The organism is Myceligenerans indicum (assembly GCF_016742955.1).
Classification (GTDB): Bacteria; Actinomycetota; Actinomycetes; order Actinomycetales; family Cellulomonadaceae; genus Myceligenerans; species Myceligenerans indicum.
In genome coordinates this window covers 1-47,820 of the sequence record NZ_JABBYC010000038.1, presented here as the reverse complement: position 1 = coordinate 47,820, position 47,820 = coordinate 1, and the positions used below count along the sequence as shown (strand labels likewise).

The 47,820-nt window shown below is 72.4% G+C and carries 40 protein-coding genes; 16 read left to right on the top strand and 24 right to left on the bottom strand.

Features of this window, described 5'->3' with window-relative positions:
• The 10 genes from HGK34_RS16730 to HGK34_RS16685 all read right to left on the bottom strand — a co-directional run.
• Positions 1-150 (bottom strand): XdhC family protein (locus HGK34_RS16730; RefSeq protein ID WP_372433146.1); only part of this gene is annotated, 150 nt, incomplete at its 3' end.
• A 142-nt stretch (positions 151-292) separates the two neighbouring features.
• Positions 293-2,134 carry a 2-isopropylmalate synthase gene (leuA, locus tag HGK34_RS16725; protein WP_201849457.1) on the bottom strand — a complete coding sequence of 614 codons (1,842 nt, stop codon included), beginning with the start codon at positions 2,132-2,134 and terminating at the stop codon, positions 293-295.
• Positions 2,135-2,410: 276 nt separating this feature from the next.
• On the bottom strand, positions 2,411-3,628 hold the full coding sequence (locus HGK34_RS16720; protein ID WP_201849455.1) for a pyridoxal phosphate-dependent aminotransferase: 1,218 nt from the start codon (positions 3,626-3,628) through the stop codon (positions 2,411-2,413).
• 11 nt (positions 3,629-3,639) lie between these two features.
• A complete protein-coding gene (locus tag HGK34_RS16715) occupies positions 3,640-5,793 on the bottom strand; it encodes a DUF7937 domain-containing protein (RefSeq protein WP_201849452.1) in 2,154 nt (717 codons plus the stop codon).
• Between the two features lie 195 nt (positions 5,794-5,988).
• A complete protein-coding gene (locus tag HGK34_RS16710; protein ID WP_201849451.1) occupies positions 5,989-7,692 on the bottom strand; it encodes an alpha/beta hydrolase family protein in 1,704 nt (567 codons plus the stop codon).
• Between the two features lie 105 nt (positions 7,693-7,797).
• Complete coding sequence (gene era, locus HGK34_RS16705; RefSeq protein WP_201849449.1) at positions 7,798-8,766, bottom strand: GTPase Era; 969 nt, start codon at positions 8,764-8,766, stop codon at positions 7,798-7,800.
• Positions 8,763-10,133: a hemolysin family protein gene (locus HGK34_RS16700; RefSeq protein WP_201849447.1), complete on the bottom strand. Its 1,371-nt coding sequence runs from the start codon at positions 10,131-10,133 to the stop codon at positions 8,763-8,765. Before HGK34_RS16700 ends, era begins: the two co-directional genes overlap by 4 nt.
• 8 nt (positions 10,134-10,141) lie before the next feature.
• Positions 10,142-10,594, bottom strand: a complete 453-nt coding sequence (gene ybeY, locus HGK34_RS16695; RefSeq protein ID WP_201849446.1) for an rRNA maturation RNase YbeY — start codon at positions 10,592-10,594, stop codon at positions 10,142-10,144.
• Between the two features lie 8 nt (positions 10,595-10,602).
• Positions 10,603-11,676, bottom strand: coding sequence for a PhoH family protein (locus HGK34_RS16690; RefSeq protein ID WP_201849445.1), 1,074 nt, complete (start codon positions 11,674-11,676; stop codon positions 10,603-10,605).
• A 110-nt stretch (positions 11,677-11,786) separates the two neighbouring features.
• Positions 11,787-12,164, bottom strand: coding sequence for an HIT domain-containing protein (locus HGK34_RS16685; RefSeq protein ID WP_244666862.1), 378 nt, complete (start codon positions 12,162-12,164; stop codon positions 11,787-11,789).
• A 310-nt stretch (positions 12,165-12,474) separates the two neighbouring features.
• Here HGK34_RS16685 and HGK34_RS23615 point away from each other — a divergent pair, with 310 nt between their 5' ends.
• Both HGK34_RS23615 and HGK34_RS16675 read left to right on the top strand, forming a co-directional pair.
• On the top strand, positions 12,475-14,160 hold the full coding sequence (locus HGK34_RS23615; RefSeq protein WP_201849444.1) for a helix-hairpin-helix domain-containing protein: 1,686 nt from the start codon (positions 12,475-12,477) through the stop codon (positions 14,158-14,160).
• Positions 14,157-15,050, top strand: coding sequence for an OmpA family protein (locus HGK34_RS16675; RefSeq protein WP_201849443.1), 894 nt, complete (start codon positions 14,157-14,159; stop codon positions 15,048-15,050). The genes HGK34_RS23615 and HGK34_RS16675 overlap by 4 nt, the downstream gene beginning before the upstream one ends.
• Before the next feature lie 331 nt (positions 15,051-15,381).
• On the opposite strand, the gene HGK34_RS16670 is transcribed toward HGK34_RS16675, so the two are convergent.
• The 4 genes from HGK34_RS16670 to HGK34_RS16655 all read right to left on the bottom strand — a co-directional run bounded on the left by HGK34_RS16670 (position 15,382) and on the right by HGK34_RS16655 (position 19,652).
• Complete coding sequence (locus HGK34_RS16670; protein ID WP_201849442.1) at positions 15,382-16,155, bottom strand: 16S rRNA (uracil(1498)-N(3))-methyltransferase; 774 nt, start codon at positions 16,153-16,155, stop codon at positions 15,382-15,384.
• 16 nt (positions 16,156-16,171) lie between these two features.
• Positions 16,172-17,293 (bottom strand): molecular chaperone DnaJ, encoded by a 1,122-nt coding sequence (gene dnaJ, locus HGK34_RS16665; RefSeq protein WP_201849441.1) that lies wholly within the window; start codon positions 17,291-17,293, stop codon positions 16,172-16,174.
• A gap of 115 nt (positions 17,294-17,408) precedes the next feature.
• On the bottom strand, positions 17,409-18,425 hold the full coding sequence (hrcA, locus tag HGK34_RS16660; protein WP_201849440.1) for a heat-inducible transcriptional repressor HrcA: 1,017 nt from the start codon (positions 18,423-18,425) through the stop codon (positions 17,409-17,411).
• 135 nt (positions 18,426-18,560) lie between these two features.
• Positions 18,561-19,652 carry an alpha/beta hydrolase gene (locus HGK34_RS16655; RefSeq protein ID WP_201849438.1) on the bottom strand — a complete coding sequence of 364 codons (1,092 nt, stop codon included), beginning with the start codon at positions 19,650-19,652 and terminating at the stop codon, positions 18,561-18,563.
• 244 nt (positions 19,653-19,896) lie between these two features.
• Between HGK34_RS16655 and HGK34_RS16650 the strand changes: the two genes are divergently transcribed.
• The 4 genes from HGK34_RS16650 to HGK34_RS16635 all read left to right on the top strand — a co-directional run bounded on the left by HGK34_RS16650 (position 19,897) and on the right by HGK34_RS16635 (position 25,043).
• Positions 19,897-20,073, top strand: a complete 177-nt coding sequence (locus HGK34_RS16650) for a hypothetical protein (RefSeq protein ID WP_201849436.1) — start codon at positions 19,897-19,899, stop codon at positions 20,071-20,073.
• A gap of 65 nt (positions 20,074-20,138) precedes the next feature.
• Positions 20,139-23,261 (top strand): helix-turn-helix transcriptional regulator, encoded by a 3,123-nt coding sequence (locus HGK34_RS16645; protein ID WP_244666861.1) that lies wholly within the window; start codon positions 20,139-20,141, stop codon positions 23,259-23,261.
• A 140-nt stretch (positions 23,262-23,401) separates the two neighbouring features.
• The gene (locus tag HGK34_RS16640; RefSeq protein WP_201849434.1) at positions 23,402-24,274 is read left to right on the top strand and encodes a DUF3097 domain-containing protein; all 873 of its coding nucleotides are present in this window, start codon (positions 23,402-23,404) and stop codon (positions 24,272-24,274) included.
• 193 nt (positions 24,275-24,467) lie between these two features.
• Positions 24,468-25,043 carry a DUF4870 domain-containing protein gene (locus tag HGK34_RS16635; protein WP_201849432.1) on the top strand — a complete coding sequence of 192 codons (576 nt, stop codon included), beginning with the start codon at positions 24,468-24,470 and terminating at the stop codon, positions 25,041-25,043.
• A 95-nt stretch (positions 25,044-25,138) separates the two neighbouring features.
• Here the strand turns inward: HGK34_RS16635 and HGK34_RS16630 are convergent, their stop codons facing one another.
• The 4 genes from HGK34_RS16630 to lepA all read right to left on the bottom strand — a co-directional run bounded on the left by HGK34_RS16630 (position 25,139) and on the right by lepA (position 30,750).
• Positions 25,139-26,143: a DUF2189 domain-containing protein gene (locus tag HGK34_RS16630; RefSeq protein ID WP_201849430.1), complete on the bottom strand. Its 1,005-nt coding sequence runs from the start codon at positions 26,141-26,143 to the stop codon at positions 25,139-25,141.
• A 144-nt stretch (positions 26,144-26,287) separates the two neighbouring features.
• On the bottom strand, positions 26,288-27,271 hold the full coding sequence (locus HGK34_RS16625) for a V-type ATP synthase subunit I domain-containing protein (RefSeq protein WP_201849428.1): 984 nt from the start codon (positions 27,269-27,271) through the stop codon (positions 26,288-26,290).
• 92 nt (positions 27,272-27,363) lie between these two features.
• The gene (gene hemW, locus HGK34_RS16620) at positions 27,364-28,842 is read right to left on the bottom strand and encodes a radical SAM family heme chaperone HemW (RefSeq protein ID WP_307816027.1); all 1,479 of its coding nucleotides are present in this window, start codon (positions 28,840-28,842) and stop codon (positions 27,364-27,366) included.
• A gap of 24 nt (positions 28,843-28,866) precedes the next feature.
• Positions 28,867-30,750 (bottom strand): translation elongation factor 4, encoded by a 1,884-nt coding sequence (gene lepA / locus HGK34_RS16615; protein WP_280517948.1) that lies wholly within the window; start codon positions 30,748-30,750, stop codon positions 28,867-28,869.
• 263 nt (positions 30,751-31,013) lie between these two features.
• Between lepA and HGK34_RS16610 the strand changes: the two genes are divergently transcribed.
• From HGK34_RS16610 to HGK34_RS16590, 5 genes are all read left to right on the top strand, one after another.
• Complete coding sequence (locus HGK34_RS16610; RefSeq protein WP_201849426.1) at positions 31,014-31,790, top strand: HAD-IIA family hydrolase; 777 nt, start codon at positions 31,014-31,016, stop codon at positions 31,788-31,790.
• A gap of 29 nt (positions 31,791-31,819) precedes the next feature.
• Positions 31,820-32,605, top strand: a complete 786-nt coding sequence (locus tag HGK34_RS16605; RefSeq protein WP_201849424.1) for a maleylpyruvate isomerase family mycothiol-dependent enzyme — start codon at positions 31,820-31,822, stop codon at positions 32,603-32,605.
• Between the two features lie 184 nt (positions 32,606-32,789).
• A complete protein-coding gene (locus HGK34_RS16600) occupies positions 32,790-34,052 on the top strand; it encodes a cytochrome P450 family protein (RefSeq protein WP_201849422.1) in 1,263 nt (420 codons plus the stop codon).
• Positions 34,053-34,075: 23 nt separating this feature from the next.
• Positions 34,076-34,507, top strand: a complete 432-nt coding sequence (locus tag HGK34_RS16595) for a type II toxin-antitoxin system PemK/MazF family toxin (RefSeq protein ID WP_201849420.1) — start codon at positions 34,076-34,078, stop codon at positions 34,505-34,507.
• Between the two features lie 18 nt (positions 34,508-34,525).
• Positions 34,526-35,128, top strand: a complete 603-nt coding sequence (locus HGK34_RS16590) for a type II toxin-antitoxin system PemK/MazF family toxin (RefSeq protein ID WP_201849418.1) — start codon at positions 34,526-34,528, stop codon at positions 35,126-35,128.
• An 87-nt stretch (positions 35,129-35,215) separates the two neighbouring features.
• On the opposite strand, the gene HGK34_RS16585 is transcribed toward HGK34_RS16590, so the two are convergent.
• Positions 35,216-36,340, bottom strand: coding sequence for a calcium:cation antiporter (locus HGK34_RS16585; protein ID WP_307816025.1), 1,125 nt, complete (start codon positions 36,338-36,340; stop codon positions 35,216-35,218).
• 233 nt (positions 36,341-36,573) lie between these two features.
• Between HGK34_RS16585 and rpsT the strand changes: the two genes are divergently transcribed.
• Both rpsT and HGK34_RS16575 read left to right on the top strand, forming a co-directional pair.
• Positions 36,574-36,834 (top strand): 30S ribosomal protein S20, encoded by a 261-nt coding sequence (gene rpsT / locus HGK34_RS16580; protein WP_201849417.1) that lies wholly within the window; start codon positions 36,574-36,576, stop codon positions 36,832-36,834.
• Positions 36,835-37,048: 214 nt separating this feature from the next.
• On the top strand, positions 37,049-37,687 hold the full coding sequence (locus HGK34_RS16575) for a G5 domain-containing protein (RefSeq protein ID WP_244666860.1): 639 nt from the start codon (positions 37,049-37,051) through the stop codon (positions 37,685-37,687).
• 94 nt (positions 37,688-37,781) lie between these two features.
• Here the strand turns inward: HGK34_RS16575 and putP are convergent, their stop codons facing one another.
• The 4 genes from putP to HGK34_RS16555 form a co-directional block, all read right to left on the bottom strand.
• A complete protein-coding gene (gene putP / locus HGK34_RS16570; protein ID WP_201849416.1) occupies positions 37,782-39,281 on the bottom strand; it encodes a sodium/proline symporter PutP in 1,500 nt (499 codons plus the stop codon).
• Positions 39,282-39,356: 75 nt separating this feature from the next.
• Entirely contained in the window at positions 39,357-40,376 is a 1,020-nt protein-coding gene (gene holA, locus HGK34_RS16565) for a DNA polymerase III subunit delta (protein ID WP_307816023.1), read from the bottom strand.
• 77 nt (positions 40,377-40,453) lie between these two features.
• Positions 40,454-43,039 carry a ComEC/Rec2 family competence protein gene (locus tag HGK34_RS16560; RefSeq protein WP_201849415.1) on the bottom strand — a complete coding sequence of 862 codons (2,586 nt, stop codon included), beginning with the start codon at positions 43,037-43,039 and terminating at the stop codon, positions 40,454-40,456.
• On the bottom strand, positions 43,036-43,902 hold the full coding sequence (locus HGK34_RS16555; RefSeq protein WP_201849414.1) for a ComEA family DNA-binding protein: 867 nt from the start codon (positions 43,900-43,902) through the stop codon (positions 43,036-43,038). Before HGK34_RS16555 ends, HGK34_RS16560 begins: the two co-directional genes overlap by 4 nt.
• A 344-nt stretch (positions 43,903-44,246) precedes the next feature.
• Here HGK34_RS16555 and HGK34_RS16550 point away from each other — a divergent pair, with 344 nt between their 5' ends.
• Positions 44,247-45,116, top strand: a complete 870-nt coding sequence (locus HGK34_RS16550; protein ID WP_201849413.1) for an alpha/beta fold hydrolase — start codon at positions 44,247-44,249, stop codon at positions 45,114-45,116.
• Positions 45,117-45,229: 113 nt separating this feature from the next.
• On the opposite strand, the gene HGK34_RS16545 is transcribed toward HGK34_RS16550, so the two are convergent.
• A complete protein-coding gene (locus tag HGK34_RS16545) occupies positions 45,230-46,162 on the bottom strand; it encodes a DegV family protein (RefSeq protein WP_201849411.1) in 933 nt (310 codons plus the stop codon).
• Here HGK34_RS16545 and HGK34_RS16540 point away from each other — a divergent pair.
• Together HGK34_RS16540 and HGK34_RS16535 are read left to right on the top strand one after the other, a co-directional pair.
• The gene (locus tag HGK34_RS16540; protein WP_201849409.1) at positions 46,161-46,370 is read left to right on the top strand and encodes a hypothetical protein; all 210 of its coding nucleotides are present in this window, start codon (positions 46,161-46,163) and stop codon (positions 46,368-46,370) included. The genes HGK34_RS16545 and HGK34_RS16540 overlap by 2 nt on opposite strands.
• 110 nt (positions 46,371-46,480) lie before the next feature.
• A complete protein-coding gene (locus HGK34_RS16535; RefSeq protein ID WP_201849408.1) occupies positions 46,481-47,779 on the top strand; it encodes an ATP-grasp domain-containing protein in 1,299 nt (432 codons plus the stop codon).
• Positions 47,780-47,820: the final 41 nt, after the last annotated feature.

The following is a 47,820-nucleotide window of genomic DNA, read 5'->3' as shown; positions in this document are numbered from 1 at the left end:
AGATGTGTATAAGAGACAGCCCTCACCCGAGCCCGGCCCCACCAACATCGCCGCCCCCGGCGCACGCGGCGCCGACCGAAACGTCGCCACCACCGTCGCCATCCCCACCGGCACACCCCGACGCCACCACTCCAACAACTCCTCCAGCACGTCACGCACGCGCGATCACCTCCGCAGTCAACGTACCGCGCCCTGGCCTGCACAAACATGGTCCGATCGCACAAAGACCGCGGGCGTGACCCCGACGGCCGGCCGTAGCCGGACCGCCGTGATCACGCCCGCGGTGAGCACCTCAGACCGCCGCGCGCTCCGCACGGTTGACCGCCGAGACGATCGCCTTCAGGGACGCCGTCGTGATCGACGGGTCGACGCCCACGCCCCACAGCACGTCGTCGCCCACCTGGCACTCGACGTAGGCGGCCGCGGTCGCGTCGCCGCCCTCGGACAGGGCGTGCTCGGTGTAGTCGAGCACGCTGACGTTCACGCCCACGTGCGAGATCGCGTCGACGAACGCGGCGATCGGACCGTTCCCCGACCCCGTCAGCGTCTGCGCCTCGCCACGGTCGACGACGTCGACCTCCATGGTGGCCGGCCCACCCTCGGCGGACGTCACGCGCGTGTGCTCCAGCTTGAGACGACCCCACGGCTGCAGGCCGGCCTCGACGGCACCGGCCGAGCCCTCCTCGATGGGCAGGTACTCGTCGGTGAAGATGCGCCAGATGTCGTCACCGCTGACCTCGTGGCCCCCCGTGTCGGTGACGCGCTGCACGGCGCCCGAGAACTCGATCTGCAGGCGGCGCGGCAGGTCCAGGCCGTGGTCGTGCTTGAGCAGGTAGGCCACCCCGCCCTTGCCCGACTGGCTGTTCACGCGGATCACGGCCTCGTAGGAGCGGCCCACGTCCCGCGGGTCGATCGGCAGGTACGGCACGCCCCACGGGAGGTCGTCCACACCCACGCCGGCGGCCTCCGCCTGGCCGGCCATGTGCTCGAAGCCCTTCTTGATCGCGTCCTGGTGCGACCCGGAGAACGCGGTGAACACCAGGTCGCCCACGTACGGGGTGCGCTCGGGGACCCGCAGCTGGTTGCAGTGCTCCACGGTGCGGCGGACCGCGTCGATGTCGGAGAAGTCGATCTGCGGGTCGATGCCCTGCGCGAACAGGTTCATACCGAGCGTGACCAGGTCGACGTTGCCGGTGCGCTCACCGTTGCCGAACAGGCAGCCCTCGATGCGGTCCGCGCCGGCCAGGTAGCCGAGCTCGGCGGCGGCCACCGCGGTGCCCCGGTCGTTGTGCGGGTGCAGCGACACGATGACGTTCTCGCGGTGGTTCAGGTGCCGGCACATCCACTCGATGGAGTCGGCGTACACGTTGGGCGTGGCCATCTCGACGGTGGCGGGCAGGTTGACGATGACCTTGCGCTCCGGGGTGGGCTCGAAGACCTCCAGCACCTCGTTGCAGATGCGTACGGCGAACTCCAGCTCGGTGCCGGTGTACGACTCCGGGGAGTACTCGTAGTAGATCCGGGTCTCCGGCAGCGTCTCCTCGAGCTTGCGGCACAGCTTCGCGCCGTCCAGGGCGATGTCGACGACGCCGTCCTGGTCGGTGCGGAAGACCACCTCGCGCTGCAGCACCGACGTCGAGTTGTACAGGTGGACGATCGCCTGCTTGGCGCCACGGATCGAGTCGTAGGTGCGCTCGATCAGGTGCGCGCGGGACTGGGTCAGGACCTGGATGACGACGTCGTCCGGGATCCGGTCCTCTTCGATGAGGCGGCGGACGAAGTCGAAGTCGGTCTGGCTGGCCGAGGGGAAACCGACCTCGATCTCCTTGTAGCCCATCTCCACGAGCAGGTCGAACATGCGCAGCTTGCGCTCGGCGTCCATGGGCTCGATGAGCGCCTGGTTGCCGTCCCGCAGGTCGACCGCGCACCAGCGCGGCGCCTGCTCGATGCGCTTGGCGGGCCAGGTCCGGTCGGGCAGGTCGACGGTGATCTGCTCGTGGAACGGCCGGTACTTGTTCACCCGCATTCCGGACGGCTGCTGGGGGTTGTCCTCGACGAGTCCGCCGGCGGTGCCGTACACGGGGTCACCGTGCTTCGTGGCAGGGGCGGTCGTGGTCTCCGTGCTGGTGTTCATGACTTGCGTGTCCTCCGGGTAGAAGTGACCTTCTCTCAGGCAACGACCCGGGTTACGGGCCGCGGCCGGCATCACGAAGCCACCGCGGCGAGGAGTCCGGCCTCTTTATGGGGCCTCGCCGCGGCACCGAAGGAGGAGGCTCTTCGCCGGGTGCACGCTGTCACTGTACCCCCGCATGTTGCGCGCACCACAGCTGTCCACCATGTGGTGGCGCGTTGCGGCACGCGACAAGACGGCGCCGGAGGATCTGGCCGTCACCGACAACGGCGCCCGAGCTCAGACGCGCTTGCTCTCCAGGAACTCCGCGATGCGGCCGATCGCGTCCTCCAGGACGTCCACGGCGGGAAGCATGACCAGGCGGAAGTGGTCCGGTTCGGGCCAGTTGAAGCCCGTTCCGTGGGTCACCAGGATGTGCTTCTCCCGGAGCAGCTCGAGCACCAGCTTCTCGTCGTCCTCGACCGCGTAGACCTCGGGGTCCAGGCGCGGGAAGCAGTACAGCGCGCCCTGGGGGGCAACGGTGCGCACGCCGGGGATCTCGTTGAGCAGCCGGACCGCCGTGTCGCGCTGGTCGAGCAGCCGCCCGCCGGGCAGCAGGAGCTCGTCCACCACGGCAGGGTCGCCGCCCAGCGCGGCGGGGATCGCGTACTGCGCCGGGACGTTGGCGCACATGCGCATGTTCGCGAGCAGGGTCAGGCCCTCGAGGAAGTCCGTCGCGAGCTGCTTCGGCCCGGTGACCACCACCCAGCCGGAACGGAACCCGGCCACGCGGTAGGCCTTGGACAGGCCGGAGAACGTCAGGCACAGCACGTCGTCACCCGCGGACGTGGCGGTGTGATGATGGCTCGCCCCGTCGAACAGGATCTTCTCGTAGATCTCGTCGCTCAGGAGGACGAGCCCGTGCCGCCGCGCGATGTCGGCCAGCGCCCGCACCGTCTCGGCCGGGTACACCGCGCCGGTCGGGTTGTTCGGGTTGATCACCACGAGCGCCTTGGTGCGCGGCGTGATCCGCGCTTCGAGGGCCTCCAGGTCGGGCGACCAGCCCGCGGACTCGTCGCAGGCGTAGTGCACGGGCGTGCCACCCGTGAGCGACACCGCACCGGTCCACAGCGGGTAGTCGGGCGCGGGGACGAGCACCTCGTCGCCGTCGTCCACGAGCGCCTGCAGCACGAGCGAGATCATCTCGGACACGCCGCTGCCGATGAACACGTCGGTGGGCGTGACGTCCAGCCCCCGGCTCGCGTAGTAGGCCGACACGGCCTCACGCGCCGGCAGGATGCCGCGCGAGTCGGAGTAGCCCTCCGCCTCGTGCAGGTGCTGCCGCAGCCCGTCGACCACGACGTCGGGCGCCTGGAAGCCGAAGGGCGCGGGGTTGCCGATGTTCAGCTTGAGGACCTTGTGGCCCTCGGCCTCGAGGCGCTCGGCCTCGACCAGGATCGGCCCGCGGACGTCGTAGCGGACGTCGCGAAGCTTGTTGGACTGTGTGATGGGGCGCACAGGCAGCATTCTCACACTCCTCGCCGCGATCGCAGCGCGGCGTCCACATCCGGGTCGCCGAGCGCACCGAGCCAGTCGAGCAGCGCCGGGTAGGTGGAGGGGTTCCGGGCGACATGGGATCGCAGGTGAGGTGCCTCCTGCACGATGACGGCGAGGTCCGCCAGCGGCGTGCCCGGGTCGAGAGCCGCCTCGGGGGTCCAGCCCGGCGGCTGTGCGGAAGGCAGGGCCGCCGCGCCGTTGCCTCCGGCAGCGGGCTGCTGACCGCCCACCGGCTGCATGACGGCCGTCGCGCCCACGGCGGACGGGCTGCCCGCCCCCGGCATCTCCCGAGCGGTGGTCTCGTGGGCCACCCGCGACACGGACGGCTGCTCGCCCGAGGCCGCCCGGTGTTCCTGGCCCGCGTAGGTGCGGACGGCACCGGTCGACGAGACCCGCTTGCGCGGCCGGTCCGGCGCCGGCTTCGCGGCGCCGTCCTCCGTCGCCGACGAGGAGCCGGCCGCAGGGGACGGGCCGGAGGCAGAGGAGAGGCCGGGCCCGGAGGCCGGGTGCAGCACCGCGGTGACGTCCTGCGCGGGCTGCCCGTCGCCGACCGCGCCTTGCGCGGCCGAGGTGGCCGCCGCCGCGGCAGTCCCGCCCGCGGCCGCCGACGTCCCGCCCGCTGCGGGTGCGGTGTCGGGCACCGCGGCGGGTGCGGCGTCGGGCGAGGTCGCCTCGTGCGCGCCGGACGCGGCCGTCTCCGGGGCCCGGCCGGTGGCCGGCACGCCGTCGTCCCGGGCGTCGCCCGCCGCGATGTGGGTCCCCCCGGTGGGGATCTGCTCGCGCTCGCGAGCGGGCTTCGCGGGCAGGGTCGCCGGCTGCTCGGGCGCCCAGACCCAGGCGGCGCTCCGGTCGACGGCGCCCTCCCCGGCAAGGCCCGAGGTCTGGAAGTGCTCACGCACCGCCTTCGGGACCATGAGAACGGAGGCCGCGATGCCCGGGAGCCCCAGGGCGATCACGAGATCGACGATCCGCAGGCCGGACCCGGCACCCGACGTCGCGACGACCACCACAAGGCCCAGGACTCCGGAGACGCAGGCGGCGCCCACGGCCGGCACGTGCCCCGTGGAGGTGTCCCGCCGCAGGGAGCGCTGACCGAACCAGGCCACACCCGCGATCACGAGGCCGAGGATCAGGCGGAGCAGGGGCGCCACGTCGAAGCCGTCCGCGACGAGCGTGACCAGGCCGTCGCCCGCACCGCACAGGGCGAGCAGCAGGAGCACCTGGAACGTGCGGATCGCGGCGTGGACCCACACGTCGACGGCACCGGGGACCGGCGGCGTGCCGGAGGACAGCCAGAGCGGCGAGCGCCGTACGGCCGGTGAGGCAGCCACCGCCGCGAGCGCCGGGACGAGGACGAGGCCGAACCGCTGCTCGTGGGTCGTCTCCACGCCGCTCAGGACCTCGCCGGCGGTGAACACCGCCAGGACGGTGACGACGACGCCGAGCGCGATCAGCACGAGCCTGGCCGCGCGGTCACGCCGCCAGGCCGGGAGCACGAGAAGCACGACGATGCCCGCCACCATGGCGAATCCGAGGGGGGCGCGCAGCATAGGGCCGAGCTCACGGTCGGTGACGTAGGTCTGGACGAGCGAGACGAGGGCGCCGGCGCCGACGAGACCGCCGGACAGGGCGAGCACCGCGCGCCACCGGTCGTGCACGCGGCCGTCGAGGTCCGCCGGCCCCAGCTCGCTGTCGCGCGGTGCGGCGGCGAGCAGCGCGCCGCCGAGACCGAGACCGGCCCCGGTCCCGACGCCCGAGCCGCCGGCCAGGTCGAGCAGGACGGCCACCACCACGACGGCGGCTGCCGGGAGGTTCGCCCAGACGCGCCACCTGCGGGTGGCCCGTACGGTCCAGGACGTGGGCAGCGCACCGAAGCGCGCCAGGTAGGGCAGTGAGAGGGAGGCGAGCGAGACCGCCATGGCGAGCACGACCTCCACGCGGTCGGCTCCGCGGTCGGCCGCGGTCCACGGCAGGGCGAGTGCGAGCAGGAGCATGAGCGCGGCGACGACGTCGCGCACGTAGTCGCTCGGGCGATAGGTGGCGAAGGCGGACGCGGTGTCCGTGGCGTTCCGCGGACCGGCGGCGCTCTGGTGCTCCACATGCTCCGGGGCGTGGATATCCGTCATTCACAACTCCTGAGGTGACGCCGCGGGCCCGATGTCGCGCGGGCAGGTCGCGGGGGGCTGGCGGCATGGGTGTCCACCACTGTTTGTACCGGGTCGAGCGAGGCCGTGTCGTTCCGAATCGCGGCGACACTCGTCACATCGTGAGATCTGCGCACCTCCCTCACATCCGGGAGGCTCCCCGGCCCCGGGGGACGCTCACACGCCGAGCTGGTAGACACCCCAGTAGGCCAGGACCAGGCCGAGGGCGACCGTGCCCGCGGCGAGCGCCCAGAAGGCCGCCGTCACGAGGCGTGGGCCCACCCGGTTCCCGGCGTCGGGCATGCGGACGTCCGCGTCCGGTGCGGCGCTCCCGCCGTCCGGCGTGCGGGGTTCGCCAGGGACGCGAAGGGCGGCGACCCGCCAGCTCGCAGCCCGGCAGCGCAGCAGCAGGACCGCGGCGGCGACGGCCGCGACCACGCCGAGCAGCCGGACCCCGATCCAGCCCCCCTGGACCACCAGCGCGTTCTGCTCGTAGTCCAGCGCCAGCCGTGCGACCGCGAGCAGATAGGCCACGAGCCCCACCGCCGTCGCGACCGTCACCCCGGCCGTCACCCCCAGGGGAGCCGCCAGCCCGGGTGCGAGGCCGGGCGCGGGCCGGGCGGCGCCGCCCCGGGCGGCGCGGGCGCGGGCGACCGCGCCGCGCACGGCCCGGTTCGCGCCGAGGGTGACGCCACCGGCGAGGATCAGCACGGCGGCGGCGATCACGATCCCGAGCACGACGTCGCCGTCGGCGTACCAGTGGGGCTGCGGTACCGGCTCGGCGAGGTAGAGCTGCGCCGGCTGGGCTCCCGCGATGCGGGGCCGGGCCGTCGCCGACGCGGGCAGGCCGTGCACCCAGGCCGCGACGTCCCGCGCGAAACCGGGGTGCAGGTGCAGGCCGTCCCCGTGCGGCACGACGCCGTCTCCCAGCGGCTCGTCCGACACGTTGATGCCGTGGTTGGCGCCGTCGTAGAAGCGCACGGTGACGGGCGCGTCCCCGCCCCCGGCGGCGGTGTCGGCGAGCACCTGACGTACGCCCTGCTCCATCGGCATCGACGGGTCCGCCGCGCCGTAGGCCATGAAGATCGGCGCGTCCTGCCGGGCGAGCCAGGGACGGACGTCGAAGTCCGCGTACTCGAACCCGCCGCCCGGCAGCCGCATCCCGACCGCCCGGGGGATCGCCCGGAACACGCCCTCCGGGACGTCCGTGTTGCGCAGGTAGTTGTCCATCGCGAACGCCGCCTGCTGGCGGGGCGGTACGACGGGTGCGGACACCCACACCTCGAAGGCCAGGCGCGGATCCCGTGCCATCAGGACGGGAGCGATCCAGCAGCCCTCGGACTCCGCGTAGAGCCCCACGCGGTCGGGGTCGACGCCGGGGACCCGGCGCAGGAAGTCCACGGAGTGCTGGTAGTCGCCGGCCATCTCGACGTAGTCCCGGCTCCGGGTCGTGTAGTGGGCGAGGTACTTGTCGGGGACCAGCGTGACGATGCCGGCGCTCGCCAGCGCGGTGGCCGCCTCGGTGAAGGCGTCGGACGCCTTCCCGGTGCCGGCGCCGTGCACGAACACGATGCCGGCCAGGCCCTGCCCGGCATCGGTCACCGGCTCGCGCAGCAGCCCGCCCACCGACGCGCCGTCGTCCAGGCGGATCGTCACGGCGGTCTCGCGCACCTGGAACCGTCCGGGCTCCGGGGACACGCCGAAGTCACCGGCCCTGCCGGTTCCCGTGGCGGGCTCCTCCCCGCCGACCATGGTGTCGGCGGAGGCCGGCTGGATGTGGTCCGTGACGGGGTCGGGGTTCCACCCCGGCCCGGCGAGCGCACCTGCGGCCGCGAGCCCGAGCAGGATCGCGGCACTGGTGGCGGCTGTCCGGAAGAGCATCTTCCGAGGCTACTCGGCGACGCGGCGTGGCTCCCCACCGGGCCCGGCGACCCGGCGCGGCCTGCCGGTGCCGGGCGCGGCGCCGGACGGGAGCCGGGCCCGCGGTCAGAACCCCAGGCGCCGCAGCTGTTTCGGGTCGCGCTGCCAGTCCTTGGCGACCTTCACGTGCAGGTCCAGGTACACGCGGGTACCCAGCAGCTTCTCGATGCCCCGGCGTGCCTCCGTGCCGACGGCGCGCAGGCGGGAGCCACCCCGGCCGATGACGATCGCCTTCTGCGAGTCACGCTCCACGAACAGGTTGACCCGCACGTCCAGCAGCGGCGGGCGGCCCTTCTTCTCGTCGCCCGTGCCCTCCCGCTCGACGATCTCCTCGACCACCACGGCCAGCGAGTGGGGCAGCTCGTCGCGCACGCCCTCCAGGGCGGCCTCACGCACGAGCTCGGCGACCATGACCGACTCGGGCTCGTCGGTGAGTTCACCGCCCGGGTACAGCTCCGGCCCTTCGGGCAGGTGCCGGACCAGGACGTCGGACAGCTCGTCGACCTGGAACCCGTCCTTGGCCGAGACCGGCACGATGTCGGCCCACTCACGGTCCACGGACGTGGCCAGTGCCTGCACGGCGAGCAGGTGCTCCACCATCACCGGGCGTTCCACGACGTCGGCCTTGGTCACGACCGCCACGACGGGCACCGCCTTGCGGCCGCGCATCAGCTCGGCGAGCTGCTGGGCGATGTAGCGGTCGCCGGGCCCGATCTTCTGGTCCGCGGGCAGGCAGAACGCGATGACGTCGACCTCGCTGAGCGTGTCCCGCACCAGGTCGTTCAGCCGCTCGCCGAGCAGGGTACGGGGCCGGTGCAGCCCGGGGGTGTCCACCAGGATGAGCTGGGCGTCCGGCCGGTGCACGATGCCCCGGATGGTGTGACGCGTGGTCTGCGGCCGCGCGGACATGATCGCGACCTTCTCCCCCACCAGGGCGTTCGTCAGCGTGGACTTGCCCACGTTGGGCCGGCCGACCAGGCAGGCGAAGCCGGACCGGTGGAGCTGCGCTCCTGCTCGTGAGGTGTCGTCGTTCACGCGTGCTCTTCCTTCTCGTGCTTCGGAGGCTGCCCGACGAGGTCGGGCGAGCCGGGCTCGCCCCCATTGTCGCCGTCGGACGGGCTCACCCGGCGCACCAGGATGGTGGCGAGCTGCTTGCGGCGGCCCTCGACCCGCTCCGCCGTGAGGCGGAGGCCCGACACCTCGGCCGCGGAGCCCGCGAGGGGCACCTTGCCGAGCGCCTTGGCGAGCAGACCGCCGGTCGTGTCCACGTCGTCGTCGTCCAGGCGCAGGTCGAACAGCTCGCCGAGCTCGTCGACGGGCATCCGTGCCGGCACCCGGTACCCGCCGTCGGCCAGTTCCTCCGGCTCCTGGACGGGGACGGTGTCGTGCTCGTCGGTCAGCTCACCGACGAGCTCCTCCAGCAGGTCCTCGATGGTGACCAGGCCGGCGATGCCGCCGTACTCGTCCACGACGAGCGCGATGTGCGACGCCGAGGACTGCATCTCCCGCAGCAGGGCGTCGACCGGCTTGGACTCCGGGACGAACACGGCCTCGCGGGCGATGTCCGCGGCCGGCTGCGGGCCGGTGCCCTCGCCGTCGTCCACGGGCCAGTGCACGGCAGCCACGACGTCCTTGAGATAGGCCACGCCGACGACGTCGTCCACGGACCTCCCGACCACCGGGACGCGCGAGAAGCCGGAACGCAGGAGCAGGCGCAGCACCTTGCTCAGCGGCGTGCCGGCCGCGACGGTGATCATGTCGGTGCGCGGCACCATCACCTCGCGCACGATCGTGTCGGCGAGCTCGATGGCCGAGCGCACCAGCTCCCGGTCCTCCTCCTCGAGGTCCTCCGACTCGCCCACACGGTAGGCGACGTCGCGCCGGCCCTCCTCGGGGGGCGGCACCCGGGGAACCGACAGGCGGGTGAGGCGCGCCACGCCACGCGAGACCACCGTCAGGGTCGGCGCGAGGGCGAGCAGCACCTGAACGGGCCGCCGGAAGCCGAGCGCACGCGGTGACACGCGCACGAACAGCACGCCGACCCCGAGACCGGCGGCCAGTGCGACGAGCATGACGAACAGCTCCGGGACGAGGTTGCCACCCGGAGGGTCCGGGAACACCTGCTGGACCAGCAGGGTCGCGGCGGCGATCGCCACCACCTCGGCGGTGACGCGCACGAGCGCGAACGAGGCCACGGTCGCCGTCGGCTCCACGACGAGGGCCTGCGCGGAACGCGCGCGGGCGGCGCGGCGCGGGTCCGGATCGGGCCCGTGCTCGGCGTCGGCGAGGCAGTCCGCGAGGCCGGACCGGGTGACGCGCAGGAGCGCGGCCTCACCGGCGGAGAGCACGCTCGCCAGGACGAAGCCCACCAGTGCGGCGAGGGCGAGGAGACTTGCGGTCACGGGCGGTCCTAGCGGTTCGCGAGGAAGGTCAGGAGAAGCCTGCGCTGCAGCGCGAACATCTCCTTCTCCTCCTCCGGCTCGGCGTGGTCGTAGCCGAGGAGGTGCAGGATGCCGTGCACGGTCAGCAGGAGGAGCTCCTCGGCCGTGGAGTGGCCCGCCGTCCGCGCCTGCTTGGCGGCGACCTCGGGGCACAGCACGATGTCGCCGAGCGTGCCCGGGGCGACCTCCTCACCCTCCCTGCCGGGGCGCAGCTCGTCCATGGGGAACGACAGGACGTCCGTGGGCCCGGGCTCGTCCATCCACCGCACGTGCAGGTCCGTCATCGTGGCCGAGTCCACGAACAGGATCGACAGCTCGGACTGCGGGTGGACGTGCATGGCGTCCAGCGCGTACCGGCCCAGGGCGGAGAACTCCGCCTCGTCGACCTCGTACCCCGACTCGTTGTTGACCTCGATACTCACCCGTGCTCCTAGCGCCGACGCCGCTGCGGCGGCCGGTGGTCCTGCGGCTGACGGCCCGGCCGCTGCCCGTTCGTGACGACGTCCCAGCGCGCGTACGCGTCGATGATGTCGCTCACCAGGCGGTGGCGCACGACGTCGGCCGAGCCGAGACGGCAGAACTCGACGTCGTCGACACCGGCCAGGATGTCCTCCACGACCCGCAGGCCGGAGGTCTGGTTGCCGGGCAGGTCGACCTGCGTGGCATCACCCGTGATGACCATGCGTGAGCCGAAGCCCAGGCGCGTGAGGAACATCTTCATCTGCTCGGTGGAGGTGTTCTGCGCCTCGTCGAGGATGATGAACGCGTCGTTGAGGGAGCGGCCACGCATGAACGCCAGCGGCGCGACCTCGATGGTCCCGTTCTCCACGAGCTTGGGGACCTGCTCCGGGTCGATCATGTCGTGCAGGGCGTCGTACAGGGGGCGCAGGTACGGGTCGATCTTCTCCGTGAGCGAGCCGGGCAGGTAGCCGAGCCGCTCCCCCGCCTCGACGGCCGGGCGCGTCAGGATGATCCGGTTGACCTGCTTCCCCTGGAGTGCCTGGACCGCCTTCGCCATCGCGAGGTACGTCTTGCCCGTACCGGCCGGGCCGAGCCCGAACGTGATCGTGTTGACGTCGATCGCCTCGACGTAGTGCTTCTGGCCGGGCGTCTTGGGCCGGATGGTGCGCCCACGGTTGGACAGGATGTCGAAGGTCAGCACGTCGGCGGGGCGCTGGGCGGAGGCGGCCGTGAGCATCCGGATGGAGCGGGTCACGACCTCGGGCGTGAGCTGCGTGCCGGCCTCGATCACCTGGATCAGCTCGTCCAGGAGCCGCGAGACGAGCTCGACGTCCCCGGGAGGTCCGGACACCGCGATCTCGTTGCCCCGGGCGTGGACGTCGACCTGGGTGAAACCGTCCTCGATCGCGCGGAGCACGGCATCCTGACTGCCGAGCAGGGCGACCATCGGGATGTGCGCCGGGACGATGACGCGGTGCTCGGTCCCGCGCTGGGGCTTGCGGTCCGTCTGCTGGGCGGGTACGTGCGATGCGGAAGTTGTCATGGGCCGGCTGATGCCGATGCGCTCCTCGGTTCCAGGTCTGTGTGACACGCTCATCCTATCGAGCCGGACCCGGTTCGTGTCGCCCGATTTCCCCAACGGCGAAGCCGGGATCAGAAGCCCGAGAGCTGGGTTCCGGCCAGGACGTGCGCGTGGGCGTGAAAGATCGTCTGGCCGGCCTTCGGGCCCACGTTGCAGATGAGCCGGTACTGGCCGTCGGCCAGATCGGAGGCGACCTGGTCCGCCAGGCCGATGACGTCCGCCAGGGCCTGGGGGTCCGCGCCCGCCAGCGCGCTCACGTCGGCGTGGTGGCTGCGCGGGACCACCAGCACATGAACGGGTGCCTTCGGATTGATGTCCCGGAACGCCACGGCCGTGTCCGACTCGGCGACCATTTCCGTCCGGATCTCCCCCGCGACGATCTTGCAGAACAGACAGTCCGCGTTCATCTCCTCGGTCTGGTCCGTGCTCGTCTCCGTGGTCCTCACCATGGGCGCAGGCTACCGGGCGCAGAGCGCCGGCGCCCCGCAGGAAGACGCCCCGCGGCCTCGCTCCGCGCGGCTCCCGGGGCGGGGCGGACGCGTTCACCGACACAAGTCCGATATTTCCTAGGCCTACGCGCCACCACTATCATTCGACGCATCTTCGAAATTGTTACCTCGTCCGAAATGCCAGACGTCGTCAACTGTGGTTGAGTCTGCCCGTTCGACGGGTGGCGCCCCAGACCCCCGCAGATCGGACAAGTTCTCGCCGATGCCGCCGCCCTGACCGGTGGCTGTCCGTACACCCAGGAGGTTCAGCGTGGGTTGGTTCATCACCCAGTCGCTCCTATTCATCATCATCACCGCAGTCATCTTCTTCCTGATCGGCCTCTGGGCCGGCTGGATCCTGTGGGCCCGCAAGACCACGGGAAAGCACAGCGCCGAGACGGCCGAGAAGAAGCCTGCGACGGCAGACGCGAGCGCCACCGCGGACGCGGCCGGCTCAGCGGACGCGGCCGGCGCCGTGACGGCCGGGGACACCGCCGCCACCGAGACTGCCCGGTCCGGAACGGAGTCCGACGCCGGGACACCAGGCTCCGGGGACGCACGCGAGGCGGACACCGCCGCAGCGCACGCGGACTCCTCCGGTGACACGGCGCCTTCCGGCGACGCGGCACCTTCCGGTGACACGGCGCCCTCCGGTGACACGGGACCTTCCGGCGACGCGGGAGCCGACGCCACGACGGGCACCACCACCGGCGAGAACACCACGACGGACACGACCGGAGCGGCGGCCTCGCCCGACGCGGACGGCGACGCCGGTCAGGGCGCCGACACCTCCTCCACCGAGAAGCCGGGCACCGACACGTCCGGCACCGAGGCATCGGGCACTGCGACATCGGGCACTGCGACATCGGGCACGAAGGCACCCGCGCCGAAGGCGTCCGGCAAGGGCAGGACCGCCGAGCCGTCCGACATCGAGGACGAGAACCTCGCGGTCTACGCGGGCGCCGAGGCCGAGGTCGTCGCCGAGGCCGAGGCCGCCACCCGCGAGGCGGCGGTCGAAGGGGCCACCGCGGACCAGGCGCCGGCCGAGGCCGCGAGCGCCGGCGGGAACGAGGACGCGGAGCCGGACGACGACCTGACTCGCATCGAGGGCATCGGCCCGAAGATCTCGAGCGCGCTGCGGTCCGCGGGCTATGGCACCTTCGCCAGGGTCGCCGAGGCCTCGGAGGAGGACCTGCGCGCTGCCCTCGCGAAGTCGGGCATCAAGTTCGCCCCGGCCGCGATGTCCTTCGCGGCGCAGGCCCAGTACCTGGTCGAGGGCGACGTCGAAGGCCTCGAGGAGTACCAGGACTACCTCATCGCAGGACGCGAGCGGCGCAGCGCGGACTTCGTGGAGGACGTCGACTACATCGACGTCGACGAGGTCGAGGGAGAGGCAGCCAAGCAGGCCGCTCTCGAGGCGGACGCCGCGAAGGCCGCCGAGGCGACCGGTGAGAAGGTCGACCCGGACGCCGTGGCCGACGACGGTGCCGTGGCCGAGAGCTCGGCCGAGGCGGAGAACGCCGCCGAGGCGGACAAGACAGCCGGTGCGGACACCGCGGCCGAGCCCGCGCCGCCGGCCGACGACGACCTCAAGGTGATCGAGGGCATCGGCCCGAAGATCGAGAAGGCGCTCAAGGCCGACGGGGTCACGTCCTACGCCCAGATCGCCGTCCTCTCCCAGACGCAGCTGCGGGAGTCCATCGGCAGGAGCGGGATCAAGTTCGCCCCGTCGGTCAAGAGCTGGGCCCACCAGGCGCAGTACCTCGTGGAGGGCGACGGCGAGGGCCTGGAGGAGTACCAGGACTACCTGATCGGCGGCCAGGAGCGCGGCACGACCAAGTTCGTGGAGCAGGTCGACTACACGGACGTCGACGAGGTCGAGGGCGACGCGGCCAAGCAGGCCGCCCTGAAGGCCGACGCCGAGAAGGTCGCCAGGGTCGAGGGTGAGAAGGCATGAGCACGATGAAGGCTCTTCTCGGACCGATCGTCGTGGCCGCGCTGGCGCTGCTCGGGCTGTCGAGCTTCCAGGACACGGCGTTCCGGGAGCACATCGAGGGCAAGCTCACCGAGAGCTCGCGGACTGCCCTCGCGGACGCCGACCTGAACGGCGCCCAGGTCAGCTTCACCGGTCGGGACGCGACCGTGGAGGCGGACAGCCCGGCGGCCGCGGCCACGGCGAGCGCCGTGGTCGGTGACGTCACGGGGGTCCGCGCGGTCCAGGTCGTCGGCCCTGGCGGTGAGGCGGGCACGGGAGCCGTCGTCGCCGACGCGCCGGACGACGCCGTCAGCACCCCGGGCGCCGAGGACTCCGGCGCCCCGGAGACCGGCGAGACGGCCGACCCGGCGGACGGTGGCGAGGGCGACTCGGAACACGGTGACACGGACGGTGACACGGACTCCGACCCGGCCGATGGGTCGGACGACGGGGACGCGCAGGACGAGGACACCGGCGACGCCGAGGACTCCGGCCACGAACCGACCAAGAAGGAGAAGGCCGAGGCCCAGGACGACCTGGTCGAGATCCCCAACATCACGTTCGTCACGGACAGCGCCAAGCTGACCAAGCACGGCAGGCAGGTCGTACGCCAGGCGGCCGACGTGCTGGAGGAACACCCGGATGTGCGGGTCCGGATCGAGGGTCACACGGACTCCCGTGGCGACGAGGACGACAACCTGAAGCTGAGCAAGCGTCGCGCGATCACCGTGCGAGACCGTCTGGTCGAGCTCGGTGTCGACAAGGACAGGCTGTCGTACAAGGGCTTCGGTGAGTCCGACCCGCTGGTCATTCCCAGGACGTTCGCCGACCTGGAGAAGAACCGCCGGGTGGAGTTCGTCGTCCTGGACTGACGACACCCTCGCCCCGACCCGCCGCACTACAGCCGTCGATCAGGTCGAACCCCACGACCACGCCCACCCGGCTGACGCCCCACTCGGCCGGCGACCCCGCTCGGCCGGCGACCCCGCTGGCTGACGCCTTCGCCGGCTGACGACCACGACGATGACGTTGTTACCGATGCCTGTAACAACGTCATCGTCGTGGTCGCCAGCCGGTCGTGGTCGTCAGCCAGCGGGGTCGCCGGCCGAGTGGGTCGCCAGCCGGCGGAGGCGTCAGCCGGCGGGGGCGTCAGCCAGTGAGCCGTCAGCCGGGTGGGGCGTCAGAAGTGGGCGTCGGTCGGCGTCAGGACCAGCGGCCCAGGCGCTCGCTGAGTATCGCCACTGCCACCGGGCCGGCCGTCGAGGTGCGCATGACGTGCGGGCCCAGGCGGGCGGTCACCGCGCCGGCCGATGTCAGGGCCTCCACCTCCGTGGCGGAGATCCCGCCCTCGGGCCCGACGACGACAAGCAGTTCCGCCGCCGGTGACGTCCCCTGCTGCGGCAACGCCACCTCACGCAGCGGCGTGACCGCTTCCTCGTGCAGCACGACCACGACGCCCCCGGCGCCGACCACGTCCCGCACACGTGCGGCGAGCTGCCGGGTCGTGACGGGCTCGGCGACCTGCGGCACTCGCGCGCGCCGCGCCTGCTTGGCCGCGGCACGCACCGTCGCAACCCACTTGGCCTGCGACTTCGCGGCGCGAGCCCCTCGCCACACGACGATCGACCGTTCGGCCTGCCAGGGAATGACGGCGTCGGCTCCCGTCTCCGTCGCAGCCTCGACGGCCTGCTCGTCGCGGTCCCCCTTGGCCAGCGCCTGGACGAGGGTCACGACCGGTTCAGGCGGCTCCTCGGCCACCACGCCCTGGACCCGCAGCCGGACCCGCTCGCCGTCGACGGACTCGACGACGCCCTCCAGCCGCAGGCCCGCACCATCGACGACGTCGATCCGCTCACCGGGCCCGCGCCGCTGCACGACACCGGCGTGGCGCCCCTCCGTGCCGTCCAGGACGAACACCGAGTCGACGCCGTATCCGGCCAGCGGCGTCCCCTCGGCGAGGAAGACCGGAGCACTCATCGCAGGCCCACCGGGCTCAGCGGCCGGACAGCTTGTCGCGGAGGCGGGAGAAGACACCCGGGTGGGCGGCGGCCAGCCGGGGGTCGGGGCGTTCCTCGCCGCGCAGGGCCGACAGCTGCCGCAGCAGCTCCGTCTGCTCGTCGGTGAGGCCCGTCGGCACCTGGACCTCGACGTGCACGTTCAGGTCGCCGCGCCCGCCGCCGTGCAGGTGTCCGACGCCGAGGTTCTTGAGCGTGACGATCTGTCCCGGCTGCGTCCCGGGCCGGATGTCGATCTCCTGCGGGCCGTCGAGCGTGTCCAGCGACAGTGTCGTGCCGAGGGCCGCGGCCGTCATCGGCATGGGAAGAGTGCAGTGCAGGTCGTCGCCCCGGCGCACGAACGTGTCGTGCGACTTCTCACGGATCTCGACGTACAGGTCGCCGGCCGGTCCGCCGCCCGGACCGGTCTCGCCCTGTGCCGACAGCTTGATCCGGGTCCCGGTGTCCACGCCGGCCGGCACGTTCACCGACACGGTGCGCCGGGACCGCACGCGGCCCTCGCCGGAGCAGTCCGGGCAGGGCTCCGGGATGACCGTGCCGAAACCGCCGCACGCGGAGCACGGTGCGGTCGTCATGACCTGGCCCAGGAACGACCGGGCGACCCGCTGCACCGACCCCCGCCCGTGGCAGACGTCGCAGGTGCGCGACGTGGTCCCGGGGCGCGCGCCGTCACCGGAGCAGGTGGAACACACCACGGCCGTGTCGACCTGCAGTTCGCGCTTGGCGCCGAACGCGGCCTCGGACAGGTCGATGTCGAGCCGCACCAGCGAGTCGTTGCCGCGGCGGGCACGCGGCACGGGCCCGCTCGGCTGGCCGCCGCCGAAGAACGTCTCGAAGATGTCCTGGAACCCGAACCCGTTGCCGAACCCGCCGCCGGCTCCACCACCGGGTGCGCTCGGGTCCACGCCCATGTCGTACTGCTGGCGCTTCTCCGGGTTGGAGAGCACCTCGTAGGCGCGTGCGACGTCCTTGAACTTCTCCTCGCTGCCCTCCCCCGCGACGTCCGGGTGCAGGGTGCGGGCGAGTTTGCGGTACGCCTTCTTGATCTGCTCGGGCGAGGCGTCCCGCGGGACACCCAGGATCTCGTAGTAGTCGGTCACAGGTCTCTCTTCGCTCGCTCTGGGTCGGAAGGCAGCGGTGCCCGGCGGCAGCCGGTGCGCACCTGGGTCCTCAGGTGCGTCCGGTCGCCGGGCGGTTCGGTCGGGGACCGGGGGCTCACGTGGGTAGCACCCGGGAGAGGTACCGGGCCACGGCACGCACGGCCGCGATCGTGCCCGGATAGTCCATGCGCGTGGGTCCGATGGAACTGAGCAGGGCGACCGTGTCGCCGTCCGTCCCGTAGCCGGTGCTCACCACGGAGGCCCGGGCGAGCCCGGCCAGTCTGTTCTCATGGCCGATGCTCACGGCCACGTTCTCGTCGGATGTCATCTCGGTCAGCAGCCCCAGGAGCACGACCTGCTCCTCGAGTGCCTCCAGCAGCGGGCTGAGCCCCTGGTCGAATCCCATGCCCGCGCGGGCGAGGTTGGCCTGGCCCGCCACCACGAGCCGCTCCTCCTGCTCCTCGTCGAGGGCGTTGGACACGACCTCTCCGATCGCGGCGACGAGCGCGCGGTGCTCCGGGGCGACGACATCGGCCACCTCGCTGAACGCCAGGTCCATCTGCGTGAGCCGCCGCCCGGCGGCCGCGGCGTTGAGCCGGGCACGCAGCTCTCCGAGGGCGGCCTCGTCGACCTCGTCCGCCACCTCGAGGAACCGCTGCTCGACCCGGCCGTTGTCCGTGATGACGACGACGAGCAGCCGGTTCTCACCGGTGGGGACGAGCTCGAGGTGCCTCAGCCCGGAGCGCCGCAGCGACGGGTACTGCACGACGGCGACCTGACCGGTGAGCTGCGCGATGAGCCGCCCGGCACGACCGATGACGTCGTCGAGGTCCACCGCTTCGGAGAGGAACTTCTCGATCGCCCTCTTCTGCGGCTGGCTCAGCGGCCGCGCCTCGGAGAGCCGGTCCACGAACAGCCGGTAGCCCTTGTCCGTGGGAATGCGTCCCGCGGACGTGTGCGGCTGCGCGATGTAGCCGGCATCCTCCAGCGCGGCCATGTCGTTGCGTACCGTGGCGGGCGAGACACCGAGACGGTGGCGCTCCGTGAGCACGCGCGAGCCGACGGGCTCCTGCGTGTGCACATAGTCCTCCACGATGGCACGCAGCACATCGAGGCGACGCTGGTCGCTCATGGGTCACCTCCACCCAGCACTCTCGCTCTACGAGTGCCAATCCTACGCGGCGTGACCGACATCGACGAAGCGCGCCGCGCAGGACGGACGCCGCGGCACGAGGCATCCGCCCGGAGCGCGGCGCGGGAGATGCCGTCAGGCGACACCACCGCGCGGAACGTGCCGTGCCAGGGCGACCTCCGTGACACGCGCCGCACGCGCCAGATGGAGCCGCGCGTTGCGGCTGGCACCCGTCGCGTTCGCGAAGGCGTGCACGTGCCCGGTCGCGACCTGCACCGACGCCGGGACGCCCGCCTCGCGCAGCCGCTCGGCGTAGGCCAGGCCCTCGTCCCGCAGCACGTCGAACCCCGCGACCACGACGTGCGCCGGCGCCACGCCGGCCAGGTCGTCCGCCACCATCGGCGACACCCTCGGGTCCTTCGTCAGGCCGGGATCGGTCAGGTATCGCTGCAGGTACCAGTCGACCCGCGCGGCCGGAAGCCCGTACCCGTCGAACATCGCGCTCGACGGGTACCGGGTGGTCGCGTCCGTGGCCGGGTAGAGCATCAGCTGGAAGTGCGGCCCTCCGCCGCTCTCACCACCCGGGCCGTCGTCGTCCCGCGTCAGCCGGGCGACGACGGCGGCCGCGTTGCCGCCGGCGCTGTCCCCGCCGACGGCGACCGGCAGCAGGCTGAGCCGCGGCCGCCACCGCCGGGAGTTCGCACGGACCCAGCGGAAGGCCGTCACGGCGTCGTCGAGACCCTCCGGGAACGGGTGCTCGGGCGCCAGGCCGTAGCGGACCGAGACGATCACCAGGTTGGAGCTGAGCGCCAGGAAGCGGCACACCGGATCGGCGGTGGACAGGCCGCCCACCACCCAGCCACCACCGTGGTACCAGACCAGCACGCCGTCCGGCGGGACGTCGGGGTCTGCCTGGTAGACGCGCAGCCGGACCCGCCCCCGCGTGCCAGGGATCGTCAGGTCCTCGACGCGGCCGACGGCGGGCCGCGAACCCATGACCCTGGCCTGTCGCTTCACGCGAGCACGCGTCGCGCCGACGCCGCCGTCCGGCGGCGGGCGCAGCGCGCCGAGCCGCTGGGCGAGCTGCACCTCCGGATAGAGGCACTGCCCGTCCACGACATGCGGTGGGCCCGCGAGCCGCCGCAACACCTGATCCGGCATGCGGCCGATGCCCAGCGCCGCCGCGTGCGCGGCTCCGACAGCGAGGTCCACCAGAAGACGAGCCATGTTCAGAAATTACCGGGACCCGCCCGGACCCTCACGCCGAGCGGTCCCGTACCCGGCCTCCGGCCTGTAGGGCGATGCCCTCCGGCACCTAGGGCGATGCCTTAGGCGGGGGCCCGTCCGCCCGGGAACACCGCTGTGAAGATACGGCGACCGCCCGATCCGCCGCCCCTACCTCATCTCCGAGGCTGGTACCAGCGCCGGTGAGGGACCGGCGACGGACCGCGAGAAGGCAGAGGGACCAGAGATGTTCAGGTTCAGCGACTATTCCGAGTACCACCGGCACGAGGAGGAGCTCGCCCGCCGCGCCGAGCGGAAGCGCCGCGAGGCGGAGATCCGCGAGGACCGCAAGGACCGGCCGGCAAGCCGCGGCAACGACCGCCCTGCCCTCCGGACGCAGCCCGCCAGGGCGCGCTGGGCATGAGAGCGCGGCCCCCGGGCCCACGCGATCCGGGCACCACGACCCGACCGGCATGGGACGATGCTCCCATGCCGGTCAGCCGTGCCCACCTCACAGGCCGATCCCACGAGATCGAGGAACTGCGCGCCGCACTGGACGAGGTGCGCGGCGGGCCGGGGCGCACCGTGATCGTGGCCGGGGAGGCGGGGATCGGCAAGACCCGCCTGGTGGAGGAGCTGACGTCCGCCGCCCAGGACGTCACGGTCGTCGTCGGGCAGTGCGCGGACTCCGGATCGGGGCCCGTGCCGTACGCCGCGCTGACCGGCGTGCTGCACGCCGTCGTCCAGGAGATCGGCACGGAGGCGACCCTTGCCGCGGCCGGTGCCGCCGCCGGCTCGCTGTCCGTCGTCGCACCCGCGCTCGTGGAGCCCGACGACGACCCCGGCGCGGAACGTGTTCCCGAGGTCCTGACGAACCTCCTGACCGGCATGGCCACCGCGCGCCCCGTCCTGCTCGTCCTGGAGGACCTGCACTGGTCCGACGACGTCACCCGTGCCCTCGCGGTCCGGCTCGCCCGCACCGCGCCCGCCGGTCTGCTCCTGGTGCTCACCTACCGCAGCGACGACGTCGGACGCGGGCACCCGCTGCGCACCGCCGTCGCCGAGCTCGACCGCGCACGCGCGGCGACCCGCCTGGACCTGGAGCGCCTCGCGCACGACGACGTGCGGACGATGGCCCACGACCTGATCGGGTCCGCCGAGGTGGATGCCATCGCCCTGTCCGAGCTCGTCGAGCGCAGCGCGGGCGTGCCGTTCTACGTGGAGGAGCTCGCCGGCTTCATCGGCTCGGAGATGCCTGGGTCGCTGCGCGACATCCTCCTGCTGCGCTACTGGCGGCTGAGCCCCGAGGCCCAGGCCCTGTGCCGAATCGTCGCGGCCGCCGGGCCCCGGGTGTGGCACGACGTCCTCGACGACGTGATCGCGGACGCCGGGACCGCCGTCGGCGGCGACTCCGACCAGGTGACCCGCGAGGCGGTGGACGGCTCGGTGCTCGTGGCGACCGAGGTGGGATACGAGTTCCGGCACGCCCTGGTGCAGGAAGCCGTGTACGCCGAGCTTCTGCCCGGTGAGCGACGGCGGCTCCATGCCGCGTACGCACGGGCACTGACCACCGCGCTGACCACGCGCATGCGTTCGGTGGCCAAGCTGTCGCGGATCGCCGACCACTGGTGGAGGGCCGGGATGCTGAGCAACGCCCTGGCGGCGGCCGTGGTGGGTCACGACGCCGCCACCGGCGCGGCGGCGCTCTCCACCGCCGTGTCGCTGGGCGAGCGTGCCCTGGAGCTGTGGGAACAGGTGCCCGGTGCGGCGGACGTCGCCGGGCGAACGCACCACGAGCTGCTGCTGCAGGTGGCCGAGTCGCTGCGCGGTTCCACGCGCACCGAGCGCGCCCGTGCCCTGGCACGTGAGGCCCTGGCGGAGTGGCCGCCGGACGATCCCGTGGGCCTGGCGCGCGCGCTGGCCCTGGCGGCGCGGATCGCGGGCCACGCCGGTACCGACGAGGGCCCCGGCATGCTCGACCGCGCGCTCGCGCTCGTGCCGCCCGGCGTCGACGACTCGGTGCGCGCCCAGGTGCTGGTCACGCGGGCACGGTATGCGATGCTCGGCGGCCGGCCGCAGGACGCGATCGAGGCCGCGAACTCCGCCTACGGGGCCGCTGCGGCCGCAGGGGACGACACACAGATCTCGATGGCCCTCAACATGCGGGGCATCAGCAGGCACCTGGCCGGACACCCCGGCGCCGAGGAGGACCTGCGGCGGTCGCTGGAGGCCTCGGGCGACGACTGGTACGCGGCGAGCCGCTACTACATCAACGGGTCGGACATCTGCCTGACCGCGGGCGACTGGGCGAAGGCGGAGGCGATCGCCACCGAGGGCTCCCGGCACCAGCACGGCCCCGCGGTCGGCGCGTGGCCCATGGCGCGGCCCCTGTCCGACGGCACGCACTTCATGCTCGAGGGCAACGTCGCCGAGGCCTGGATCGGGCAGGGCCGCTGGGCGGAGGCCGCCGCGTGGTACGAGCGCCACCTGCCTCTGCTGCACGCGAGCATCCACGCGGCGTACCTGAGCGAGAGATGGACCTGGCTGGCGATGTGGCGCGGCCTGGTCGACGAGGCACAGGCCGAGGCTCGGCGGCGCGCCGCGTCCTGGGAACGGTTCGGGAACCTGGAGGTCCAGGTCCGGTCGAAGGTCGCGGTCACGCTGGCGGAGCTCGCCCTGCTGCGCGACGAGCCGGAGCGGGCCCTGCACCTCGTGTCCGAGGTCGTGGGCGACGGGCACCAGGTGCTCCCGCCGTACGACCTGCCGCGGCTCGCGGTCGCGGCCCGCGCGATCGCCGGTCTGAGGGCGGCGGGGCAGAAGGTGGACGAGGCGCCCTACCGCGCGACGCTGGAGGCGTGCTCCCGCTGGCCGACCCATCCGGTGTGGGCGGCGCTCTTCGAGGCGGAGCTCGGCAACGGGCCGTGGTCGGCGGTCGCCGAGCTCCCGGGGCCCGCCCACCTTCGCCCCTACGCGCTCTACCGGGAGGGCCGGACGCTGCTGGACGCCGGCGACCGGGCGGGGGCACGTGGGCGGCTCGACCAGGCGGTCGCCGAGGCCGAACGGATGGGTGCGGGGCTGATCGCCGCGTGGGCGGCCGGACTGCTGGAGCGTGCCGGGCTGGCAGGGAGGCGCGCCGGTGCGCCCGCCGCTGCGGGAGGCCCCGGGAGCGCGAGCCGGCCCCGTCCCCGGCCGGGCGGCGAGCCGAGCAGCGCGGCCGGGGCCGGTGAGCCGCGCGGGGGCGGGCCGACCGTCGGTGGCGCGAGCGAGGCGACGGCCCCGGGGGCGCGTGCGGGGACGACCCGGTCGGGCAGCGGGGCGGCAGGCCGCGAGACGGCCGTCGACGAGTCCGGCCGTGACCGGTGGCGCGGGCCCCGGACGGCCGGCGAGCTGGGGGCCGGAGCCGGGGCGCCCGCATCGGGTGCCCCCCAGCCGGTGACGCTGACGGCACGCGAGTCACAGGTCCTGGGTCTGGTCGCCGAGGGCATGACCAACGGCGAGATCGCCACGCGTCTGTTCATCTCCCCGAAGACCGTCTCCGTGCACGTCTCGGCGATTCTGCGCAAGCTGGGCGTGTCCTCCCGCACCGAGGCCGCCCTGCGCGCCCGTGTCTGAGCCGCGGCCGGTGACGCGCGACGCCCGCGGAGAGGCAGCGACCACACCATGAGCAGCGCCTCCGGCCGTTCGGCGGCAGGAGGTGGGCGGGTCGGCGCGCCTCGCCGGAGCTCGTGTCCGTGCCACCTACGATCGGCGTCGTGCACGACCGATACGGAGCCGACGTCCTGAACCCCGAGTTCCCCGGGGCGCACCGCGGGCGGCGCAAGCCCGAGACGCGGCCCGCGGCGGCCGAGCCCGGGCTCGTCGTGGAGGACGTCGAGACGGGTTGGGTCGGCGCGGTGGTGCGGGTCGAGAAGTCGGGCGGGATGCAGGTGGTCGTGCTGGAGGACCGGCGCGGCCGCACGCGGTCCTTCCCGCTCGGGCCAGGATTCTGGGTCGAGGGACGGCCGGTGGAGCTCACGGCACCGGTCGCGCCCGGGGCCCCGAGGACGCCGTCGCGCACCGCCTCAGGATCCGTGGCGGTACCGGACTCCCCCGCGCGTGTGGCGCGGGGTTCGCGCCTCTGGGTCGAAGGCAGGCACGACGCCGAGCTCGTGGAGCAGGTCTGGGGTGACGACCTGCGCGTCGAGGGCGTGGTGGTCGAGATGCTCGACGGCGTCGACAACCTCGCCGACCGGCTCGCCGAGTTCGTGCCCGATGACAGCCGCCGTGTGGGAGTGCTCGTGGACCACCTCGTTCCCGGGTCCAAGGAACAACGGCTCGCGGACGAGGCGCTGAGGGGGGTGCGCCCGGGCTCCGTCCTCGTGCTGGGACATCCGTACGTGGACGTCTGGCAGGCGGTGAAACCGGAACGGGTCGGGCTGGAGCGCTGGCCCCGGATCGAACGCGGTGTCGAGTGGAAGCACGGGATCCTGCGGGAGCTGGGCTGGCCCGCTCGGTCGCAGGCGGACGTGGCGCGGGCCTGGCAGCGGATCCGGCGATCGGTCCGGGACTTCCGCGACCTCGATCCCGCGCTGCTGGGCCGGGTCGAGGAGCTCATCGACTTCGTGACGGCACCCGGCACGTCGTGACGGCACCCGGCACGTCGTGCAGAGGCGCGGCACGTCGGGGCAGCGCCCGGCACGTCGGGACAGCTCCTGGCACGTCGTGCAGAGGCGCGCGCGTTCCCCCTGGCATCCCGTGCCACAAGGGCGAACGGCATCATTACGACAACGACCGCGTGATTGTCGGCCACAGGAGGACGCGAAGGCCTAGAGTGGGAGTATGTCCGAGACGCCCCAGACTCCAGGCGCCGAGCCGAACCCGCAGTCGGGTGCGACGCCGCCGGAGCCCACACCCCAGCCGAACCCCGACGCCCAGCCCGGCGCCGGCGTTCCACCGCAGCGGCCCTACGGTGGACAGCAGCCCGGTCAGCAGCCGTACGGTGCGCAGCCCGGTGGCCAGCAGCCCTACGGCACCCCGCAGCCGGGTCAGCAGCCGTACCAGGGAGCGCCGGGCTACGCGCCCGTGCCGCTGCGCCCCGACGAGGAACGCACCTGGGCGGTTCTCGCCCACATCGGCGGGATCGTCCTGAGCTTCGTGGCCCCGCTGGTCATCTGGCTCGTGTTCAAGGATCGCAGCCGGTTCGTGGACGCCGAGGCCAAGGAAGCGCTGAACTTCCAGCTCACGCTCGTCATCGCCGGCATCGCGATCTCCATCATCACCGCCGTCACCTTCGGCTTCGGGGTGATCCTGTACCTGGCCTTCATCGCGGCCGTCGTGTTCATGATCATGGCCGCCGTCGAGGCGTCGAAGGGCCGGCCGTACCGCTACCCGGTCAACATCCGCATGATCAAGTGATCGGGATCGCCTGATCGTCGCCTGGTCGAGGCAGTGGGTCCACCTGGACCCACTGCCTCAGTCTTTTGTGCGCCTCATTTCTGTGACCTGGGTGTTCAGGCCATGACCGGGCCACCCACCAGGCGGCGGTAGGCGAAGGATAGCGCGATGTAGCTCAGCGGGATCGTGATCAGCAGGCCCAGGCCGCACGGGATCAGGCCGAGGATGTTGATCCCGAACAGGGCGAGCTCCAGCAGGAACACCGCGCCGAAGTTCTTCCCCACCAGCCTGAAACTCGCGGTGAAGGCCTCCCACGCGTTCTGGTTCTTGTCGATCACGCCCTGGTAGGTGAAGACGGCGAAGACCAGCACCACGAGCAGGCCGATCCCGCACACCAGGAAACCGACGAACTCCGCCGCGATCAGCAGCAGCGCCGCCACGATGATCATCCCGAGGTTCGGGGCCTGGAACAACGACCCGAACGTCGGCTTCTGGCCGGACACCTCGCGCAGGGCCGCGTTCGTGCCCAGGCCCTGGACGATCCCGGCCAGGACGGCCCCGATCAGCCCGAGCAGGGAGCCACCGAACGACACACCGGAGTTCGTCTGGCTCGAGTCCCACATGTCCTGGTAGCTCGGGATGTTGCCCGAGTTGAACACCACGGACACGACGAGCAGCAGCAGGACGAACACGATCCACAGCAGGGCGTTGCCGGCGAACTTGTTCCAGCCGTACCCGAGCGCCTCACCGACACGGAACGCCGGGGCAGGCGCACCGCTGTACGGCGTCGGCGAGCTTGGAGGCTGCGCGCCGTACCCGCCCGGAGGCTGCGCGCCGTACCCGCCCGGAGGCTGCGCCCCATACCCGCCGGGCGGTTGCGCGCCGTACCCGCCGGGAGGCGCCGACCCGGGTGCTGTCACACCGGGCGGCGTGTCCGCGGGCGATGGTGTGCCGCCCGGCCCCGCAGGTCGCTGCGGTTCCGGCGAGGACGGCGCGCCGCCGGGCTGCTGCGGTCCTGCGGGACGGTCCGTCGGTGCCTGCGGCTCGGGCTCGCCCGCTCCCGGCGCACCGGGCTCTTCCCCGGGCGGTTCGCCGGGACCACGCGGTGTGTTCTCGCTCATGGGTCGCCCTTTCTCTCGAGGCTCTCCGAGCAACTGTCACCCGCGCACGAACACCCCGCGACCGCAACTCGCCCTGACCGGCGCATAGCGGGCATCAACGGGTCGCGTGACCGCCCGTGCACGAGGTACCGCCGGTGGCGGAGCTCATGCCGCCATCGGGGGCTGGGCCGCTTCGACGGGCTCACCCTGCAAGCGCCGGAACAGGTGGGCCCCGAAGATCACCGAGAAGGGCCCGATCACGAAGAACGCGAGACCACAGGTGCACGCGGAGGCGAACATGTAGGCGACGACGATCAGGTAGGCGAGGACGACCAGCCCGAGATGTGCGGTCACGAGCCTGAAGCTCGCGGTGATCGCGTCGAGGGCACTCATGTTCCCCGCGAGGACGAAGTAGGGTGCGGCGACCAGCAGCACACCGACGGCGATCTGGAGAAAGCCTCCGAGGACGGGAATCATCCCGAGCACACCGTCGATGAGGCTGGTGAGTACGGCGAGCAGCAGGATGCCACCCCAGTTCCGCAGCGCGAAGAAGTCCGCGAAGCCGATGCGCCGCCGCCGCGTCGACGCCAGCGCGGCCGCGTAGAACGTCATCCCCATGACCTGGAGGATCACTCCCGCGAGAGCAGTGAGCGCCAGTGCCACAGGTTCCGTGGACGCCGCCGTGAAGCGGGCGGTCCACCGGTCGACGGCGTCCGGGTCGGAACTGCTCATCACGTCGGGCAGGTCTCCGAACGCCTGGCCGAACCACGGATTCATGACGAGGAAGACGGCACCGCCCGCCACGAGGAACAGCAGTCCCATGGCGATCCAGACGCCGGCGCTCCGGCCGAACGCCTGCCAGGCGAAGCGGTGCGACTCGCCGATGGACGGGGGTGCCCAGGGTGCCGGCTGCCCCGTCGGGACCGGGGCCGGGGCCTGGTAGCCGGGTGGCGCGTACTGCCCGTACCGCGGGATCCCGGGCTGCGGGACACCGGGCTGCGGGACACCGGGACCGGGGGCGTCCTCGGACGGCTGCCCTCCACCGGCGTCGGGTGGCCCGTACGGGTTCCGCTCGTCCGGGCCGGGGCGCCGCGCATACGGGTCCTGCGGGTTCTGGCCACCCTGGCCGGGCGTGCCACCGTTGTTCATCGACTCATCTCCTGAACGCCTGTTGGTGGCCTCAACCTAGCCGGGGTGGCCGACACCCCCAAGACCCCTCCGGGTATCGTGACCGGCTCGCGTCAGGCGGTCAGTTCCCGTACGACGGCGTCCGCGAGCAGCCGCCCACGAAGTGTGAGCACCGCACGGGCAGGCCGCTCGCCGGCGCCGAGCGCTGCGGGCCCGTCGAGCAGGCCACGAGCCACCAGACCGGCAACCGCGTGACGTCCCGCAGGACGGAGCACGGCCAGCTCGAGCCCCTCGGCGAGCCGGACACCGAGCATCACCCGCTCCAGGTAGGCCTCGTCCGGGGTCAGAAGCTCGCGGCCCGCACCGGGCGACCCGCCCGCCTCCAGCGCGGCGGCGTAGCGCCGCGGGTGCTTCACGTTCCACCAGCGCACGCCCGCGCGGGCTTCGCCGTCGTCGTCCGGGGGCCCGGCTGCCGGGACCACGCCCCCGCCCGGCCCGCCGCCGTCGGACGTCGCGGACGTCGCCACCGCCGGTGCCGGCGTCGCGGCCGCAGCCACGTACGAGTGCGCTCCCGGCCCGATCCCCCACCAGTCGTTCCCGCGCCAGTAGGCCAGGTTGTGCCGACAGGCGTCGTCGGCGGTCCGTGCCCAGTTCGACACCTCGTACCAGCCGAGCCCGGCCGCGGTGAGCAGCTCGTCCGCGAGCTCGTACTTGGCGGCCTGGTCGTCCTCGTCCGGCAGCGTGAGCTGCCCGCGCCGCACCTGCGCCGCCATCTTCGTCCCGGGCTCGACGACCAGCGCGTACGCCGACACGTGGTCCACCCCGGTCGCGATCACCGTCTCGAGGGAGGTACGCCAGTCCGCCAGGCTCTCGCCCGGCGTCCCGTAGATCAGGTCGAGCGAGACCCGCAGGCCGGCGTCGCGCGCCCATCGCACGACGTCGGGGATGCGCGCGGGGTCGTGCGTCCGCTCCAGTGTCGCCAGGACGTGCGGCACGGCCGACTGCATCCCGAACGACACCCGCGTGAAGCCCGCCGAGGCCAGCCGTTCCAGGGACGACGGCGTCACCGAGTCAGGGTTCGCCTCGGTCGTGACCTCGGCCCCTGGTTCCAGCCCCCACGCGCCGCGGATGCCGTCCAGGATCCGCGCGAGGTCGCCGGCGGGCAGCATGGTGGGTGTCCCCCCGCCGAAGAACACCGTCGAGACGGACCGCTCGGGCAGCCCGACGTCGGCCAGCACCTTCCCGGCGAGTCCCACCTCACGCAGTGCGGTGTCGGCGTAGGCGACCTGTGAGGCGCCGCCGCCCAGCTCGGCGGCCGTGTAGGTGTTGAAGTCGCAGTACCCGCACCGCACGGAGCAGAACGGCACGTGGACGTACACGCCGAACCTCCGGCGCCCGCGCGGCGCGTCCTGCGCTCCTCCCGCGGCCGGCACGACGCCGCGCGGATCACCGCCGTCTCCGGGGGCAGGGGTGGCGTGCGAGGCGTGGCCGTGAGGATCCGACCTTTCCGTCCCGCCTGGCCGGGCCGTCCCCACCCAGGCGGGCAGGGCGCCGTCCCCGGGCATCGGCAGGCCGTCAGGAAGCGCGGGCACTGCACGCCCTCCGCAGGTCAGGCGTCACTTCTTCTTGTCCTTGCCCGAGGACGGGTCGCTGGACAGGGCGGCGATGAACGCGTCCTTCGGGACCTCGACGGACCCGATGTTCTTCATGCGCTTCTTGCCTTCCTTCTGCTTCTCCAGCAGCTTGCGCTTACGGCTGATGTCACCGCCGTAGCACTTGGCCAGCACGTCCTTGCGCATGGCGCGCACCGTCTCGCGCGCGATCACGCGAGCGCCGATCGCGGCCTGGACGGGGACCTCGAACTGCTGCCGCGGGATGATCTCCTTGAGCTTGCCGGTCATCAGCACGCCGTAGTCGTAGGCCTTGTCCCGGTGCACGATGGCGCTGAACGCGTCGACCTGGTCGCCCTGCAGCAGGATGTCGACCTTGACGAGGTCGGCGGCCTGGTCGCCGGACGGCTCGTAGTCCAGGGAGGCGTAGCCGCGTGTGCGGGACTTGAGCTGGTCGAAGAAGTCGAACACGATCTCGGCGAGCGGGAGCGTGTAGCGGATCTCGACGCGGTCCTCGGACAGGTAGTCCATGCCCTGCATCTGTCCGCGGCGGTCGGTGCACAGCCCCATGACCGTGCCGACGAACTCGCTCGGCGTGAGGATCGTGGCCCGCACCACCGGCTCGCGGACCTCACCGATCTTGCCGGTGGGGAACTCCGAGGGGTTGGTGACCTTGACCTCCTCGCCGTCCTCCATCGTGACGTCGTAGATGACGTTCGGCGCCGTGGAGATGAGGTCGAGGTTGAACTCACGCTCCAGACGCTCGCGCACGATCTCCAGGTGCAGCAGGCCGAGGAAGCCGACACGGAACCCGAAGCCGAGAGCCACGGAGGTCTCGGGCTCGTAGTTGAGCGCGGCGTCGTTGAGCTTGAGCTTGTCGAGGGCCTCTCGCAGGGCCGGGTAGTCCGAGCCGTCGATCGGGTAGAGGCCGGAGAACACCATGGGCTTCGGGTCGTCGTACCCGGCGAGGGCCGTGTCGGCCGGCTTGTGCGCGTTCGTGACCGTGTCGCCGACCTTGGACTGCCGCACGTCCTTCACACCGGTGATCAGGTATCCCACCTCACCGACGCCGAGCCCCTTGGTGGGTGTCGCGTCCGGCGAGTGCACGCCGATCTCCAGGAGCTCGTGCTGGGCGCGCGTGGACATCATGACGATGCGTTCGCGCGGGTTGAGGTCGCCGTCGACGACGCGCACATAGGTGACGACGCCGCGGTAGGTGTCGTAGACGGAGTCGAAGATCATCGCGCGCGCGGGAGCGTCGGCGTCGCCGGTCGGCGCGGGAACGGTCGCCACGATCTTGTCGAGCAGGGCCTCCACGCCCTCGCCCGTCTTGCCGCTGACCTTGAGCACGTCCGACGGGTCCCCGCCCACGAGGTGCGCCAGCTCCTCCGCGTACTTGTCGGGCTGCGCGGCCGGCAGGTCGATCTTGTTCAGGACCGGGATGATCTCCAGGTCGTTCTCCATGGCCAGGTACAGGTTGGCCAGGGTCTGGGCCTCGATGCCCTGGGCGGCGTCGACCAGCAGCACGGCGCCCTCGCAGGCGGCGAGGCTGCGAGAGACCTCGTAGGTGAAGTCGACGTGACCCGGCGTGTCGATCATGTGCAGCGCGTGGGGCGTCTCCGTCCCGTCCTCGCCGGTGACGGCCCACGGCATGCGGACGGCCTGGGACTTGATCGTGATGCCGCGCTCACGCTCGATGTCCATGCGGTCCAGGTACTGCGCCCGCATGTCCCGCGGCTGGACCACCCCGGTGAGCTGCAGCATGCGATCGGCGAGCGTGGACTTGCCGTGGTCGATGTGCGCGATGATGCAGAAGTTGCGGATCAGCTCGGGTGCCGTGGCGTTCGGCTGGATGCGCGCGGTCGCGGACTCGGTGGGGATCGGGGGCAAGGCGGGCTGCTCCTGGACTGTGATGGGTGGCGCGTGCGTCGGTGGACGACGGCGGTCGTGTCTCGGATCGGCCCGGCCACGGGCCGTCAGGGGAATTGTCCCACGGGTCACGCGAGCCGGCGGAGCCGCCCGGGCGGCGTAACTCCCCGCGCCGGCCTGCCTGCTGTCCGGGCAGCGCCGCCGCCGCGCGCGATGCTGCCCCTAGGCTTACGCGCGAGCGGCGGGAACGTGGCCCGCCCACGGCGAACGAGGAGCAACACACGATGCCCGAGCGCGAGATCATGGCCTGGCTCACCGACATGGACGGGGTCCTGGTTCACGAGGGGACGGCCCTGCCCGGCGCCGCGGACTTCGTCAAGCGGCTGCGGGACGAGGACGTGCCGTTCCTCATCCTGACCAACAACTCCATCTTCACGGCACGTGACCTGCGAGCGCGCCTGTCGTCGAGCGGTATCGACGTACCCGAGACCGCGATCTGGACCTCTGCGCTCGCGACTGCGCAGTTCCTGCACGACCAGATCCCCGACGGCAGCGCCTACGTCATCGGGGAGGCCGGACTGACCACGGCCCTGTACGAGGCCGGCTACACGCTGACCGAGTCCGACCCGGACTACGTCGTGCTCGGTGAGACCCGCACCTACTCCTTCGAGGCGATCACCCGCGCGATCCGGCTGATCCAGGGCGGCGCGCGGTTCATCGCCACGAACCCTGACGTGACCGGTCCGTCCCAGGAGGGTCCGCTGCCCGCGACGGGCTCGGTGGCCGCCATGATCACCGCGGCCACGGGCCGCAAGCCGTACTTCGTCGGCAAGCCGAACCCGATCCTGTTCCGGTCCGCGCTCAACCGGATCGGCGCGCACTCCGAGGCGACGGCGATGATCGGCGACCGGATGGACACGGACGTGATGGGCGGGCTCGAGGCCGGGCTGCGCACGTTCCTGGTGCTCACGGGCTCTACGCCCGCCGACGAGGTGCAGAACTACCCGTTCCGGCCGAGCCGGGTCGTGGACTCGATCGCGGATCTGGTCGACCTCATCTGAGTGTCGGTCCGCGGCGCTACCGTGAGCCCATGACAACAGCCGCCACCCAGCATGGTTCCGGCCCGCACCCGAGCGGCCTCGACTACCTGACGTTGCTCGAACGGCTGCAGGACGCGTTCCACGACTCGATCGCCGGCGTCGACCCCGGGTCTCGGGTGCCCGGCTGTGGCGACTGGACGGCGGGAGAGCTCGTGGAGCACCTCTCCCACATCCACCGCTGGGCAGGAGCACAGGCGCGGGCGCAGGACGCACACCAGGCGGACGCCGTGCCCGGAGGGCCGGCGGAACGCTACGCCGCCCGGGCCGCCGAGCTCCGGGAGACGCTCCACGACCTGGCACCCGATGCGACCGCACGCGTGCTGGCCCACCCGGAGCCCCTCGGCCCAGGGCCGGCGTCGTTCTGGCACCGGCGCCAGGTCCACGAGACCCTCGTCCACCTGCACGACCTGCGTGCTGCCGCCGCCGGGAGTGCGCACCTGGATCTGGTCACGGACGTGCCGCCCGAGGTGTGGGCCGACGCCGTGGACGAGGTGGTCACCGTCTTCCAGCCGCGGCAGGTGGGGCTCGGCAGGATGGCTCCGCTGCGCGTCCACGTGCTGCTGGTGGCCGAGGACTCCCCCGGCGCCTCGTGGGTCCTCGGCCTCCCGGACCCGGACCGGGCGCAGGAGATCGTCCCCGATGTGACGGTGACCGGCACGGCCCGCGCGCTCGCGCTGCTGCTGTGGCGCCGGCTCACGCCCCAGGAGGCGGGCGTCACGGTGAACGGGGACCGGCAGGATCTGGACGAGGCGCTCGCGGAGCCGATCGTGCCCTGATCGCCGGCCGGGCGATAGCAGTCGGGGCGGGGTTCCGCCACTCAAGTGAAGGTGAAATACTCCCAGGTAGGTGCCCATTTTTTCCGGTTCCCGGCAAGATGGGCACGGCCCGCGTGATGCGGGCCAGCACACCCGTACCGACTGCCGGAGCACCGACATGCCGCAACCCGTGAGGCTCAACGAGTTGACCGATCTCACGCCCATCACCCGGACCACCACGGCGCCAGACCCGCACGCGGTCTACCGAGGTCTGCGAGATGAGTGGGGGTCCGTCGCGCCCGTCGAGCTGGAGCCCGGCGTCCCCGCGTGGCTCGTGCTCGATCACGCCGACATCGTTCGCATCGCCCGCGACGACAAGCTGTTCTCCCGCCGCAGCGAGACCTGGAACGGCCATGAGCGCGGCCTCCTGTCCACGGGGTCGCGCCTGCCACCCATGATTCCGGCCAGCGAGCGGTTCTCCTCCCACTTCCAGGACGGCGCCGAGCGGGCACGGCTGCGGGCGCCGCTCGACGACGTCTTCAACGACCTGGACGAGGCTATGCTCGGCGCGATGCTCCGCCGCACGTGCGACCACCTCATCGACGAGTTCGCCGAGGACGGCAAGGCGGACGTCGTCGCCCAGTACAGCGCGGTGCTTCCTCTGCTCGCCGTCGGCCAGCTCTTCGGGTTCGACTTCCGGACCGGACGCCGGGTCGCGCATCTGGCGCGCGAGGTGATGAGCCCGATGGAGAGCAACACCGACGTCCTGCCCGAGCTCGAAGGCATCCTGACCGACCACATCGGCGCCCGGTACGCCGCACCGACCAACGACCTCACCAGCAGGCTCATCCAGCACGGCGCCTTCACCGCGCCGATCGAGGTGGCCCACTCGCTCATCACGGTCCTCGCGGGAGCGAACGGTCCGCTGGAGTCCTGGGTCAGCTCCACACTGCTCAGCCTGCTCACGGACCGGCGCACGCCCGGCATGGTCGGCAGCGGCTACTACGGCGTGGACCAGGCCATGGAGGAGACCCTGTGGGCCAACTCCCCGAGCGGCAACCTGCCCCCCCTCGTCGCCACGAAGGACCTGCTGATGGGCGACAAGTACATCGAGCGCGGCGACGCGCTGGTACTCGCGGTCAGCGCGGCGAGCCAGGAGATCGCACGCCAGAACGAGGACGCCTGGGACCGCGCCGAGAACCGCAGCCAGCTCGCGTTCGGCAACGGCCCGCACCGCTGCCCCGCTCCGCGGCTGGCCCGGATCGTCACGCGCAACGCCGTCGACACCCTGCTCAAGCGGCTCGACGTGCGCCTCACGATCGACCTCGACGAGATCGAGTGGTTCCCCTCGCCCTGGGAGCGGCGCCCCATGCGCCTGCCGGTGACGTTCACGCCGCCGATCGAGGTCCGCCCGCACTGGAGCGACGGCGACGCGGCGGACCTGTCCGGTCACTCGCTGCGCACCTGAGCCGATCGGGTACGGTCCGAAGCGTGACCTTCTCATCCAGGAACCCGTATCCCGGCGACTTCGAGGGCGAGGTTCACCCGGTCTACAACCCCGAGCTGGACGGCGACCCGGACCCCGGTGAGGTCGTGTGGACGTGGGTCCCGTACGAGGAGGATCACTCGCAGGGCAAGGACCGGCCCGTGCTGCTGGTCGGCATGGACGGGCCGTACCTGCTCGGTCTGCAGCTCACGAGCAAGGACCACGACCAGGATGCTCTGCAGGAGGCACGCGAGGGACGCATCTGGATGGACGTCGGCACGGGCGGCTGGGACCGCGAGGGCCGGGACTCGGAGGCGCGCATCAACCGCGTCATCCGGATCGACCCGGACGACGTGCGCCGCGAGGGCGACATCCTCGACGAGGCGGTCTTCGACGAGGTCGTGAAGTACATGGACCGCGCCCTCGACCTCACCTGAGGCCGGTACCCTTCCCGCGTGAGCGACAACCGGTGGATCCGGCTGCTCGGCGAGATCGCCCGGGTGGTCCTCAAGGCACTCCTGTCCGACGGCGACCGTGGCGGGGCGCCCGGCGACCGCGGCACGACCTCCGGCGCGTCCGGCAGCGCCCCGTCCCGGCGGTCTGCCCCGCGTCCCGGCCCGCCGGCCACCGGGGGCGGCGGCACACCGGGACCGTCGTCGGGCACCGGTTCCTACCCGGGCGACTTCATCGGGACCGTCCGGCCCGCCTACTCCCCCGACCTGGACGGCGAGCCCGACCCGGGCGAGGTGGTGTGGACCTGGGTTCCCTACGAGGAGGATCACAGCCAGGGCAAGGACCGGCCCGTGCTGCTGGTCGGGCGGGACGGGCGGTGGCTCCTCGGCCTCCAGCTCACCAGCAAGGACCACGTGCAGGACGGGCAGCAGGACGGGCGGGGCGGGCGCCGCTGGATGGACATCGGGACCGGCGGCTGGGACCGGCAGGGCCGTCCCAGCGAGGTGCGGCTCAACCGTGTCATCCGCATCGATCCCGACGCCGTCCGCCGCGAGGGCGACGTCCTGGACAAGGCGACCTTCGACGAGGTCGTCGCGGCGATGTGACGAGCGCGGCGCGTGACGTGAAGCAGGCGCCCTGCGCGGCGCGCGGTCCCGCCTGCGGGCGCCCGAGGCCGCCGTCGCCCCGGCGGTTCAGGGCTGGACGGACACCACGACGAACGCCGCCAGCAGCACCAGGTGCACCACGCCCTGCAACGTCTTGGCACGGCCCTGCACGACGCTGAGGATCGCCACCACCACGGACACGGCGAACAGCACGACCTGGGTCTCGTTGAGCCCGAGCCAGAGGTCTCCGGGGATCCAGAGCGTGGCCACGGCGATCGCCGGAATGGTGAGTCCGATGGACGCCATCGCCGAGCCGTAGGCGAGGTTCAGGCTGGTCTGCACGCGGTCACGGGCCGCGTTGCGCACGGCGGCGATCGACTCCGGCGCCAGCACCAGCAGTGCGATCACGACGCCGACCACCGTGTAGGGCAGGCCGGCCGCGGCCACCCCGTGCTCGATCGCCGGCGACAGCAGCTTGGCCAGCCCCACCACGGCGACCAGCGAGGTGACGAGCAGCGCGAGGCTGAGCAGTGCCTCCCGCCGCGAGGGCGGATCCGCATGCTCGCCACCCTCCTCGTCGATCACGCCGGTCGCACGCCCGTACTGGTCGGAGGTGACGGGCAGGAAGAAGAACCGGTGCCGGACGGTCTGCGTGAAGACGAACGCGCCGTAGAGCACCAGCGAGGCGACCGCCGCGAAGCCGAGCTGGAACGTGGTGTACTCGCCACCCGGCGCCGAGGAGGTGAAGCTGGGCAGGATGAGCGTCACCGTCGCGAGGGCCACCACGGTGCCCAGGGCTGATCCGGCACCCGACGCGTTGAAGCTCACGAGGTGATGCTTGGCCGCCCCGACCAGCAGTGACAGGCCGACGATCCCGTTGAAGGTGATCATGACCGCCGCGAACACGGTGTCGCGCGCGTACGTGCTCGCACCGTCCCCGCCGCTCGCCATCAGCATGATGATCAGGCCCACCTCGATCACCGTCACCGCGATCGCGAGGATCAGCGAGCCGTAGGGCTCACCCACCTTGTGCGCGACGACCTCGGCGTGGTGGACGGCCGCCAACACGGCCCCGACGAGCGCGGCGGCGATTCCCGCGAGCACCGCCGGGTGCTCGTGGTGTGCCCAGGTCGCAGCAAGCACGACAACCGCGAGGAGGGGGACGAGGGCCGCCCACTGCAGACGGCCCCGAGCGCTCACGGTGGTGGCCACGGCTCCGATCCTAACGAGGGGCAGGGATCGGACCGGGAGAGACCCACTCCGTCACAGGCGTGAGGCAGCCTGCAGAAGTGGGGTCTGGTAATGTTGATGGCTGTGTGCCCGCCCAGGTCGGCGGGCACCGTCGCAGCCCCTCTCCACGGGTTCCCCACCCCAGTCCCGGGACTGCGTCCGCTCTCTACGACCTATCCGCTCGCCTTCGGGCGAACACACCAGGAAGTCCACCAGTGGCAAACATCAAGTCCCAGCTCAAGCGCATCAAGACGAACGAGAAGGCGCGCCTGCGCAACCGTTCCGTCCGGTCCGAGCTCAAGACGCACGTGCGCAAGGTCCGTGAGGCCGTCGCCGCGGGCGACAAGGAAGCCGCGACCACCGCGCTGCAGGCCGCGACGCGCAAGCTCGACAAGGCTGTGTCGAAGGGCGTCATCCACAAGAACCAGGCCGCGAACCGCAAGTCGGCCATCGCGAAGCAGGTCGAGTCGCTCTGATCGAGCCTCAGCGCTGATCGGCAACGCAAGGCTGATCGGTAACGCAAGGCGCCGCCACCCTCCGGGGTGGCGGCGCCTTCGTCATGCCCGGACACCGTGCGCGGTCGGCACAGATCAGGGTGAAATCATCTTTTACTACCAAACTACATCAAACACCAGTAACCGGGTATGATGGTCCTCCCAGATCGCAGTCCTGCCGGAGGAGGTCACTCCCATGCCGAAGATCCACCGCTCCGCGGCCACCATGATCTGCGCCGCTGCGTTCACCGCCGCTCTGAGCCTGTCCGGATGCGCCACGTCGGAACCGACCGCCGCGTCGTCCAGCTCGCCCGCCTCGCCGAGCCAGACCGCCTCGCCGAGCCCGACGGTCACGCAGAGTCCGACGCCGAAGCCCACACCGGTCACGACCACAAAGAAGGTTACGAAGAAGGAAGCGATCCCCTTCGAGGAGATCACCAAGAAGGACCCGAACCTCGACAAGGGAACGAAGAAGGTCACGACGCAGGGCGTCAAGGGTGTTCGCACCAAGACGTACCGTGTCACCTACGTTGACGGCAAGGAGACCGAGCGCGAGCTCGTCAAGAAGGTCGTCACCAAGGAACCGGTCGACAAGGTCGTCTCGGTGGGAACACGCACTCCGCCGCCTCCCGAGCCGGCCGAACCGGAGCAGGCCGAGCCGGAGCCCAACTGCGACCCGAACTACTCGGGTGCCTGCGTACCCATCGCCTCCGACGTCGACTGCGCGAGCGGGAGCGGCAACGGCCCCGCATACGTCAGGGGTCCCGTCTACGTCACCGGGTCGGATATCTACGACCTGGACCGGGACGGGGACGGCGTCGCCTGCGAGACGTAGACGCGACGGTGGCGCGGCTGCCGTGCGGTCCTGACGACAGTGCGGCTCGTGCCCGCACGCCGCTGAGGAGTGAGGGCACGAGCCGTACCGATCGTCAGGCCTTGACGGCGTCCTGCTCCGACGCGCACCGCGCCGCCTCGGCGAACTCCTCGCGAACGGCCTCGGACGGAGCCGGGGTGAGGAGGCTGACGACGATCGCGACGATCCCGCCCAGGACGAACCCGGGGACGATCTCGTAGAGCGTGTCGCCCAGCGGCGAGCGGCCCCACCCGAAGGCGACGGCGGCACCGACGACCATGCCCGCCAGTGCGCCCCAGCGGGTCAGCCGGCGCCAGTACAGGCTCAGGATCACGATCGGGCCGAACGCCGCACCGAAGCCGGCCCAGGCGAACCCGACAAGGTCCAGGATGGTGTCGGTCCGGTCGAAGGCGATGAGCCCAGCAATCACCGCGACCAGCAGGACCCCGAGACGGCCCAGCATCACCTGCACGCGCGCGGTCATCTCCTTGCCCGTGATCTTGACCAGATCCTCCACCAGGGCGGAGGAGGAGACGATGAGTTGGGACGAGATGGTGGACATGATCGCGGCCAGGACCGCCGCCAGGACCAGACCGGCGACCAGGGGGTGGAACAGGACCTGCGACAGGTAGAGGAACACGGTCTCCGGGTTCTCCAGCGTTCCGCCGTGCACGTTGACGTAGGCGACCCCGATCAGGCCGGTGACGATCGCACCGACCGCGGTGACGATCATCCAGCTGATGCCGATGCGACGGCCCGCGACCGCGTCCTGCGGGGAACGGATCGCCATGAAGCGCACGATGATGTGGGGCTGGCCGAAGTAGCCGAGGCCCCAGGCGGCGGCGGAGACGACTCCGGTGACCGACGCGCCCGCCAGGAAGGACAGGTGGTTGACGGCTCCGCTGGTCTCGGCGGCGAGAAGGCCCTCGCGGATCGGCCCCCAGCCGCCGAGATCGAAGAAGGCCACGACGGGCACGGCCACCAGGGCGAGCAGCATCAGGCAGCCCTGTGCGACATCGGTCCAGGTGGCACCGAGGAAGCCGCCGAACAGCGTGTAGGCGAGCGTCACGCCTCCGACGACCCAGATGCCGGTGGTGTAGTCCAGCCCGAACGACCCCTCGAAGAACGTCCCGCCGGCCACCATGCCGGAGGAGACGTAGAAGGTGAAGAACACGAGAATGATGGCGCCCGAGGCGACCCGCAGCAGGCGGGAGGTGTCGTGCAGCCGGTTCTCGAAGAAGCTCGGGATGGTGATCGAGTTGTGCGCCGTCTCCGTGTAGGCGCGCAGGCGGGGCGCCACGAACTTCCAGTTGAGCCAGGCGCCGATCGTCAGACCGATCGCGATCCAGGACTCGACGAGCCCGCTCACGTAGATGGCGCCGGGCAGCCCCATCAGGAGCCAGCCCGACATGTCAGACGCGCCGGCGCTGAGCGCGGCGGCACCCGGACTCAGGCGCCGACCGCCCAGCATGTAGTCGTCGAGGTCATCCGTACGGCGGAACGCCGCGTAGCCGATACCCAGCATCAGTGCGAGGTACGCGACGATCGCGATCGTCTTCCAGACTTCGGGGGACATGGAGTCACTCCAACTTCGTTGCGAAAAGTACTCCGCACGATCATCCAGGCCGAGCCGGCGTGAGTATTGTCCGCGTCACCCGCGACGAGCCTGGGTTATTGCCAAGACCGCCTTTTCGACGGCATAGACGGGGTCCCGCGTCTCACCCTTGACGTCGGCGTCCGCCTGGGCGACGGCGGTGATCGCCGCCGCAAGCCCTTCCGGGGTCCACCGGCGCAGGTCCTTGGTGGCGCGGTCGACCTGCCAGGGCGCCATGCCGAGTTCACGGGCGGTGATCCCCCCGCCCCGCATCGCGGCGACCTTCGCGAGGTTCCGCAGGCGGACCGCGAGGGCGGCGACGATCGGCACCGGGTCGAGCCCGGTCGCCAGGGCGTGGCGCAGCAGGGAGACGGCCGCGCCCGCATCCCCGGCCACGGCGGCATCGGCGACCCGGAAGCCGGTGGCCTCGACCCGTCCCCCGTAGTAGCGGTCGACCGTGGCCTCGGTGATGGTGCCCGTGGTGTCGGAGATGAGCTGGGAGCAGGCAGCCGCCAGTTCCCGCAGATCGTTCCCGAGGCCGTCGACGAGCGCTCGCACGGCGTCCGCGTCCGCACGACGACGCGCGGCCTTGAACTCCCCCATGGCGAACGACGCCTTCTCGCCGTCCCGGGTGATGGGGTCACACACCAGGACCGGCGCCCCGGACTTGGTCACGGCGTCGAGCATCTTCTTCCCGCGCTGCCCGCCACCGTGCACGACGACGACCGTCGTCTCCTCGTCCGGCCTGGCGACGTACGCGACGACGTCCTGGATCAGGTCCTCCGTACCGGACTCCGCACCCCGCACGACGACGACCTTCTCCTCGCCGAAGAGCGACGGGCTGGCCGCGACCGTGAGCTGCCCCGCCGTGTACGTGGCGCCCTCGAGCTCGACCTTCTCCACCTCGGGATCGCGGTCACGTGCGAGGCGGACCACGCCGTCCACGGCCCGTTCGGTCAGCAACGGCTCGGCTCCGCGGACCAGGACGACGGGGGCGAGCGCGGGCTCGTCCCACGAACGGCCCGGGGTCTTTGCCGACGAACGGGAACCGGACCTGCGACGAGTAGCTGGAGGCACGAAGCAAACTGTAGTTCGGCACTCCGACATCGGCGCCACGCCGATCCGGCCGGCGCAGGCTCACCCCTCCCGATCGGTCAGCAGCCTCCCACCGCCAGTGACCCCTGACGAACCACCAGCCCGAACGTGCCGCACTCGTCCGTCCGGAGCACCACCGCACCGGTTCGCGAGTACAGGTCCAGCGCCGCGTCCGTCGGGTGGCCGTAGTCGTTGTCACGGCCCACCGAGACCAGGGCCACGGCAGGGCTGAGCCGCTCGGCGAGCGCGGGCGACTGGACCCGGGACCCGTGGTGGGCGACCTTCACGACATCGACGTCCGCGACTCCCCTGCTCCGTGCCTCGGCCAGCAGCGCTGCCTGGCCCGCGTCCTCCAGGTCGCCGAGCAGCACCACGTCCAGGCCGGACACCCGTACGAGCAGGGTGACACTGGCGTCGTTCACGACGGTCCCCGACGACGCGCCGCTCGTCCCGGATCCTGGCATCGCGCCGGGGACCCCCGCGAGCAGCACGTCCCAGGTGGCCTCTCCCGCAGTCCCGCGCTCCCCCGCCACGGGCCTGCGTACCGGGACACCGGCCGCGGCCAGGTCCTCCATGGTTCGTGTCGCGCCGGCCTCGGGAGCGAGGAGCGGGGAGACGAGGGCGGACCTCACCTCCCGCCCGTCGAGGACGGCGGCCAGGCCGCCCACGTGGTCGGCGTGGAAATGGCTGAGCACCAGAAGGTCGACCCGCGTGACTCCGAGCCGGTCCAGGCAGCGGCCCGCCGCGTCGCCGTCGGGCCCGACGTCAACCACCATGGCTGCGGCGGGCCCCGTGCGAACGGCGAGACCGTCGCCCTGCCCGACGTCGCACACGGCCACCACCCAGTCGCGCGGGACGCCCCGCGCCGGCCCGTGCCGTACCCCGAGGACCACGAGGCCGAGTGCGGCGGTCACGATCATCAGTGCGGCCGGCCAGCGCGGAGTGGCGCGGACCGGGTGCCGCGCGGCGAGGGGCGAGCCGCCAGAAGCCGCACGTCGCCGGGAACCGGGCGCACGGGCGGGAGCCTCGCGACGGCCCGCACCGGCGCCTCCCGCGACGGCTGCCCGGCGGACCCGCCGGTACGCGCAGGCGGCCCGATGGCGCCAGGTCTCGGGCCAGCCGCGGGGATCCCGTGCCAGCAGGAGGGCGAGTGCGGCCGCCGTCGCTCCGGCGAGCAGTACGGCGCCGAGGAGCCCCCCGGGCCAGGGCACGACGCCACCCGGCAGAGCCGCCGCGTACTCCGCCACCTGGGCGATCCACCAGGTGGCACCACCTGCTACCTGGGCCAGGAGGTGGGCACCCCAGGCCCACCAGGGTGCGAGGACCGTGGCGGCGAGGCCGAGAACCGTCGCCGGAACGAGCGCCGGGGCCGCCAGCAGGTTGGCGGGGACGGCCACGAGCGACACCTGGGGAGCGAGGACGACGAGCACCGGACCGCACGCCGCCTGGGCCGCGAGTGGGACGGCCAGCGCGAACGCGAACGTCTTCCCCGTCCAGGGCGCGATGTGTGCCACGAGCGGCGGCACGAGCAGGACCAGCCCCGCGGTGGCCGCCGCCGAGAGGGCGAAGGCGAACGACCGCGACAACCACGGGTCGACAACGAGCAGTCCGATCACGGTTCCCGCGAGGGCCGGCAGGGACTGCGCGGGCCGGCCGAGCAAGACTCCTGCCAGGCCGAACGCCGCCATGACGGCGGCGCGCAACACACTCGGCTCGGGCCGGACCAGCGCGACGAACGCCGTACCGGCCGCGGCCAGGAGCAGGACCCGAACCCAGCGCGGCGCACCCAGCGTTCCGGCGACGCCTGTCAGCAGCGTGATCACGATCGCGAAGTGCCCGCCGGAGACCGCGGTGACGTGAGTCAGTCCCGCCGTCTTCATCGCCTCGGCGATGTCGTCGGGCAGACGCGTGGTGTCGCCGATGGCGGCGCCGGGTACGAGGCCTCTGGCCTGCGGTGCGAGGTCGCGGGTCACCGCCATGAGGGCATCGCGGTGCCGGTCGAGCAGCCGGAGGGGCGCGGGCGGCGGGCGCTGAACCGTCAGGACGCCGGCGTTCAGCAGCGCGGACTCGGGTCTGCCCGGTTCGGCGGGACGAAGCACGCCGGACACCACGACCTCCGCACCGAAGCGCGGATCCGGCACGGCGGCATCGCCCTCGAGCGGCTGCGCCTGCGGCACCCAGGTCACCACCACGCGGGCGCGCGAGGCGGTCGTCGCTCCCCGCGCGTCCACCTCGCGGACGTCCAGCATCAGACGGACGGGCTCTGCCCCGCCCCTGCCCCACGGGACCGGCTCGGGCTCGGAGATCACCGTGCCCCTCAGTTCCGCCGTGAATCCACGACCGGCCAGGTCTTCGATCACCGCGGCACTCGCCGTCCGCTCGGCTGCGGTCGCGACGACCCCGAACACGCAGGCGGCAGCGAGGGTGACGTGAGCGACGACGCTCACCGCTCCCCCGCCCGCCGCGTGCCCCGCCCGTCTGGGGGCACGTAGCCCGGCGAGCACGATCATGCCGCCACCCGCGAGCGCCGCCAGCCATCCGGATCCTGCGGCGAGTGCCGTCGCGGGCGCTCCGCCCGTCGCGATCCACGCTGCGGTCCAGGCGAGCACGGCGGCCGGCGCCAGGCGCAGGTCGACGCCACTCATACGCGCGCCAGCGGGCGGATCTGCTCCAGCACGGACGGGCCGATCCCCGAGACGCCGTCGAGTTCGTCGACCGACGCGAACGGACCGTTGACGGTGCGCCAGTCGATGATCCGTCGCGCCAGTGCGGGCCCGATGCCGGGCAGAGTGTCGAGCGCCGCGGTGTCGGCGGTGTTGAGGTCTACCGCTTCGATCGCCTCGGCGTAGCCGGGTGGTTGTTCCCCCGCTCCTCCGAGAGAGCGGGCCTCCTCACCCGGCGTCGGGACGTGCACCTGTTCGCCGTCCGTGACGGGGCGGGCGAGGTTCACGCCAGACAGGTCCGCCTCGCCGGTCGGCCCGCCGGCCGCCTCGACGGCGTCCGCGATGCGCGCGCCCGCGGGAAGCTCCACGAGCCCGGGCCGGCGTACTGCGCCCACGACGTGCGCGACCAGACCGGTGCGCGCAACGTTCTGCGGGCCGGCGCCGCCGATGCCGGCGTCGGCGTCGGCTGCCTGCGGTGCGTCACCGTCGGAGGTCGTGGCGACGGGCTCGCGTCCCTCGCCCGCCGCGTCCGACGCGACGGGACCGGCGGGGATATTGTCCGCGGACGCGATCGGGCGTACGGCGCCGGCACCCACCGCGTCCCGTCCCAGCACGACGGCACCGGCCACGCACGCCAGGAGAAGCACCGCCACGACGGCGACGGTCCCAGGGCGCCGGCCGAGCGCCCAGCGCCGCTCGGTCCCGCCTTCGTGCCCGACAGGATGCCCGTGCGCCGCGGCGTAGGCGGCGGCGACCCTGTCGGCCGAACGATGCTGCCGCAGCCGGGTCACGAGGTCGTCTGCGGGTTCGGGGACCTCCGGCACCACGTCCGTGTCTGCTCTCATGCCGCTGACGCTAGGCAGGGCGGCTCCGCGCCGCGCAGCACCCGGCACGTCGTTGTGCACAAGCCTGCGGGTCCACAGTCCGCCGTCGGTGTCGCTTCCGCGGAACTCCACGGGTAACGGTCGCGGACGGGGACGAGGCAGCGGCCCCTCGCGCCGCCGCTTCCGACGTCCTCGGCGGCTCGGGAGCTCGGGGTGGGCGGCGGCTCGGAAGCTTGGGGGCGGCGGCTCGGCAATCCAGGGGCTCAGGAGGAGACGGCCGGCACACAGCGATGAGTTCCCGGACCGTCGGTCGTCTGCCTCATCGTGACGGTGCAGCAGCACCGCCGGATCCCGAAGGAAGAGCGATGTCCGAGAAGAAGACCCACACCCTCGACGCACCTGGTGCCGTCCTGACCTACGACGTCCGTGAGCCCGAGACGGCCTCGGACGCTCCGGCGCTCGTCCTGATCGGGCTGCCGATGGGCGCGCACGGCTTCGGAAGCCTCGCTGCTCGCCTCACCGACCGCAGGGTCGTCACCTACGATCCTCGCGGGGTCGAGCGGAGCACCCGTGAGCCCGACGGGAGCACACTGCTCGCCGACCACGTGGACGACGTGCTCCGGGTGATCGACGCCGTGGGTGGCGGACCGGTGGACCTCGTGGGCTCGAGCGGCGGTGCCGTCGTCGCCCTGGAGCTTGCCGCACGGCACCCTGAGGTGCTGCGAACGGTGGTCGCGCACGAGCCGCCGCTGCCCGCGTTCCTGCCGGACCGCGATGTCGTTGTCGCCGCGATGCTCGACATCCACCAGACCTACCGGGAGCGTGGCTGGGGTCATGCCATGGCCAAGTTCATCTCGCTGGTCATGACGTCCGGGGAGCTGGGGCCGGAGGTGCTCGATCGGCCGGACCCGGATCCCGCGGCGTTCGGCCTGCCGGTCGAGGACGACGGTGCCCGTGACGACACCATGCTCGGCTCGAGCATGGCCTGGATGCCTGGTCTCGAGCTCGACTGGGAGGCGCTGACCCGGCCCGAACCGCGGGTGGTCATCGGGGTCGGGGCGGACTCCGGTGAGGAGATGGCCGCCCGCGCAGCGCGCAGCATCGCACGCCGCCTCGGACAGGAGGCAGCCGTCTTCCCCGGTGGTCACAACGGGTTCACAGGCGGCGAGTACGACCAGCCGGGAGGCGATCCGGCGGGCTTCGCGGCCACGCTCCGGAGGACCCTGGAGGCCTGACGCGCCCGCGCCTGCGGGCGCGGCGCCGACCCGTCGGGACACCTGCAGGCACGGCGCCGACCCGTACGGCATGCCGGCGCGGCAGGAGCGGCGTCCGAGGCGAACGCTCGTCGTCAGTGCTCGTGGTCGCCGAGGTCGGCCACGGCGACCGCGAGCGTTCCCGGGCCGACGTGCACGCCGATGACCGCACTGATGTCGGAGATCTCCACCTCGGCCCGGGTGCGCGTCCGCAGCCGCCCGGCCAGCGTGCGGGCGCGATCGGGAGCGCCGAAATGCTGCACCCCGACCACGGGACGGGTCGCGGCGGCGATCGACTCGCCGGCCAGGTCCAGCAGGCGTTCCATCCCGGCCGCTCGCGTCCTGACCCGCTGGGCGAGCTCGATCCTGCCGTCGCGCATCGTCAGGATCGGCCGGACGCCGAGCACCGTCCCGAGGGCGGCCACCGGCGCGGACAGGCGCCCGCCGCGGCGCAGGTGCTCCAGGGTGTCGACCACGAACACCGAGGTCGACGAGTCCGCCACCTCACGCGCGCGGGCCGCGACATGTGCGGCGTCGCAGCCGGCCGCCGCGCACTGCGCGGCCGCACGAGCGGCGAACCCGAGTCCGGGGCCGGCCGTGCGGGAGTCGACGACGCGCACCGCGAGCGGTGACCGTGCTGCGGCCGCGCTCGCTGCTCCGACCGTGCCGGAAAGTTCGCCCGACAGGTGCAAGGACACGATGGCGCGAGCCCCGTCGTCGGCGAGGTCGCGGTACGTCGCCGCGAAGCGCTCCGGTGACGGCTGGGATGTGGTGACACGTGCACCCTCGTCGAGCATCCGGACGACGTCGGCGGCGGAGACGTCAACCCCCTCGTCGTAGGACTCCCGCTCGGTGACCACGCGCAACGGAACCACCCGGATTCCCTGCTCGCCGTCGCCCGTCGGCAGGGAAGACGTCGAGTCGGTGACAACGCGGACAGCCTGATCCGACCGCTTCGCGGGACGGCGATCTCGGCGGGGCTGGCGCCCCCCGGCGCGTGGTTCGGGGTGTCGGCGGAGGAGTGGCATGGCCGAGGAATTCTATCGGCAGATCAACCTCCTGGTCGCGCTCGCGCCGGACCTCCCGGACCACCGGCGCGAGCCGGGCGAGAACGAGCAGGTCGTGCACCGCCGAGCCGGCGACGCCGAGCCGACACCGCCGAGCCAGCACCGCCGAGCCAGCACCGCCGAGCCGACACCGACCGAGCCGGCACGAACCAGGTGCACACCGGCGTGACACGCACCTGCCGAACGGCCGCCGCAACACCACCCATGATGAGAATGAATCTCAAGATCGGGGTACGATCCTGCGCGAATCGTTCCGACGAGCCCGGAGAGGTCCCGCCCGTGCCCACCCTGCTGATGATCGAGAGCTGGCTGCATTCCACCGGCCTGAGCCTCCCGCCGCTGCTCCGCTCGCTCGGGCACGAGTACGTGCTCGTCACCCGCGACCCGCACGTCTACACACTGCCCGGCGGTGACACGCACCCCGTCCTCGACCTCGCCAGCGAGGTGGTGGTCGCCGAGACCAACGACCACGGCGCCGTGCTGGAGACCGCCCGCCGCGTGGCGGACCGTCACGATGTCCACGGGGTGCTCACCACCTGCGACTACTACCTTCCGGCGGTCGCCGTCGCCGCCGAGGCACTGGGGCTTCCCGGCTCGTCGGCCGCCGCGATGCACACGGCGACGAGCAAGCACCTGGTCCGGGCCGCCGTGGCACGTGCGGGCCTCCCCGATGTGCCGCACGCGGTCGCCGCGACGTGGCAGGAGGCGCGCGCCGCCGCGACAGAACTGGGCTATCCCGTGGTGGTCAAGCCCGTGGACCTGAACTCCGGCACGGCCGTGCGACGGGTCGCCGACGAGACGGGCCTGGCGGACGCGTACGCGGAGGTCACCGCCCCCGTTCGGAACACCCGGCAGCAGCCGCTGGCCCGCCTCGCGCTCGTCGAGCGCGTCCTGGACGGCCCGGAGTACAGCGTCGAGTCGGTCACCCGCGACGGCGTGACCACGGTGCTGGGTATCACCGCCAAGTCCGTGAGCGAGGTGGGCCGCCCGGTCGCGGACGGCAGCGACGCCGTCGGCTACGTAGAGACCGGGCACGACTTCCCCGCCCCGCTGGACCCCGTCGCCCGCACCGCGATCACCGACCACGTCGCCCGTGTGCTCGACGCCGTCGGCCACACCCACGGCATCAGCCACACGGAGGTACGGCTCACCGCCGACGGACCGCGCCTGGTGGAGCTCAACCCGCGCCAGGGAGGCGGGTACATCTTCGACCTGGTCCGGCTGGTGACCGGCTACGACCCGCTGCGTGTCCTGACCGACCTCGCCCTGGGTCGCGAGCCCGTCGGTGAGGTGCCGTCGGCCGGCAGCGCCTCGGTCCGGTTCCTCCTGGCCCCCGAGGACGGGTTCCTCGCCGGGGTGACCGGCTCCGAGACGCTGGCCGGCGACACCCGCGTCGTCGGCCACGATCTGCCTCGCCCCGGCGCCGTGCTCCGCGCGGCGGACAACAACGACCGGATCGGCCACGTGGTCGTGGCGGACCGGGACGGCGACCGGGCGGCCTCCTGGGCCGACGAGATCGTGGGGCGCCTGACGGCGGACGTTCGCCGCGAGGCCCCCGTGCCCGCCCGCACGCTCTGACCCCTGTCTCTTATACACATCTGACGCTGCCGACGATAAGG

What these genes read in the sequence shown, in the direction of transcription:
- HGK34_RS16560 (WP_201849415.1), bottom strand. Translation starts at nt 43,039, where the DNA reads ATGAGTGGCGTCGACCTGCGCCTGGCGCCGGCCGCCGTGCTCGCCTGG.
- HGK34_RS16710 (WP_201849451.1), bottom strand. Translation starts at nt 7,692, where the DNA reads ATGCTCTTCCGGACAGCCGCCACCAGTGCCGCGATCCTGCTCGGGCTC.
- hrcA (WP_201849440.1), bottom strand. Translation starts at nt 18,425, where the DNA reads ATGAGCGACCAGCGTCGCCTCGATGTGCTGCGTGCCATCGTGGAGGAC.
- HGK34_RS16630 (WP_201849430.1), bottom strand. Translation starts at nt 26,143, where the DNA reads ATGAGCGAGAACACACCGCGTGGTCCCGGCGAACCGCCCGGGGAAGAG.
- HGK34_RS16625 (WP_201849428.1), bottom strand. Translation starts at nt 27,271, where the DNA reads ATGAACAACGGTGGCACGCCCGGCCAGGGTGGCCAGAACCCGCAGGAC.
- HGK34_RS16540 (WP_201849409.1), top strand. Translation starts at nt 46,161, where the DNA reads ATGGCCGAGGAATTCTATCGGCAGATCAACCTCCTGGTCGCGCTCGCG.
- HGK34_RS16610 (WP_201849426.1), top strand. Translation starts at nt 31,014, where the DNA reads ATGCCCGAGCGCGAGATCATGGCCTGGCTCACCGACATGGACGGGGTC.
- HGK34_RS16685 (WP_244666862.1), bottom strand. Translation starts at nt 12,164, where the DNA reads ATGGTGAGGACCACGGAGACGAGCACGGACCAGACCGAGGAGATGAAC.
- HGK34_RS16690 (WP_201849445.1), bottom strand. Translation starts at nt 11,676, where the DNA reads ATGACAACTTCCGCATCGCACGTACCCGCCCAGCAGACGGACCGCAAG.
- HGK34_RS16635 (WP_201849432.1), top strand. Translation starts at nt 24,468, where the DNA reads ATGTCCGAGACGCCCCAGACTCCAGGCGCCGAGCCGAACCCGCAGTCG.
- HGK34_RS16655 (WP_201849438.1), bottom strand. Translation starts at nt 19,652, where the DNA reads ATGGCTCGTCTTCTGGTGGACCTCGCTGTCGGAGCCGCGCACGCGGCG.
- HGK34_RS16675 (WP_201849443.1), top strand. Translation starts at nt 14,157, where the DNA reads ATGAGCACGATGAAGGCTCTTCTCGGACCGATCGTCGTGGCCGCGCTG.
- HGK34_RS16575 (WP_244666860.1), top strand. Translation starts at nt 37,049, where the DNA reads ATGCCGAAGATCCACCGCTCCGCGGCCACCATGATCTGCGCCGCTGCG.
- HGK34_RS16550 (WP_201849413.1), top strand. Translation starts at nt 44,247, where the DNA reads ATGTCCGAGAAGAAGACCCACACCCTCGACGCACCTGGTGCCGTCCTG.
- HGK34_RS16555 (WP_201849414.1), bottom strand. Translation starts at nt 43,902, where the DNA reads ATGAGAGCAGACACGGACGTGGTGCCGGAGGTCCCCGAACCCGCAGAC.
- HGK34_RS16670 (WP_201849442.1), bottom strand. Translation starts at nt 16,155, where the DNA reads ATGAGTGCTCCGGTCTTCCTCGCCGAGGGGACGCCGCTGGCCGGATAC.
- HGK34_RS16645 (WP_244666861.1), top strand. Translation starts at nt 20,139, where the DNA reads ATGCCGGTCAGCCGTGCCCACCTCACAGGCCGATCCCACGAGATCGAG.
- leuA (WP_201849457.1), bottom strand. Translation starts at nt 2,134, where the DNA reads ATGAACACCAGCACGGAGACCACGACCGCCCCTGCCACGAAGCACGGT.
- HGK34_RS16545 (WP_201849411.1), bottom strand. Translation starts at nt 46,162, where the DNA reads ATGCCACTCCTCCGCCGACACCCCGAACCACGCGCCGGGGGGCGCCAG.
- HGK34_RS16715 (WP_201849452.1), bottom strand. Translation starts at nt 5,793, where the DNA reads ATGACGGATATCCACGCCCCGGAGCATGTGGAGCACCAGAGCGCCGCC.
- putP (WP_201849416.1), bottom strand. Translation starts at nt 39,281, where the DNA reads ATGTCCCCCGAAGTCTGGAAGACGATCGCGATCGTCGCGTACCTCGCA.
- HGK34_RS16605 (WP_201849424.1), top strand. Translation starts at nt 31,820, where the DNA reads ATGACAACAGCCGCCACCCAGCATGGTTCCGGCCCGCACCCGAGCGGC.
- HGK34_RS16650 (WP_201849436.1), top strand. Translation starts at nt 19,897, where the DNA reads ATGTTCAGGTTCAGCGACTATTCCGAGTACCACCGGCACGAGGAGGAG.